Origin of the sequence: Shewanella kaireitica, from assembly GCF_023284045.1 — a bacterium.
Taxonomy (GTDB): domain Bacteria; phylum Pseudomonadota; class Gammaproteobacteria; order Enterobacterales; family Shewanellaceae; genus Shewanella; species Shewanella kaireitica.
This window is the reverse complement of record NZ_JAKIKQ010000027.1, coordinates 1-48098: the sequence shown is the minus strand read 5'-3', so window position 1 is coordinate 48098 and position 48098 is coordinate 1. Positions and strand designations below refer to the sequence as shown.

Annotated in this window: 53 protein-coding genes; 12 read left to right on the top strand and 41 right to left on the bottom strand. The window is 45.0% G+C overall.

Annotation, left to right across the window (positions count from 1 at the left end; genetic code table 11):
• Positions 1 to 245 precede the first annotated feature (245 nt).
• The 12 genes from L2730_RS21230 to L2730_RS21175 form a co-directional block, all read right to left on the bottom strand.
• On the bottom strand, positions 246 to 1328 hold the full coding sequence (locus L2730_RS21230; RefSeq protein ID WP_248976409.1) for a hypothetical protein: 1083 nt from the start codon (positions 1326 to 1328) through the stop codon (positions 246 to 248).
• Positions 1329 to 1611: 283 nt separating this feature from the next.
• Positions 1612 to 1899 (bottom strand): hypothetical protein, encoded by a 288-nt coding sequence (locus L2730_RS21225; RefSeq protein ID WP_248976408.1) that lies wholly within the window; start codon positions 1897 to 1899, stop codon positions 1612 to 1614.
• A 36-nt stretch (positions 1900 to 1935) separates the two neighbouring features.
• Positions 1936 to 2373 (bottom strand): hypothetical protein, encoded by a 438-nt coding sequence (locus tag L2730_RS21220; RefSeq protein ID WP_248976407.1) that lies wholly within the window; start codon positions 2371 to 2373, stop codon positions 1936 to 1938.
• A 2-nt stretch (positions 2374 to 2375) separates the two neighbouring features.
• Entirely contained in the window at positions 2376 to 3368 is a 993-nt protein-coding gene (locus tag L2730_RS21215; protein ID WP_248976406.1) for a flagellar motor protein MotB, read from the bottom strand.
• Positions 3368 to 4225 (bottom strand): flagellar motor stator protein MotA, encoded by an 858-nt coding sequence (motA, locus tag L2730_RS21210; protein WP_248976405.1) that lies wholly within the window; start codon positions 4223 to 4225, stop codon positions 3368 to 3370. Before motA ends, L2730_RS21215 begins: the two co-directional genes overlap by 1 nt.
• Positions 4226 to 4239: 14 nt before the next feature.
• Positions 4240 to 4962 carry an RNA polymerase sigma factor FliA gene (locus tag L2730_RS21205; RefSeq protein WP_248976404.1) on the bottom strand — a complete coding sequence of 241 codons (723 nt, stop codon included), beginning with the start codon at positions 4960 to 4962 and terminating at the stop codon, positions 4240 to 4242.
• Positions 4963 to 4974: 12 nt separating this feature from the next.
• Positions 4975 to 5430, bottom strand: a complete 456-nt coding sequence (locus L2730_RS21200) for a flagellar basal body-associated FliL family protein (protein WP_248976403.1) — start codon at positions 5428 to 5430, stop codon at positions 4975 to 4977.
• Between the two features lie 14 nt (positions 5431 to 5444).
• On the bottom strand, positions 5445 to 6500 hold the full coding sequence (locus tag L2730_RS21195; protein WP_248976402.1) for a flagellar hook-length control protein FliK: 1056 nt from the start codon (positions 6498 to 6500) through the stop codon (positions 5445 to 5447).
• A complete protein-coding gene (locus tag L2730_RS21190) occupies positions 6493 to 6816 on the bottom strand; it encodes a hypothetical protein (RefSeq protein WP_248976401.1) in 324 nt (107 codons plus the stop codon). The genes L2730_RS21195 and L2730_RS21190 overlap by 8 nt, the downstream gene beginning before the upstream one ends.
• Complete coding sequence (fliS, locus tag L2730_RS21185; protein WP_220739889.1) at positions 6785 to 7165, bottom strand: flagellar export chaperone FliS; 381 nt, start codon at positions 7163 to 7165, stop codon at positions 6785 to 6787. The genes L2730_RS21190 and fliS overlap by 32 nt, the downstream gene beginning before the upstream one ends.
• Positions 7166 to 7178: 13 nt before the next feature.
• A complete protein-coding gene (gene fliD / locus L2730_RS21180) occupies positions 7179 to 8552 on the bottom strand; it encodes a flagellar filament capping protein FliD (RefSeq protein ID WP_248976400.1) in 1374 nt (457 codons plus the stop codon).
• 274 nt (positions 8553 to 8826) lie between these two features.
• Entirely contained in the window at positions 8827 to 9633 is an 807-nt protein-coding gene (locus L2730_RS21175) for a flagellin N-terminal helical domain-containing protein (protein WP_220739885.1), read from the bottom strand.
• A gap of 241 nt (positions 9634 to 9874) precedes the next feature.
• Between L2730_RS21175 and fliB the strand changes: the two genes are divergently transcribed.
• A complete protein-coding gene (gene fliB / locus L2730_RS21170; protein WP_248976399.1) occupies positions 9875 to 11050 on the top strand; it encodes a flagellin lysine-N-methylase in 1176 nt (391 codons plus the stop codon).
• A 34-nt stretch (positions 11051 to 11084) separates the two neighbouring features.
• Here the strand turns inward: fliB and L2730_RS21165 are convergent, their stop codons facing one another.
• The 13 genes from L2730_RS21165 to L2730_RS21105 all read right to left on the bottom strand — a co-directional run bounded on the left by L2730_RS21165 (position 11085) and on the right by L2730_RS21105 (position 21553).
• Positions 11085 to 12104, bottom strand: a complete 1020-nt coding sequence (locus tag L2730_RS21165; RefSeq protein ID WP_248976398.1) for a hypothetical protein — start codon at positions 12102 to 12104, stop codon at positions 11085 to 11087.
• Positions 12105 to 12121: 17 nt separating this feature from the next.
• The gene (gene flgL / locus L2730_RS21160) at positions 12122 to 13039 is read right to left on the bottom strand and encodes a flagellar hook-associated protein FlgL (RefSeq protein WP_248976397.1); all 918 of its coding nucleotides are present in this window, start codon (positions 13037 to 13039) and stop codon (positions 12122 to 12124) included.
• A 9-nt stretch (positions 13040 to 13048) separates the two neighbouring features.
• Entirely contained in the window at positions 13049 to 14422 is a 1374-nt protein-coding gene (gene flgK / locus L2730_RS21155; protein ID WP_248976396.1) for a flagellar hook-associated protein FlgK, read from the bottom strand.
• Between the two features lie 49 nt (positions 14423 to 14471).
• A complete protein-coding gene (locus L2730_RS21150) occupies positions 14472 to 14885 on the bottom strand; it encodes a rod-binding protein (protein ID WP_248976395.1) in 414 nt (137 codons plus the stop codon).
• On the bottom strand, positions 14885 to 16015 hold the full coding sequence (locus L2730_RS21145) for a flagellar basal body P-ring protein FlgI (protein WP_248976394.1): 1131 nt from the start codon (positions 16013 to 16015) through the stop codon (positions 14885 to 14887). Before L2730_RS21145 ends, L2730_RS21150 begins: the two co-directional genes overlap by 1 nt.
• A 37-nt stretch (positions 16016 to 16052) precedes the next feature.
• Positions 16053 to 16550 (bottom strand): flagellar basal body L-ring protein FlgH, encoded by a 498-nt coding sequence (locus tag L2730_RS21140; protein WP_248976393.1) that lies wholly within the window; start codon positions 16548 to 16550, stop codon positions 16053 to 16055.
• 36 nt (positions 16551 to 16586) lie between these two features.
• Entirely contained in the window at positions 16587 to 17261 is a 675-nt protein-coding gene (gene flgH, locus L2730_RS21135) for a flagellar basal body L-ring protein FlgH (RefSeq protein WP_248976392.1), read from the bottom strand.
• Between the two features lie 64 nt (positions 17262 to 17325).
• Positions 17326 to 18111, bottom strand: coding sequence for a flagellar basal-body rod protein FlgG (gene flgG, locus L2730_RS21130; RefSeq protein WP_220739870.1), 786 nt, complete (start codon positions 18109 to 18111; stop codon positions 17326 to 17328).
• A gap of 23 nt (positions 18112 to 18134) precedes the next feature.
• Positions 18135 to 18869, bottom strand: a complete 735-nt coding sequence (locus L2730_RS21125; protein WP_220739868.1) for a flagellar basal body rod protein FlgF — start codon at positions 18867 to 18869, stop codon at positions 18135 to 18137.
• A 9-nt stretch (positions 18870 to 18878) separates the two neighbouring features.
• Positions 18879 to 20087, bottom strand: coding sequence for a flagellar hook protein FlgE (flgE, locus tag L2730_RS21120; RefSeq protein WP_248976391.1), 1209 nt, complete (start codon positions 20085 to 20087; stop codon positions 18879 to 18881).
• A 22-nt stretch (positions 20088 to 20109) separates the two neighbouring features.
• Positions 20110 to 20775, bottom strand: a complete 666-nt coding sequence (locus L2730_RS21115; protein ID WP_248976390.1) for a flagellar hook capping FlgD N-terminal domain-containing protein — start codon at positions 20773 to 20775, stop codon at positions 20110 to 20112.
• Complete coding sequence (gene flgC / locus L2730_RS21110) at positions 20775 to 21194, bottom strand: flagellar basal body rod protein FlgC (protein WP_248976389.1); 420 nt, start codon at positions 21192 to 21194, stop codon at positions 20775 to 20777. The genes L2730_RS21115 and flgC overlap by 1 nt, the downstream gene beginning before the upstream one ends.
• An 8-nt stretch (positions 21195 to 21202) precedes the next feature.
• Complete coding sequence (locus L2730_RS21105) at positions 21203 to 21553, bottom strand: flagellar basal body rod protein FlgB (protein WP_220739860.1); 351 nt, start codon at positions 21551 to 21553, stop codon at positions 21203 to 21205.
• An 84-nt stretch (positions 21554 to 21637) separates the two neighbouring features.
• Here L2730_RS21105 and flgA point away from each other — a divergent pair, with 84 nt between their 5' ends.
• From flgA to L2730_RS21090, 3 genes are all read left to right on the top strand, one after another.
• Positions 21638 to 22384, top strand: coding sequence for a flagellar basal body P-ring formation chaperone FlgA (gene flgA, locus L2730_RS21100; RefSeq protein WP_248976388.1), 747 nt, complete (start codon positions 21638 to 21640; stop codon positions 22382 to 22384).
• 136 nt (positions 22385 to 22520) lie between these two features.
• Positions 22521 to 22802 carry a flagellar biosynthesis anti-sigma factor FlgM gene (gene flgM, locus L2730_RS21095; RefSeq protein ID WP_248976387.1) on the top strand — a complete coding sequence of 94 codons (282 nt, stop codon included), beginning with the start codon at positions 22521 to 22523 and terminating at the stop codon, positions 22800 to 22802.
• Complete coding sequence (locus L2730_RS21090) at positions 22795 to 23253, top strand: flagellar protein FlgN (protein ID WP_248976386.1); 459 nt, start codon at positions 22795 to 22797, stop codon at positions 23251 to 23253. The genes flgM and L2730_RS21090 overlap by 8 nt, the downstream gene beginning before the upstream one ends.
• 401 nt (positions 23254 to 23654) lie before the next feature.
• Here L2730_RS21090 and L2730_RS21085 read toward each other — a convergent pair whose 3' ends face one another.
• From L2730_RS21085 to L2730_RS21040, 10 genes are all read right to left on the bottom strand, one after another.
• Positions 23655 to 24749, bottom strand: a complete 1095-nt coding sequence (locus tag L2730_RS21085) for a hypothetical protein (protein ID WP_248976385.1) — start codon at positions 24747 to 24749, stop codon at positions 23655 to 23657.
• Between the two features lie 116 nt (positions 24750 to 24865).
• Complete coding sequence (locus tag L2730_RS21080) at positions 24866 to 25291, bottom strand: hypothetical protein (RefSeq protein ID WP_248976384.1); 426 nt, start codon at positions 25289 to 25291, stop codon at positions 24866 to 24868.
• A gap of 1062 nt (positions 25292 to 26353) precedes the next feature.
• Complete coding sequence (locus tag L2730_RS21075; RefSeq protein WP_248976383.1) at positions 26354 to 26767, bottom strand: hypothetical protein; 414 nt, start codon at positions 26765 to 26767, stop codon at positions 26354 to 26356.
• Positions 26764 to 28131, bottom strand: coding sequence for a FliI/YscN family ATPase (locus L2730_RS21070; RefSeq protein WP_248976382.1), 1368 nt, complete (start codon positions 28129 to 28131; stop codon positions 26764 to 26766). The genes L2730_RS21075 and L2730_RS21070 overlap by 4 nt, the downstream gene beginning before the upstream one ends.
• Positions 28094 to 28849, bottom strand: a complete 756-nt coding sequence (gene fliH / locus L2730_RS21065; RefSeq protein WP_248976381.1) for a flagellar assembly protein FliH — start codon at positions 28847 to 28849, stop codon at positions 28094 to 28096. Before fliH ends, L2730_RS21070 begins: the two co-directional genes overlap by 38 nt.
• On the bottom strand, positions 28849 to 29835 hold the full coding sequence (locus L2730_RS21060; protein ID WP_248976411.1) for a flagellar motor switch protein FliG: 987 nt from the start codon (positions 29833 to 29835) through the stop codon (positions 28849 to 28851). The genes fliH and L2730_RS21060 overlap by 1 nt, the downstream gene beginning before the upstream one ends.
• Positions 29836 to 29924: 89 nt before the next feature.
• The gene (fliF, locus tag L2730_RS21055; RefSeq protein ID WP_248976380.1) at positions 29925 to 31640 is read right to left on the bottom strand and encodes a flagellar basal-body MS-ring/collar protein FliF; all 1716 of its coding nucleotides are present in this window, start codon (positions 31638 to 31640) and stop codon (positions 29925 to 29927) included.
• Between the two features lie 80 nt (positions 31641 to 31720).
• On the bottom strand, positions 31721 to 32059 hold the full coding sequence (gene fliE, locus L2730_RS21050; RefSeq protein ID WP_248976379.1) for a flagellar hook-basal body complex protein FliE: 339 nt from the start codon (positions 32057 to 32059) through the stop codon (positions 31721 to 31723).
• 25 nt (positions 32060 to 32084) lie between these two features.
• Positions 32085 to 33392, bottom strand: coding sequence for a sigma-54 interaction domain-containing protein (locus L2730_RS21045; RefSeq protein ID WP_248976378.1), 1308 nt, complete (start codon positions 33390 to 33392; stop codon positions 32085 to 32087).
• The gene (locus tag L2730_RS21040; protein WP_248976377.1) at positions 33389 to 34216 is read right to left on the bottom strand and encodes a MotY family protein; all 828 of its coding nucleotides are present in this window, start codon (positions 34214 to 34216) and stop codon (positions 33389 to 33391) included. The genes L2730_RS21045 and L2730_RS21040 overlap by 4 nt, the downstream gene beginning before the upstream one ends.
• A 614-nt stretch (positions 34217 to 34830) precedes the next feature.
• On the opposite strand from L2730_RS21040, the gene L2730_RS21035 reads away from it, so the two are divergent.
• From L2730_RS21035 to flhA, 8 genes are read left to right on the top strand one after another with little or no spacing between them, the layout of a single operon-like run.
• On the top strand, positions 34831 to 35700 hold the full coding sequence (locus L2730_RS21035) for a FliM/FliN family flagellar motor switch protein (protein WP_248976376.1): 870 nt from the start codon (positions 34831 to 34833) through the stop codon (positions 35698 to 35700).
• A gap of 4 nt (positions 35701 to 35704) precedes the next feature.
• A complete protein-coding gene (gene fliN / locus L2730_RS21030; protein WP_220737232.1) occupies positions 35705 to 36052 on the top strand; it encodes a flagellar motor switch protein FliN in 348 nt (115 codons plus the stop codon).
• Between the two features lie 2 nt (positions 36053 to 36054).
• The gene (gene fliP, locus L2730_RS21025; protein ID WP_248976375.1) at positions 36055 to 36783 is read left to right on the top strand and encodes a flagellar type III secretion system pore protein FliP; all 729 of its coding nucleotides are present in this window, start codon (positions 36055 to 36057) and stop codon (positions 36781 to 36783) included.
• A 40-nt stretch (positions 36784 to 36823) separates the two neighbouring features.
• Positions 36824 to 36964: a hypothetical protein gene (locus L2730_RS21020; RefSeq protein WP_248976374.1), complete on the top strand. Its 141-nt coding sequence runs from the start codon at positions 36824 to 36826 to the stop codon at positions 36962 to 36964.
• A 4-nt stretch (positions 36965 to 36968) separates the two neighbouring features.
• The gene (locus tag L2730_RS21015) at positions 36969 to 37238 is read left to right on the top strand and encodes a flagellar biosynthetic protein FliQ (protein ID WP_020915027.1); all 270 of its coding nucleotides are present in this window, start codon (positions 36969 to 36971) and stop codon (positions 37236 to 37238) included.
• A 46-nt stretch (positions 37239 to 37284) separates the two neighbouring features.
• Positions 37285 to 38064 carry a flagellar biosynthetic protein FliR gene (gene fliR / locus L2730_RS21010; protein ID WP_248976373.1) on the top strand — a complete coding sequence of 260 codons (780 nt, stop codon included), beginning with the start codon at positions 37285 to 37287 and terminating at the stop codon, positions 38062 to 38064.
• A complete protein-coding gene (gene flhB, locus L2730_RS21005) occupies positions 38061 to 39194 on the top strand; it encodes a flagellar biosynthesis protein FlhB (RefSeq protein WP_248976372.1) in 1134 nt (377 codons plus the stop codon). The genes fliR and flhB overlap by 4 nt, the downstream gene beginning before the upstream one ends.
• A gap of 15 nt (positions 39195 to 39209) precedes the next feature.
• Entirely contained in the window at positions 39210 to 41291 is a 2082-nt protein-coding gene (flhA, locus tag L2730_RS21000; RefSeq protein WP_248976371.1) for a flagellar biosynthesis protein FlhA, read from the top strand.
• A 52-nt stretch (positions 41292 to 41343) separates the two neighbouring features.
• Here the strand turns inward: flhA and L2730_RS20995 are convergent, their stop codons facing one another.
• The 6 genes from L2730_RS20995 to L2730_RS20970 all read right to left on the bottom strand — a co-directional run bounded on the left by L2730_RS20995 (position 41344) and on the right by L2730_RS20970 (position 47870).
• Positions 41344 to 42321, bottom strand: a complete 978-nt coding sequence (locus tag L2730_RS20995) for an alpha/beta fold hydrolase (RefSeq protein ID WP_248976370.1) — start codon at positions 42319 to 42321, stop codon at positions 41344 to 41346.
• 96 nt (positions 42322 to 42417) lie between these two features.
• Positions 42418 to 44214 carry a DUF885 domain-containing protein gene (locus tag L2730_RS20990; protein ID WP_248976369.1) on the bottom strand — a complete coding sequence of 599 codons (1797 nt, stop codon included), beginning with the start codon at positions 44212 to 44214 and terminating at the stop codon, positions 42418 to 42420.
• A 194-nt stretch (positions 44215 to 44408) separates the two neighbouring features.
• A complete protein-coding gene (hemN, locus tag L2730_RS20985; protein WP_283105817.1) occupies positions 44409 to 45785 on the bottom strand; it encodes an oxygen-independent coproporphyrinogen III oxidase in 1377 nt (458 codons plus the stop codon).
• Between the two features lie 264 nt (positions 45786 to 46049).
• Positions 46050 to 46517 (bottom strand): DUF2489 domain-containing protein, encoded by a 468-nt coding sequence (locus tag L2730_RS20980; RefSeq protein ID WP_020915020.1) that lies wholly within the window; start codon positions 46515 to 46517, stop codon positions 46050 to 46052.
• 99 nt (positions 46518 to 46616) lie between these two features.
• Positions 46617 to 47147 (bottom strand): Der GTPase-activating protein YihI, encoded by a 531-nt coding sequence (gene yihI, locus L2730_RS20975; protein ID WP_248976368.1) that lies wholly within the window; start codon positions 47145 to 47147, stop codon positions 46617 to 46619.
• A 45-nt stretch (positions 47148 to 47192) separates the two neighbouring features.
• Complete coding sequence (locus L2730_RS20970; protein WP_248976367.1) at positions 47193 to 47870, bottom strand: class I SAM-dependent methyltransferase; 678 nt, start codon at positions 47868 to 47870, stop codon at positions 47193 to 47195.
• Positions 47871 to 48098: the final 228 nt, after the last annotated feature.

Sequence of the window (48098 nt, the reverse complement as noted above, 5' to 3'; positions counted from 1 at the left end):
ACACAGTATCGCCGATGGTAGTGTGGGGTTTCCCCATGTGAGAGTAGGTCATTTCCAGGCGCCTATTTAGTATCAAAGCCCGCTATTATATAGCGGGCTTTTTTACGTCTGTAAATTGAGTCAATTAATCATTTTGCTATAGCGCTTAGGACTTTAAAGACAGTGTGTGGCCGATATGCCCATGTATGAGTAGGTCATTAGCTGGGCCTACGATTTGTGATTGAGGCGTTATCGCTAATGGCATGTTAGTGGGTTATTTGAGGCTTTGGTGGCTTTGGCATGGCTTGGCACATATCTTCAAAAAGTGAAAAAAGCTCAGTTAGTACCATTTGCAGCTGTGTTTCGTTATAACAATATGGCTGCTGAACAACATTTCGTTCTTCCCAGCTCATAGATCCCCCGCTAGATAATCGCTGTGCGGCCGAAAGCTCATGAAAATTACCGCCACCAACCCAGGAGTGGTCATTATTATCTCGAAATAAATTAAACCAGAATGTAACCTTTTGCTTGATTTCAAATTTAATGTGCATATGTGAATATTCGAAATCCTCGCGATACAGAGTAAAACTCCCTCCAAAGTTGGGGTTGTAGTCAATTGGATACGGAAAGCCTGAGACTAACTCTATTTGTTTTTCTAGTGATACTTTAGCGCTAGATTTACCGGGTAATTTAGGAAATTGCTGAAGTAGCGCTGAATAGCGCTCAGAGAAGTTCACCTGCTTGGCAATGGTGGTTACAGGTTCAGGGATTTGTGTTAATAAAACCTTACAATCCAACTGAGTAAATGATTTTTGCGGGAAACCTGGCGGCTCGGGCATGGCTTGACACAGATCGTCAAACAGTGAAAAAAGTTCGGTTAATACCGTTTGTAACTGCGCTTCGCTGTAACACCATGGTTTTTGCTGCACGCGCCAGTCATCCCAACAAATATCCTCCCCTCTCGATAAACGCTCAGCCACCGCCAGCTGCTGGTAACTGCCGCCACCAATGCGAGTGTCATCGCGCCATAGATTAAACCTAAAGGCAACCCATTGGCACATCTCAATCATCAGCCGCATATGCGGATAGGCGAATTTTTTTTCATTGAGCATAAAATAGCCGCCCTCCCCCTTGTAATAACGAATAGGGTAAGCAAAAGCGGTCACTAAATCGATTTTGTTCTCTAGCGCAACATTAGGATTAAAATCCCCGGGCAGCTTTGGAAACTGCTCAAGCAGAGCATAATAGCGTTCAGCAAAATTCACCTGTTTAGCAATGGCAATCACAGGCTCAGACACCTTGCTTAACATAAACTCGCGCTGCTGCTGAGTTAACGGCTCATGTGACATAATAATGACCTCTTTAAATCATACGAATTAGGGTTGCCAGCCTGCTGGCGGCTCAGCTTGAAATCTTAACTCAACCCCTTTACTGGCAGCAATGCTTTGAAACTGCTAATTATTCATCATCTTTTGCGGAGATATTTGCGGGATATGACGAGAGCCACAAGCTTTTTTGATTGAGCGGTGTTATTGAGGTTCACAGGGGAAGTCAACCTCAGTAGCTGCAGTTACTTCAATGCTTTACTAGACGTGCAAGGGCCGAGGAGCTGCAGCTATTTACTGAGTGCTATCAATTGAAAAAAAAGAAGTAGGCTAGCAGTAAGAAAGACAGCAGAGCGCCTCCAATGACAGGGTAAATGAGGTAGCTGTCGCTCGATCTGCGTGCACGCTTAAAGCACAGATTGACTAAAAGGAAATTAAACAATGTCACCATGATAGAGGCGGCAACGCCTTGCTTAAAGGGCATATCTTTAAGTTCAGTGGTTAAATACAATAGGATAAACCAATCGAGTAGTATCAGGTACAGAAAGAGCTTTTGTAGACCATCCGGGCCTTTTCGCTCATATGATGAAGCCATTACTATCTCCCTACTGTCGACGATACTCATTCTGTATTACACTGATTTTTCACTTAAAAGTTTTACTTTACGAATAATGCTCAAGCTCTTTTGTTGATCTTCTATGGCCCATCTGGCGCCAATAAAATTGAGCTTTTCGTTAATGCTATGCACTCGCATTATTATGATGGGTATCAATTCATCATCGACGGCTATTGATACTTGCTGCTTAGGCTTTAGCTTGCAGCGACTTATAAATCCTATGCCACCTAAGCCAATATCCTTAATATTGGCAATACCAATAGTTTTATTGCTGCGCCAAGTAGACTTGTATAAGGAAACGGTTACCCCGTCACAGGCAAACACTATGCTCTTGTCTGTGTCTTCTCGTAACGAGTGCCTAGTATGTTGCCGGCTATCAATGTTTGGTGTTGATTGCTGTTCCTGTTGAGTGGCTGGTATGAACTCACCATGCTGTATTATGGGATCGTTCATGACTAGCGATATCTCATTCTAGGTTTATTGGCTTCAGCGATATTCTTTGCACTATTTAGCTCTTCATTGGATTGCGGCTGCTCGCTTGATATGCCCATCATCTGTCTTATTTGAGTTTCTGCAGCTGAGGTCATCACGAGCATCTCTATTCTTCTATTGGCTGCTGCTGCAGGATCGTCAGCAATATAGGGTGCTTGATCTGCCATTCCTGTGACTTGAATGACTTGGTTACGTTGTACGCCTGAATACTCCAATACACGTCGAGCTAGCAACGCTCGCTTGCTTGATAGCTCCCAGTTAGTAAATGTCTTCCCTGCGTATGGGCTAGAGTCTGTATGACCGGAAATGCTCATTTTGTTTTCGACTTTGCCAAGTATCGGTCCTAATGCCATGAGCAGATCTTCAAAGTAAGGCTTCATATCTGAACTGCCACGGGTAAACATAAATTGGTTGATGTTGTCGTGCATGAGTATGCGCACGCCTTGGGGGACAACTTGCAGTTCAACATTAGCATTCATGCTGACGTCGGTAATGACTTGCTCTATTTCTCTAGCTAGGAATTCAAGTTGAGCCTGAGTCTCGAATTTACCTGGCACCAATGAGTTTAGTTCGGGGCCAATACCGGCTTTAACATTATCTTTGCCTAAAGGAATATGGTTATGCATTGCTGGCCCGCTACGATCGACACCCGTTGATGTCGCGGGCAGAACGGCTTGCTGGATGGCTATATTTCCTTGAAAGTCGATCAGTGACGGCGAGCGGCTCAAGTCAAATGGGTTTATTGAGCCAGTAGAATAGAGATCCCCTTTTAGATATTGCACGATCATGGTTCGCTCTTGCTGATCTGCAATTTGCATAATCCATAACACCATGAAAAGCGCCATCATTGCGAGGGTAAAATCGGCAAAAGCGACTTTCCAAGCGCCACCATGACCTGGCTTTGCTTTGGTTCTCTTTTTACGCCGAATTACGATAGGTTCAGGACGAGTAGCCATTAGCTTTGCTGCTCCACCATCCAGCGTTCTAGTTCGATAAACGTAGGTCGGTTTTCGCTTTGTATCTGTTTACGGCCAGCGTCAATTGCCAGCATTGGTGGTTTACCTTTAGCGAAAGAGGTTAGCATCGCTGCAACACATCTTAACTGTGCAGATTTTCTTTCTACGAGATGCTCTAGCGCTTTTGAAAGGGGATCAAAAATACAGTAACAGGCAAAAATACCGATAAAGGTGCCAACGAGTGCTGCGGCAACTTTGACGCCTATCATAGTGATCGGCCCATCAATATTGGACATGGTGATGATGATCCCCATTACGGCAGCCAAAATACCAAAGCCTGGCATGGCCTCTGCCACTTTATTTAGCGCAAGTGATGGACGCATCCAATCCTCTTCCATGCGATGTATCTCTTCATCCAATATATGTTCAAGATCATGGGCCGAGAGTTTACCGATAGACTGTAGACGTAAATTATCGATAAGAAATTGCAGTACTGTTGGGTGTTCTAACACTGTTGGATACATTAGAAATAGAGAACTTTCTCTCGGCTTTTCCACATGATCATCAAGCACTTTAAGTCCTTGAGATTGGATTTGAGCCATTAACATACCCATCAAGCCAAACAGTTGAGGATAAAGCTCAGGATCCTCTGTTTCGACTCTGACTAACTCTTTTACTTGGTCAAGCATCTCTACCAGAACGGGTTTAGGGTTAGCGATAATGAGTGCACCAACACCTGCACCGAAAATGATCAGTATCTCAGCTGGTTGCCATAGGGAGGCTAAGGTTCCTCCCGCCCAAACATAACCACCAAAAACTGAAAAGAGAATGATCACTAATCCTAAAAGTTTACTCATACTACCTCACCTGCTTACCGATCCCATTGTTGGTATATTTTCTGAAGTTGCTTTACTGCTTGCTTATGCAACTGACAGATCCGAGTTTCTGTTAATCCCAACGTGGCGGCTATTTCTTTTAAATTGAGTTCATGTTGATAGTAAAGCGACAGAATTACCTGTTCTCTTTTGTTTAATTTTGAAATTGCTTGGAATAAAGTTTCTTTGGCGGATATTTGTTCAAATATATCTCGTTTATCTTCAAAATGGCCGCCATCGCTAATCAATTCATCTAGGCTTCGCATCGACTCTGATTGAGAGGCATGCAGACGCTTGCGGTAGTCTTCTTGATTGAGTCCCATAGCTTGGGCGACTTCATTGTCGCTCGGCGCTCTTTCAAGCATTTTGGTGAGTTTGCGAACGGTATCATTAAGTTCGTGGGCCTGTTGCCTCACGGGTCGAGGACGCCAATCTTGGCGACGTAACTCGTCGAGTATGGCGCCTCTAATTCGCTGACCAGCATATGAGATGAAACCGTTGTCATATTCACCTGGATAGCGCCTTGCGGACTCTAACAACGCCATCATGCCTATTTGCTCCATATCTTCGATGGCCAAAACCGATCCACAATGGCTACGAAGTTGAGAAACAGAGCGTTTTACTAGCGGAAGGTACTGCATCATCACTTGGCTTTCGGACAGGCGATTAACCGTGGGTTCTTCTGCTGTTGTTTGGTAAGCGACTTGTGCAGCGTTCATAGCATAGCCCTCCTATTGAATGACCATCCGAGTGAACAACACGTCATCAAGCTCAATACTGAATTCATTTTCTGCGAGCACATTGGTTAGCAACAGATGCGCCTCTTTTTGCAATGATTCAAACTGTTGAGCGTCGTTGAGTTCGTTGAAATGTTTTTTGGAGAACATTTTCATCAGCGAATTACGGATCACCGGATCTGCTTGCTTGATCGTGGTTTCGACATTTTTAGAGCGACTTTTGAAGGCCATTTCGAGTAACAAATAATGGGGATAATCATCGCCAGGTACTGAGATAACAAACTTGTCTAATGGATAAAACTTAGCTGAGATAACTTCATCTTCGACGGCTGAAAATGGCCCGCCTATGATATTTGGCGATTGCCAACCAGCCCAAAACACAGCGCCACTCCAGATGGTGATGAATAGTAGAATTGTTATTTTTTTCGTATTTGAATTACTAAATGCCATGAGTGTTTCCTAAGTTATGCCAATAGATCGACTTCATCTTGCTGTGAAAGGCTATCAACTGAGCTATCGGTGTTTGAGAGGGATGCCGCTGCAATCGTTGTGGTATGCGGTTGTTGGTTGTGTTTCTTTTGCTCACCTTCTTGATTGATATCGACATCAATTTGGCCGCCATGATCCATCGCTAATTCGTTGCGTAACCTGTCTAATCCCATTAACAGAGCATCACGAACAGCGGGGTTAGCGGCATGCATTTGAATATGCAGTCTGTCACCGTCTAAGCGTATATTGAGCTCTACCTTGCCAAGCTCAGGTGGGTCTAATCTAAGTTCAGCCTGTTTAATCTGCTGATCAATTTGAAAGCGTAATTGTTCACGCAGTGGAGAGAGCATCTCTTGGGCTTGCTGCATCATAGGAGCGGCTTGAGAGACTGAAACCGGGCCCCATTGGGCAACGGTTGCTTGATTTCTAGAGGCGCCGCCAACGACATGCTGGCTAGATTCTAGCGCTTCACTAGCCAGTGCATCGCGAGTTAAGGCTGCGATGGCAGGCTGGGTGGTCGCGGTGGCTTGAAATGCATTCTGTATCATTGATGGGGTCGACTTTAAGCCGCCATTTTGCACTGACTGTGACGAATAACTCTGTTGCGATAGTTGCGGTAACGAAGATGCGGTTTGACCGGCATTAACGCTGGTCGTGCTAGTTGCTGCTGTCTGAGTATCATTCGACTTTGAAATAGGCCTCATCACCACAGGGTTGAGAGCGGCTTTGATATCAGGGCTTTGCTGTTGCAGTGCCGAGTTGGTTGCAACGGTACTGCCCGCGCTAAAAGATCGAACTATCGTTGTTTCGCTGTTATTGGTTGAGGTGCCGGTGCTTGCCATCGCTGTTGTTTGGTGAGCTGTATTGAGACTTTGCGCCGCAACCATAGCAAAAGACAGAACATCATTATGCTCGCTCCCCTCTGGGTTATCGTTTGCCGCACTATCTATCTTGTTTATTGTGGCTAAAGGCGAAGCTGCGGCACTGCCCTGTGTTAACGGGCTATTTAATGCTGTATAGGGGCTAATCATAATCTTCTCCGCTCAATTGAGTCAGTTGATAAGCGGCTAGCCCATCTTGTTGTTGCTGAAATTGACTCATTTCAATCGCCAGTTTCGCTTTAGCTTGTTCTAACTGCTTAACCACTGCTTGATGGACTGCAGCCAGTGATCTACGGGCAAGGAGCTGCTGCCTATTACTCGGCTTTCCCGCAGCTGTTAACGCTGAAATCATCTTGGAATTCACCTTTTCAAGTGCTTGCCAGTCCTCGGCTTTAGCGTGAAATTGGAGTGCCTTCTCAAAGTAAAGCCATTGCTTAATTGAGGTTGGTCCAACCTTCTCTGACATTGGTTATTACCTTTGTTATTGGCGCTAGCGCCTCGATACTATTCTCTACGCTGGCTGTCACGAGTTGACGGCTGCAGTAGTCATACAGGCGGTTGAGCCCAGCGGCGACTTCACCGCCGCTTTCAAGATCTAACATTGAGTCGAGTCCGTGAACGATGTTGAGGCACTTATTGATACTTTGCCCCTTGTCCTCATAGCTGCGGCGTTGCATAAAACCGCTGGCTCTTTCGATCTCTTCTAAGAGTCCATCTAGTAGCATTCGCACCATTTCATGTGGGTTTGCCGCAGCGGCTCTAGCATCGAGTGAGGTCTGTTTGTAAGCATTAAACGGATCGTGCTCATTCAACATTTGTTAGGCTTCCTTAATAAAACAGCGCGCTGGCTGAATTAAGTTGGTTAATGGTGTTTTCCATAGCGGTAAATTGGGATAGATAGATTTGATAGCGCTGTTGCATTTGATAGTCATGTCTAGACATGCTGTCTTCGACTCTATCGATCTGTTTGTCTAGGTTGCTCTGTTTTAGATCTAAGTAGCCACTAGACTTAGTGAATGGGTCGATAATGGTGTCAATTCGATCGACATAACTGCCGCTGGCGGTGAACATCTCTTTAATAGCATCGGGATCATCCTTTAGTGCTTGGCTAAGTTTGTCTTCATCAATACTTAGCTTGCCGTCGCGGGTCATCTCGATACCGACGTCAGATAAACGCATGCCATTAGGCGCGGCTTCAAATACGCTATTACGCATACTGTTTTGCAGCATTCTTAAGCTGGAGTCGCCCTTTAATACCCCAAGCTGATCTTCTGTGATTGAAGAGGGAGCATCCTCATCATCGTCCTCTTTATCTTTGTCATCGTCCTCTTTATCTTTGTTGCTTTCATCAACAACTGAGCTTCCCATGGAGCGTGTGAGTTGGTTGATTTGATCCATTAGCTCATTGAAAGAGTCAACAAAGTCTTCTACCGCTTGTTCACTAGAGCTGGAGTCGGATTCAATTTTAATGGTGCTGCTGTCACCGATAGCGTGCGCCTGGTTTAACTCAATAGACACACCATCAATAACATTACCCAAATAATTACTACTGCTGGTTATATCAATGCCGTTTAGAGTGACTTCGGCATCTTGAGCTGCTTTTCTTTCGGTCATGCCCCAGTCGACACCATCCATTTTGACATCGACACTATTGACGGCTCCTGACTCTTTGGATGTCATCATCAGCTCTACTTGGCCGCCGGTTCTGACTAATGAAGCTTGTACTCCTGGATTGTCAGCATGGTTGTTGATTGCATCTCTAAGGTCGGCGACGGTGCGAGTACCATCAGCATTGAGTGCTGCCATATCAATATCGATGGTGTCTGCGGCATTGGGCCCAACTTGAATACTCAACACGCCTGTTGTGGGTAGTACCTCGGTTTCACTCGCAAAACTTTTGGACAGTTGGTGAGATTGCGCTAGCTGCTTTACATAAAGATCGTAAGTGCCTGCAGGTGCATCGCTATCGACTGTAATTGAGGCACTTTCATCGCTGATCGATGAGGTTTTACTTTCAAAAGCATCCCCATTAATCGCTTCAAGTTTACTGGTCATTCTTTTAAGGCTACTTTCTAAGATGTCATATGCGTCAAGTTGATTTTGATGCTTGGTCATACTGGTTTTAAAAAGTTGATCTTTGCCCATGCGCTCAGCCGATATAAGCTGCTCTGCAAATGTTGCTGCACTCATTCCTGAAATCATTACGCTCCTCCAATCTAACTGGTATGGCAATGTTTGTGCCAAAGGTTAATCGTATGTTTTTAAAAGGTTTTAAAATATGTTCAATGTGCTGAAAGCGAATGTATTTCCGTTGTTCGTGACACTAGGGAAGCTATACTTCCGCTTTTAAAATCGCTTTAAAGAGCCAATCGTATAGTGTTAATAAGGCGACATTAGTGGGGCGGTTCTGAAGAGAGAGCGGCAAATAAAAAAAGGGCCAAAAGGCCCTTTGAAGAAAATTGGGAGGGAGGAAGATTTAGCCCAATAGACCCATAACCAAACCAGTGTTTTGGTTGGCAGAAGACAGGATGTTTGTACCTGCTTGCACTAATAGTTGGTTTTTGGTCATGTTGGCAGATTCAACAGCGAAATCAGCATCCATGATGCGGCCAGCAGCGGCTTTAGTGTTTTCAGTCACGTTAGCAAGGTTAGAACCTGTGTGACCTAGACGGTTGATGTTTGCACCTAGTGTAGAGCGCTGTGTGCCCACTTTGTCGATAAAGGTATCAATCTTATCGATAGCACCTTTAGCTGCACCAGCAGCTGAAATATCATCAGTTACACCTGCAAGGTCTGCTTTGGCTACAGTAACTGAAAGTTGTTCAGTTGCGCCTGCACCAATTTGGAATTCAACACCAGCACTCAATGTATCAAACAGTTTGTTGCCTGAGTATTCAGTGTTATCAACAATACGAGTGATCTCTTTCGTAAGCTCTTGGAATTCAGCGTTAATTGCTTTCAAATCTTCAGCAGAGTTCACGCCGTTAGCTGCTTGAGTTGCAAGCTCTTTTTGACGGTTAGCGATTGTTGATAACTCATCGAGTGCGCCATCAGCAGTTTGTAGCATTGACGTTGCATCGTTGACGTTACGGCTAGCCGTTTCCATGCCTGTTACGTTGGCATTTAGGCGAGTTGCGATTTGAAGACCAGCAGCATCATCAGCTGCACTATTGATACGTAGACCAGTCGATAGACGCTCCATAGCGTTGCTTAGTAAGTCATTGTTTTTAGTTACAGAGTTTTGAGAAACCAGTGAAGCATAGTTAGTATGAACTGATAACATAGTGTATTCCTTTAGGCATTCGAAGAATTATTGTGTGTCACAATTGATAAAACGACCGCCAAAATCAAAACTGAAAATTCAGATAAAATTTATTCAACTGTATTCATTTAAGCTGTTGAAAATATGAGTTAATTATTTTTGCTTTTTTATGCTTTTAGCTGAAATTTGCGCTTAAATTACTTTAGAAAAACCCATACAGAGTCGCCTTTTTATAGCATCTTGAAATGAAAAGAGGCTGATCATGGAAAAGTCACTTGTTAGACCCAGTTTTGTTACTCAATTTAATTGTATCGGTAGTGAGTGTGAAGACAGCTGCTGTTATGGTTGGAATATCTATATTGATAAGCAAAGTTACAAGAAGACCCTCGCTAATTCTGAGTTAAAAGTACTAGCGCAAAAGGCGTTAAAAAAAGTTAAGAAAAGTGAAGACGCATGGGCAAAAGCGGTGCTAAACCAAGAGGGAGCTTGTGGCTTTTTAGACGAAAAACAATTGTGTCAGATCCATGCCAAAGCAGGTGAGTCACTGCTTAGTCACACTTGTAAGACCTATCCAAGAATGTCTCATATGAAGGATGGTGATCGATATGAAAGCCTGTCGTTATCTTGCCCTGAAGCAGCTCGATTGATTCTATTGAAGCCGAATGCATTTCATTTTGAACGTATGACGGTATCCCATAAAAACCAGTTTGAGGTTACTCCTTTATGGGCTCAAAAAGCACATGATTACTCTATTCAACTGCTGCTCAATGAAAAGTTAGAGATTAGCCATAGTTTGACTGCAATTGGGATTCTAATGAAAACAGTTGAGTCAGCTAAGCAGCTTATACAAAATTCAAGCAGCATAGATACGATGTTTCAGCAGTTGCTTACTTTGGCCGATAGCGGCGAATTAAAGCACCATGTTGCCAGTTTTAATCAAGATACAGAATTGCAGAAAATGCATGCTTTTACCTCAATCCATTTGTGGCTAAATACCAATAAGCCTGTTCGGGGGCGAGCAAGGTTTGAGGTGATCAATCAAGCGGTATGCCGTGTGGTAGATGAAGAGGGTAACTTTAGTGTAAAGCAGCTTAATAATGCTTGGGAGCAACATGCTTTGCCTGCGCTTGAGAAGCATCAAGATCTCTTCAACCGATACTTATTTTATTATTTTTACCATATGAACTTTCCGCAGGTAGATAAGTTAAGCCCGACTGAAGCATTTAGGTTGATGATGGTTGATTACTTTATGTTGCGCAGCTATCTCGCGGCTATTGCTGCTGATAAACAAGGCCTGACTGAGCATGACATTATTATGTGTTTTCAGGTTTACCACACGAGTAGACAACACAAAGCTAATTTCAGTAAGTATGTGGTTGATCTGCTCAATAAATGCGGCTTTGATGAGCTACCAGCAATCTTAACTTTGATGAATTAACCACAACTGCCAGCGATGACTTGCTGGCGTTTTCTTATGTTAGCAATGCAGATACTTGGGTGCGGGTCATATTGGCTTGCGCCATTAAAGAGGTGACTTGTAAATTAAAAGGCGAGGGTTGCATTAAGTTCGTCAACTGAGTCATGGTCGTCTCTAGATCGGCAGACGTTGGTTTTTGGCTATTGATGCGTTGCAGTTGTTGCTGGATCTTTTGCTTACTTTCAGCCAGTTCCTGTAACTGCAATTCTACTTTGTGCATTGATTTAGCGATTTTTGCCATCGCTTGTTTGAGCTCTTCGTTGCTGCCAAAACGCCACTCTCTGGGATCTTGCCAATTGAGTTCTTCACTAACTTTAATGCTTCTCGCCTCACCAGCGGGTAAGCGTTGTCCTTGCCCGGTCATCAATAATCCAGCTTGTACCTGCTGCCATTGCGACTTGCTGCCTTGGAAGATGAACTTGCCATTTCTATCTACAGCGGCTTGTATGTCCAAAGGTTTTAGCGCACTGTTAAGGTGTTGCACTAAATTGTTGGCATTTTCATTGGCGGGTAACAACACCCTAGAACTGTCGCTGCCCAGTTGAATGGTAATGTATTCATCACGCAATTTGGCAACACTTAAGTCGACAGATTTTAAACTGAAGTTATGTTTAGCTGCCGGTCTTGCTGCGGAAATAAGGTTGAGTTGATGATCAACCAAGGGTTTATTTTGGTAGCTGATATCAAGCTGAGCAAGCTGGCTCTGCAACTGCTTTGTTCTTGCTTGCTGCTGAACACTCTGTTGCTTGCTAAGGGATTGCTTTACCTGGTTATGCAGTTGCTTAAGCAGCGCTTTTACCTGTTGTAATCCTTGTTCTGCAACCTGAGAGGCGCTGATTTTATGCTGCCCTTGAGTAACTTTTGCCCACTTGCTATAACTTTCAAGTCGATGAGTTGGAATTGCTGCAGTATTTGCGACCTGTTGCTCATTAGGTACTTGTTGGGCACCCATGGCTGGCGCAACCGATTGGCTGCGCTGCTGGATATTTAATGTGTCAGTAATCCCATGGAGCATTAGTTAGCGGTACCTTGTTACATATGGTTAAACAGTGATAGTTGCGTCACCTGCACGAATGTTTGCTGGGTGACCTTAAGTGCAGTTAGCTTTAGATTAAACTCTGCAGTGGCCTGGGCGTAATCTAGCCCTTCCGTTTCGCCGATAACCTCTTCATTAAACAGTACCCGCTCTTCATGGGAGGTTTGAATCAGACTAATGGTATTTTGTTTACCACCAATGTCAGTTATCGCAGAGCTAATACTGGTGAGTGTATCATCTAAACTGGTTAGCATGTCGGTTGCACCTTGGCTAAAGGCCGGGTCACCTGGTGCTAAACTTGGATCGTTTAATACAGCGATAAAGTCTTTGGTTTGGTTAAGGATATCGGTACTACCATTGGAAAACATAAACTCCGATGCCGTGACATTAGCTGTCATCCAAGAGGAGCCAGAAGTTTGCACTTCGCGATGGTTATTATCACCTTGATAAACGTAATTGCCACTGGCGTCTTGGCTAATAGGGGCTGTGTCGGTGAGATTGCCTGAGAAAAGGTAGTTACCGCCTTCATCTTTAGCATTCACAGTGTCAGTAAATGCTTCTAACAACTCGGTCATCTCAGCGGCATAGGCTGCTCTATCTTCTGGCGACAGGCTGCCATTATTTGCTGCCACGGTAATTTCTCGCATACGAGATTGCAGTTCAACCATACTCGACATGTAAGTCTCGGCGCGGCTGAAACTGGTGCTCAGTGACTCAGTATTTTTAATGTACTGATTAGTTGCCGCTAAATCACGCTGACCGCCAATAACCTTAACTGATCCAATTGGATCATCGGAGGGACGCAGTATCGACTTACCCGTCGCCATCATCTGGTTTAGCTTAGAGATGTCAGCCGTTGAGTTTTGTAAGCTTTGCAAGTTATTGCTGTAAAGGTTGAGCATACTTACGCGCATAAGAGATCCTTAGATACTGTTTAAAATGGTCTGGAAAAGCTGATCTGCAGTCGAAATGACCTTAGCGTTTGCCTGATAGGATTGTTGATAGATAATGAGGTTCGTTCCCTCTTCATCCATGTTTACCCCACTAGTACTTGCCCATTGTGATTGTGCTTCCATTTGCAGTTTGACGGCTGTGTCTTCTGCCATTTGCGCTTGGCGAGAAGCAGAACCTAATTCGCCCACTTTACTGGCGAAGGCATCTCCCATGGTGGTATCAACGCCAAGAGAGTTAAAGGTAAAGTTAGCACTTGCTAATTCCACCAGTTCTTTAAGGTTACTGTTGTCTCCAGGAGTGCCATCTTGACCAAATGCCAACATATCAGCATTAAAGCCGTTGGTGATCTTTATGCTACCCGCAGGGTTATTGGGGTCATAACTAAATAGCTCTTGAGTGGGTGGATTGCCATTCAGATCCGTTCCGCCAGCAAGTACCGCATTGAATTCATCTGCGATGGTTTTGGCAAGCTCGTCGATAAAAGCCATTGAATCAACTAGGCTGTTATCGCGGTAATCAACTAACGCTCCTAAGCTGCCACCGGCTTTTTCATCGAGAGGAAAGTTAGATTGACCGAACTGGATACTAATCTGGCTAAATTGCGGATTAGCGGGATCGGGTGATACTTGAATTTTTGATGCTGTTGTTCCTGCAAGTAAAGGTTGACCCTGTGCCAACGAGATGTTCACCAGTCCATTAGACCCTTCAACGACTTTTACATCGACAATCTCAGAGAGGTCATCAATCGCAGCATCACGGGCATCTAGCAGTGCTAACGGCACATTACCATTGGCGTTTGCCGCTTGGATTTCGGCATTGAATTTAGCGATGCTTTCTAGTTGGGCATTAATCTCTTTGGCTGAAGCGCCAATCTGGCCTTCGACCTGAGTGATCTGAGAGTTGACGCCTTCACTGATAGAGTTAAACCTTTGGCTGATGGCTCTTGCTTCATTGAGCACACCTTGACGGTAAGCAATTTCGTTTGGTTGCTCCATGGCAGAGTTAAGCGAAGCAAATAACAAGTCTAACCCGGCAGAGATACTATTGCCTTCAGAGCCGAATACTTGTTCCACTTGACCAAAGTAACTGGATTGCACTTTAGCAAATCCTAGGTTGCTGGTGGTGTTCCACAACTGGGCAACTTCATATTGATCGGATATACGACGCACGCCGTCTACCATCACCCCAGAGCCACTGCCGTAAACTCCGTTACCTACAGAGCTCATCATGACTTGCTGGCGCGAATAACCAGGCACCATGGCATTAGCAACGTTGTTCGAGGTGGCATTAAGGGCCGCCATACTGGCGTTGAGTCCCGACATACCAATATTGAGCATGCTCATATTGTGTCCTTATATCTTGTCATTAGCGGCATCGCTGCCGCTGGCGTTACTACTCTTTTACCTTGGGAATGAACGGCACAATAAGTGCTGGTTGCATTGCGGTGGTATTGGCATTTGCAGTTGTATGATTATTAGAAGCGACCATCTCTGGCTGAGACTTAAGTGCGCCCTCCAATTGTTTACTCATTACGCTCGCAAGACCGGTGCTTTGCATCTGGCTGAGTCGCCCTGCAAGCTCGGCATCATGCCAATCACGGTACATGCCATTGTTCTGTGAAGAGAGCGGACTATCTTTATCTGCCATCACATCTGACGCTGAGCGCATCTGCTTCAGTACCGTTTGCAGGAACTGGGCTTCAAACTGTTGGCTTACTAATTTAAGTGCGCCGTGTTCGCCATTGGCTTGAATTAGCTCGGAGGCGCTAAGTTGATTGAGGTAACTATGGTTATTGTCTAGTTTCATTAGATCACCACCAATTCAGCTTCAAGGGCGCCGGCTTCATTAAGTGCCTGGAGAATGGCCATCAAATCCATAGGAGAGGCACCAAGACTATTTACTGCGCGGACGATATCGTTGAGTGCAATGCCTTCAGGCCAAACAAACATATGCCCACTACCAGTATCGATATCAACTTGGCTATCTGACACCACCACGGTTTCGCCTTGGGCTTGGCCCAAAAATGCGCCATTAGGCTGGCTAACAAACTCTTGCTCTACGATGGTGACGGTTAAATTACCGTGGCTAACAGCGGCTTTTCGTACCACCACATCACCACCCATGACTACCGTACCTGTGCGACTATTGAACACAACACGAGGAGCTTTTCGTCCTTGTTCAATCTGCAGTTCCTCAAGCATCGACATGAACGTTACTCGCTCTCTATTTGAGTTTGGCGCACGTACTAAGACTTTGGCGCTGCTATCAGCTTCAGCAACACTAGGACCAAAAAGGTCGTTGATGGCACGCTCAATATTACGTGCCGTTTTAAAGCTTGGCGCTCTAAGATTGAGGACGATCTGCGCAGTCTCGTTAAAATTACTGTGCATTGATGCTTCCAATAGTGCGCCATTAGGAATATTACCGACGGTGGGGACATTGATCGTCACCGACGTACCGTTACGACCTTGGGCTGAAACGCCCCCGACCACTAAGTTACCTTGAGCCACCGCATAGATCTCACCGTCAACAGCGCGCAGCGGGGTCATAAGTAGTGTGCCGCCGCGCAGACTCTTTGCATCACCTAATGAGGAGACGGTGATATCGAGCGTTTGCCCTGGGCTGGCGAGAGCTGGCACCGTGGCGTGTACCGCTACGGCTGCCACGTTTTTCAGTTTAGGGTCGATTTTGTCATCGATTTGCACCCCAAACTGTTTCAACATATTGACGATTGACTGACTCGTAAATCTCACTTGGGTTCTATCACCTGTGCCATTTAGACCCACGACCAAACCGTAACCTACTAGTTGGTTTTCACGGATCCCTTGCACATCGACAATATCCATCAGGTAACGGTTTTGGACCGCTGCTTGAACATTAAAAAGCGGCGTGATAGCTAATAAGCAACCAAAGAGGAATAAGGGGATTTTGTTCATTTCACGTACCTTGAATTTTGGTTGTTCATATCCTGACTCATAGTGGATGCCAATGGCTGCTAAAATAGCGTGATGTCCAATACTGACGGCAGTCTTCTGCAGTTGCACTTGAGTGGCTATAAATAATTCTTGCATCAGTAATGCATTGCGATGAGATGGTATTGCCGTAACTGATATTATCCTGGGTGACGGTTCCTAGCAGGCGTATATATTCGTCCCCTTTAGCTGGCTGCAGCCACTTCTCGCCGCGTATGAGCAGAATGCCTCTAGGCAGGATTTGTTCGACTCTAACAGTTATTGATCCTGTGAGTAGGTTTTGCTGACGAATCAAGTCGGAATCTTCTGCACTATTTTCTTTAGTCATCGCAGCCGCTTTCTTATTTGACTTAACACTCTCATCTAACGCGACAATCAAACTATCACCGACGTGAATAGCACGTTTTTTTCGAAACAATGAGTTGGTAAAACTCTGCAGTGAAAAATGTGGCATCACTGTGAGTAATTTGTCGTTTAAAAAGTGGTTACTTCTACTCATGTTATATCCCCTGATTTTGGCGATTCAGATCATGCTTCATAATGGGAACCAAGGGCTATTGAAATAGCGTGACGCCCAACCCATGCGATTGCTGTCAGAGATCGCCCCTTGGCCACCATAGATAATGCGAGCGTCGGCAATACGTTGGGATGAAATTGTATTATCGTTGCCAATATCATCGGTACGGATCAAACCGAGTAGGCGTAAGTACTCGTCACCTTGGTTGAGTCGTAGCCATTTTTCGCCGCGAATGAGCAGGGCACCATTAGGTAGCACCTTAGCAACGGTAACAGTGATAGAACCAGATAATTGGTTTTGCTGAGTACTTGAACCTGTACCATTAAAGGTGCGTCCCATGTTGGCTTCGCCGCTACCAGCAACGCTATTGCTGCCCGTGGTACCTTGACCATCAATCGACAGTCCGCTGGCTTTATTGGTTTTGGTATCGGCACGCTTACTTGAATAGGTTTTCTCATCCAGGGCAACGGTTAAAATATCGCCTTCGCGGAAAGCACGTTTATCTTTAAACAGGGTTAACATAAAACCTGGACGATAAACGCTACCATCTTTAGCATCGGGTAGGCTGTAGTCAATTTCAGGTGGCGCCCACTCAGGTTTACCTGGCGCGGTATCTGGCTCAGGAAAGTGCGCCACACAGCCTGAAAGTAGCACAAGCATTGCGATTCCAAACCCTATCCGTAGTTGTTGCATGGTGATCCTTTTCGAGTCAATTAATAAAGCTAAGCGCTATCTGAGCCATCTGCCTAAGCGAGTATTACAAGGCTTGGTTTAGGAATTTGAGCATGTCATCAGATGCCGAAACCACTTTGGCGTTCATCTCGTAGGCTCGTTGCGTTGAAATCATCTCCACCATCTCTTCCACCACGTTGACGTTGGCTCCCTCTAAGGCACCTTGACGAATTTGACCGAGTGCTTGGTCGCCTGCAACGCCTTCAATGGCTGCACCTGAAGCACCTGTTTCGCGGTATAAGTTGTTACCGCGAGCTTCTAATCCTGCTGGGTTCGTAAAGTTGACTAAGGTGATTTGCCCTAACTCTTGTGAATCCGCTTGGCCAGCCATCTGTGCTGAAACGATGCCGTCGGTAGCGATGGTGATGGTGAGTGCTTCTTCTGGGATCTCAATATTTGGTACTAGCGGTAAGCCTTGAGAGGTCACCATTAGCCCGTCGCTATTACGGTAAAATTGCCCATCGCGTGAGAAACTGATATCGCCATTTGACTCTTCAATTTGGAAAAAGCCTTGGCCCTCAATCGCAAGATCTAACTGTTGATTAGTGGTCAGCATGTCGCCAGAGGTAAATACCTTTTGCGTACCGACAACTCGTGTACCTGTACCTAGTTGCAGGCCTGAAGGCAGTTCATTTTGCTCATCAACTTGCCCACCTGGTTGGCGCTGTACCTGATAAAACAGATCGTTAAATGCGACACGGTCGCGTTTAAAACCTGTAGTGTTAACGTTAGCCAAGTTGTTGGCTATGGTGGTCATTTTGGTATCTTGGGCGGTCAAACCTGTCTTGCTGACCCATAGTGCTGATTGCATCTGTTTAATCCTTTATATTTGCGCTAGGCATCTCTAAGTAGCCTGTTGCCTGCTTCTGCAAGTTTTTCGGCGCTTTTCATTAGTTTGACTTGGATTTCGAATTGTCGACTTAGATCCATCGCAGCGATGAGTTCACCTACAGCTTGCACGTTGCTTGCTTCAAGAAATCCGCTACTCACTGTCACTTCATCGTTGGCGGGTAATGGTTGGCGATCTTGGGTGTATAGCAGGCCGTCGAGACCTTTAGTCATGATGTCCATGTCAGGGTTGACTAGCTTTAACTGACCCACCTCTTCGATGATGCCGTTTTCATCGGCAACGATACTTAGTCTGCCATCGTCACCGACAAACAGTTCGCGGTACTCCGGTAGTACGATAGGACCATCGACACCCGCAACAGGGCGGCCATCTAAGGTCAGTTGACCATTAGCATCGGGCACTATCGCACCAGAGCGGGTGTAGCCTTCGCCATCATCGGTCATGACTGAAAATAAGCCCGCGTCATTAATCGCCAGATCTAAGGTTCTGCCAGTAGGATTGAGTGCACCGCTTTGCTGGCTAAAACCGCTGCTTTGGGTTTGAGCCAGTACGCGAGTTTGCAGGCTGTTGCCTGTGGCTGCCACGGTCATGGCATTGACGCGTTCAAGATCCGCTTTAAAGCCAGTGGTGTCAGCATTGGCTAAATTGTTAGCGCGAATGGCTTGTGCTTCCATCACTCGGGCGGCGCCAGTTGCTGCGGTATATAGCATTCTGTCCATGAATGATCCCTAGATTGCGTTGAGCAAGGCTTGTTGCATGGTTGAGTTTGCATCGAGTACTTTGGCGTTTGACTGATAGTTGCGTTGGGCAGTCATCAAGCTCACCATCTCAGCTGTAGTATCGACATTTGACCCTTCAAGGTAACCAGATGCGACTGAACCCAATGTGCCGGTTGTTGGTGTGCCGACGATTGGCTGGCCTGCAGCATTGGTCGCAGTCCATGCGTTGTTGCTCACAGGAATAAGCCCGTTGGGGTTGTTAAAGTCAGCTAATACTACTTGGCCTTGCAGCTGCTCTTGACCATTGGTGTAAGTGCCAAAAAGCATACCGCTTTCATCTAAACGAATACCGTTGAGTTCACCTGAGGTGTAACCATTCTGGCTCAAGCTTGAGTTATTGTAGTCAGAGGCATATTGAGTGCTCTTGTCGTAACCCAGCGCTAAATTCAATGCGGATGCACCACCAATAATGGCTGGGTCGGCGATGTTGAGTGTTAGTGAATCGCCACCAGTTAACATACCGTCAGAGTCAAAAGTCAGCTGATGTCCGCCTGCAGGAGTCACATCAACGTCGTCCATCATGTAGTGAACAGACCAAGTATTATCGGCAGTTTTGACATAGTACTGAGTCAGCGCATGCTCATTGCCGAGTGAGTCATAGGCAGCAACGGTGCTTGATGAGTGGTAAGTGGCGGCATTGTCTGGATCGAATGGATTAGCCACAGTATCGATGCTATCAACCCGCGCGTCTAAATTTGAGATAAGCCCGATAGTAGAGGTTGCCTTAGCGGGAAGGGCGCCAGCTTCAACTTGTAAGTCGGTAACATTACCTGTTTGCAAGTTGCCTGTTGCGCCTACTGAATAGCCTTGTAGACGATTGCCCGCCGGGTCGGTCACAAAACCATCGGCATCTTGGTTGAACATCCCCGCACGAGCATACATGGTATTACCATCTTGGCTGCTAAGTACAAAGAAGCCGTCCCCTTGGATCCCCATATCGAGCTGACGACCGGTATAAGTTAAGCTGCCACCCATAGAGAAGTTTTGGCTGGTGGACATCACATTAACGCCGCCAGCTTGTCCGCCGTTATAGATAGCTGAAAACTCACTGCGCCCGCTGCGAAAGCCGACAGTTGAAGAGTTAGCAATGTTATTACTGATAGTATTTAGATCTTGTGTGGTCGCTTGTAGGCCACTTAACGCAATATTGAAAGACATCGATTAATCCTTTGCTAACAAGTTATGAGACTTCAGAGATTTCAAGCACTGACAGCGTGCCTAGACCATTGCCAAGCTCTGCCATCATCATTCCAGAGGCGCTGACAAAATGTATTTTTTCAATTTCGGCTTTAATGAAGGTGTCTGCGGTGGCGGTATCTTCACCGTTAGTTGTATTGGCGACAACGCTGTAATCACCGGGTGCAAGGCCGTGGGCTGCAGGGTCAATAGTGAATGCAGTATCACCAGCTTCTTGCGAGCCAAGCTCAATGGTATGCACCACATCGCCAAATTCATCGACCAGATCAATGCTGAGGTTTTCAACCGCACTGCCGAGGTACACCTTGCCGTCTAGCGGGGTATCGTCGATGCTGAACTCAGAGGCTGGCACCATGGCATTTTTGCCTACAAGATTGGCTGACTGCACTATGCCAAGGTTTTCCATCATCACCATTTGTGAAGACTGGTTAGCGCGCATCTGCTCTAAGCTCTCTACTTGGGAGAATTGAGCGAGTTGTGTCACGTACTCAGTGCCATCAATTGGATTGGTTGGGTCTTGGTTTTTTATTTGCGCAATCATCAAAGTCATGAACTCATTTTTAATCGCCGCCGCATCATTGCCGGGAGAGTTCATAACATCTGCTGAGTTGGCGATATCACTGCCATTACTGGCTGAAGTAACATTCATTATTTGGCTCCTAGCTGCAGTAAACCTTGCTGCATAGAGCGAGCGCGGTTCATTACTTCAACACTGGTTTCAAATGAACGGCTGGCAGCCATCATGTCTGCCATCTCTTCAACGGTATTAACGTTTGAATAGGCGACGTAACCTTGCTCATCAGCATAGGGATGATCGGGTTCATAACGTAGATCCAATGGTGCATCGGTTTCGACCACCGCGGATACTTCAACGTGAGCCCCAGCCACTTGCCCCTCTTGTTTTTGCTTATAGATAGTTGAGAACACAGGTTTAAGTGCGCGAAACGCTTGGTCTGGGCTTTCTGCAGCCGCACCTGCATTTGCCAAGTTACTGGCAACGGTGTTGAGCCTAATGGTTTGTGCATTCATGCCGGCTCCGGCAATCTGATAAATCTCTGAAAATGACATAATGTTGCCTATTGACCTTCGATAGCGGAGCGTAGACCTGAAATTTTCATATTGAGAAATGTCAGGCTAGTTTGATAATCCATGGCATTTTGTGAATACCGTGCTTGTTCTTTACCTAGCTCTACCGTGTTTTGATCCGCTGAGGTTTGGTATGGGATACGATAGCTTTCTTGATATTCTCGACTGGCAGGCATTCCAGCGTTGAGCTGGCTCATCATCGCTTTAAAGTCGAGGTCTCGTGCTTTATAACCGGGAGTTTCGGCATTGGCTAAGTTGCCCGCTAGCATTTTGCTACGCTCGACCCTGAAATCTAATGTTTGCGGATGAATGCCTAATGCGGCTTCGAGGTTGATAGCCATTGCGACTCCTAGTATGGTTAATACAATTCAGTTATCCCCTATCTATCCAAATAGTGTGCCAACAGTATTAGCTTAGGATTATCAATGTCTTACTTGTTTTCATTGTTAGTGAACGGAACCTACATTTCCTGTTTCCTGCTCATCTTTTCCTGTTTACTTCCGCAGCATGTTACAGCGCAAGAGGCGATAACTGCGCCGATACAGATTGAGCAGCAACTCAGCCAACGCCTTACTAATGAGCTAGAGGATTGGCAACTACAGGCGGGCCTGTTGCAGGTTAATAGCAAGGTTAACGTTAAGCTGGCATCGGGCGCCAATAAGCTTAAATCCTGTAAGACAACATTAGTGATCGAAGGCGGGAGTGCGGTGCCGCTTGGCAATGTGCAGCGCAAGGTGAGCTGTCAACAACCTAGATGGAGTCTTTATGTTCGGGCTGGGGTTAACGTAAGCGCCCGCTTACCTGTTGCCAAGCGAGCGATTAAGCGTGGCGAACATATTTTGGCCTCCGATATTGAGTGGCAGCTGGTCAAACTGTCTGTTTCAGATCGAGATTTGGTTACCGATATCGACCAGATAGTGGGGCAGCAAGTGGTGCGTAAATTGCGCCGTCATCGTGTTATAAAAGCCCAGCAACTTGGCAAGCCTCAATGGGTCAATATTGGTGATAAGGTTATTATCGAGGCGCGCAGTAATGGTTTCTACGCCAATATGCCTGGTGAGGCACTAGAAGCGGGCGGTGAGGGGGAAGCCATTCGAGTGCGTAACTTGAGTTCTGGCAAAGTCATCTCCGCTTATCCTATCGCTAAAGGGCGGGTCGCTACCCTGTTTTGATGGCCATTTATGCTCGCATTTTACCTTAGCGCAAGCTATCTGCGCTTTGGTTAAAAAAAACTCCAGTTTTCCCTTCAGAATTGCATTTGCTCAGTCGCTTTACTTCCTATAGTGGGCGTATTTGAAGGCGAGCCAAATGGAAATTAACAAAATTAATAGTGCAATGAGCACTGAAATGGGCACAAGCAAGAGCAATAGAGGCACTGTCCAGCCTTTAAAGCCAAGTTCTGATGTTGCAAAGGCAGCAGCGGCAGTCAGTGATGACTGTAAGCTTATTGCTCATGCTAAATCACGGCTTGAGCAACTACCTGATGTCGATATGAATAAGGTCGCTGAAGTAAGACAAAGTTTGATTGACGGCAACTTTGATCTCAACCTTGATAAAGTTGTAGACGCAATGGTGCTGCAACATGGTTGAGCCGATCAGCAAGAGTACTAAGCGAGAAACTATTCAAGGTATCGTACGCGGGATCCGCCAAGATATTGATGGATATAAACAACTTAAAAGTTTGTTAAAACGTCAGCGAGAGCTGATGCAAAGTCGAGATAATCAGGGCTTAAGTCACCACAATGAGCACCAGTCTCGTTTGTGCCATAACCTAATGATAAAAGCTGGCGAGCGCCGCAGTATGCTCAAGTCTTTAGGCTTTGAAGCGACAGCTGGTGGAATGCGTTCTTTGATTGAGCGATTACCAGAACCTTTGTCAGAGCAAGTGTCGATGTTGTGGAATAATTTGGTTTCATTGGTCAAAGAGAGCAAGCAGATGAATGAAGCCAATGGCAAGTTATTGGTTGCGCAGCAGGAGGTGATTAATCAACTACTGCAACGCGATGAGCAGCCTTCGGTAGACTACGGTGAACAGCGTTAGTTTATCGTGAGCCAGCATACCTGTTGACTTTTTTTGGACAAAATCGAGTCATCACCAAGAGTTTAAAAATGTATCGCAATCATATGCATTTCACCTGCCTTGAGCTTTTGCAAGCCGCCGTAAATATATCCCTATAGGCTCTACTAAATCATCCATGATTTAGAAGCTTGCACAGCTCAAAGGAAGTGAGTAGCTAGTATTAGATCCCAACTCGTTATTGGACAAAACCTTGTTAGAGTTAAAGCGCTTGGGGTGTTGAGTTTCTTTAGGGAAAGTATGGCAAACGGATATGCGGTAACGCCTCGTTAAGAGGCAAATAATGGTTGGCTAAAATAGGTGAACGGGGTGAACAAAAAGCCAACTGTTTTTTGTCCTTGTTTAATTTCTTGTTAGCTTTCTATTCAAATACACTCTGAATCAGCTGATATTATTGCGCCGTGGATATTGTGATCACCTTCTAATACAACTTTTCCTTGTTCAACGAAAGTGACTAACATTTTGCCATTTTCTAAGCGATGAATAGAAGGCTTAGCTATATTACCAAAGTCATGTTGAACAACTAACTCTTCATTACCTAACCCACCATTAGTATTTATACATTTACGCCATAAGGACAAACCTTTTCCTTCCTGAATAGGGTAAACATAATAAATATCAATATTACCATCAAGCCTTAAAATAGCTTTGGCATCATGAACAGTATCATCCGTTAGGGTAATAGGAGTATATTCACTCCATGTTTGACCATAGTTATTCGAGACTCTAAAGTGTGATTTGGTGATATAAATAGGCTTTCCGTTGGGTTTTTCTTTACTTGAACGGAACGATTTTTGAAAGAGATAAAGTAGCTTTCCATCAGAGAAAGATGAAAGGTGAGGCATAAAGCCAGCATTTCCGATATATCTCGGTGTTTCAAATTTAACACCATCTTTACTGATTGAAAAATACAATTTACAACATTTTTTATCGGTATAAACAAGAGCAACACTGTTATTCTTCATTACAGACCATCGAGCATTACTTGATAATGATAAAGGTACTTCTAATGATATTTTTTCTTGTTCTACGAGAGCAGAATCTTTAAATTTTGCTCTATAAGCAATAGCTTCAGATTTAAATCCATTTGATTCAATAAAATATAGCCAATCAACTCCATCTATTATTACGTGACTTATAGAAGATCGAATCAATGTGTTTTTATTGGGTAAAACAACTTTAGCGGTATCAAATTGAATCTTTTCGTTTAATACGTTTAACTCTGAATAGTGCAAATCTCCTTCATTCATTTCAAATCCTTTCCAAGATTCATAGACTAGAGTACTTGTATCTTTACTTTGAATTAGAGCACTAATATATTGAATTTCTGGTGGGTATTCGATTCGAGAAATACTTTCTTTCTGTAAAGGCAGTTCGTTTGCAGATAACGAAAACATGCCAATCATAAAAGCAATTAAAATGAATAACTGTTTTCTAACAGATTTATGACTGCACTGCATGATGGTTCATCCTTGAAAGCTAACGCCTCATTAAGAAGCAAAAAACAGTTGGTTAAAATAGCGAGGCACGCGCAAAAACCAACTGTTTTTTGTCCTGCTTTAATGATTTGTTATATTTATTTTTTAGGGTGAAGAAATACACCTATAAAATAAGTAATTGCTGTAACAAACAAATACAACCAATTGTTAGTAAATATAGTAACTGCCGCGACTAAAGAACCGAAATTAAATAAAACTCCAGAACATTCAGCTAATGCAATATCCATAAACTTTTTACCACGCTCGACTTCATCAGTTTTATCACTTTTGTGAGTCGCAAAGGAAAAGATAGTAAACAATATAAATGAGGAAATAACTAAAACCCAAAAAGTAGTCCAGTTTATTAAACCATAAACTTCATTAGCGGGGATATTTTCAGATGGTGATAAGTTATGCTTGAAAATATACAAACCAAGAAAAACAACCATAAAAATAACCCACAGCATGATGTTTGCAACTAATTTATAAAACACTGGTGTGTATTTTTCGCGAAATCCTGACATTAATACTCCATAAATATAACAGCTTATTCATTAGTCGCTCGATAACGTTCTTAGCAACTCGTTAATTTTTTAACAAGCTATCACTGCTAAGGCATTGCTGTAAATAGATAATTTCTAAGTTCAAGCTACATAAACTGCCTTGTTGAGTGAGGAGAAAGAGAGCCTAGGGTGTTCAATGGGTCCGTGTATCACTTTTTTATAATTTCCATCAGTTTGATTTTTTATAGGTTTTGTGAAATGTTAAAAAATTATCGATGCCTAGCAGGACAGTTTTTGGCATCTTTATTTGCGCGATAATGGGTCTTTTTAGTCACTTTTAGTTATACCTGTATAAATATTCAGCTTCATTTCAACCTACATGAGAATACGTAATCCACGTTTAACCTAAAGTTAGCTAACTTTGGGGCAAAATTGAGTTACAAAACTAACAGAAAACACCTATCCCCCATCGGAGTTGCCGAAGTACGTTGAAGAAATAGGCGTAATGCCCACAGGGATGTGGGCATAGCTTTCGCGGGACAGGATGTCCCATCGGAAGTGTTAGGCTATTTCGAATAAGTGCGAGGGAGACAACTTCGTCTGGGGCGCTGAGGGATTGCTAAGGGGCGCAAGCGCTTTGCCCCTTGGCTCGGGTGTGGGCGAAGCGCCACGACTTTTCTTTTCTAGAAATGAAAGCGAAGCTTGATATACCTAATAACTAACTCGTTTTGGACATTTCCGCGTTAAGCATCAAACCGAAAGGGTCTAAACTGAATCACTAGTTAACCTGTGTAGCCACGGCCGTGACCGTCTATGACAGGGATGTCATGGCCGCGCTTACAGGGATGTATTTATAGCGTGTCACGGCAGTGTCTGCACATGCGGTCATTGCTACACATTTGACCCATAGGGATATGGGAAATGTCATAATGATGTCGGGAATATCATCGACCATGTATTCACGACATTCGGATACCCTGTTCAGCAGCCACTGCTGGTGATTAAATACACCTTTATCCAAAGGTAAACACGTTTTAAAGCAACCCGAAATTAGAATAAACGGTTAGACCTCATAAAGATCAATCACGATAGGGCATAACGACTGGCGAGATCGTCTTGCTGCTTTTGTTCTAACCTTTCCTGCTGGGCTTGCTGTTGTTGTATTCGTTCTTGATATAGCCACTTTATTCCTTGCTGGCGACCAAGTTGCTGACGCCACAAGCTATCCATTCTTTGATGTTCCTGCTGCAATAATAACTGCTTACGAGTCAGCTGCTTTTGCATTGGTGCAATCGTTTCTATCATCTGGGCGCTATTTTGCAGCGTTATTGGTGACAGTGCGTTGCAACTTAGCTCGGTATACTCTTTTACCATCTGGCTTAATAGCTGTTTTTGTTGCGACACGGAGTCGATTCGGCATTGGGTTTCACTGCGCTGTTGACCTAACTGACCCAGCTTTTTCTCCTCTTGTTGGCAAAGCCTTAATAACTGTTTCATGACGGATCCATATTGGCTGGGGTATATCCCATGCTATTCACTAGCTGAGCGAGTGCATCGATACTGTGTGCATGGTCGGCTGCAACTGAAATTGATTGCTTTAAGAAGGTGGCCATGTGTGGATAAGCACTGACCGACAGATCCATTTCTGGATCATGGCCGGCTTGATAGCCACCTAGCGGCAGAAGATCTCGGATCTCGTTATAGCGGCTATTAATGTGCCTAAACCACTGTCCTTGATGTAGTGTTTCTTCACTTGCAACTTGGGTTGCTAGTCGACTTACCGAGGCGGCAATATCTATCGCTGGAAAGTGACCTTGTTCGGCCAGTTTTCGGCTTAAAACGATATGACCATCTAAGATCGCTCTCGCTGAATCGGCAATAGGGTCTTGTTGATCATCACCCTCGGTGAGTACGGTATAGAACGCGGTTAGGGTTCCTGTAGGGTGTTGGCTGTTGCCTGCCATCTCGACCAAGCTTGGCAGTTGGGCGAACGCCGAAGGCGGATAGCCTTTGGTGGCGGGCGGCTCACCTAAACTTAAGGCTATTTCTCGTTGAGCTTGGGCGTAGCGAGTCAATGAATCGACCAGTAACAGTACCTGTTTGCCTTGATCGCGATAGGCTGCAGCAATTTGATGACATAAGCGCATCGCGCGCATACGCATCAGTGGTGTGGTATCGGCAGGGGCGGCAACCACAACCGCACGTTTACGTCCCTCTTCTCCGAGAGAATCGTCGATAAACTCGCGAACTTCTCTGCCACGTTCACCAATCAAACCTACAACCACGACATCTGCTTCGGTGAAGCGGGTCATCATGCCTAGTAGGACACTTTTACCGACTCCTGAACCTGCAAAAAGTCCAAGGCGTTGTCCGCGGCCAACCGGGAGCAGTGCATTGATGGCTCTAATGCCCACATCGAGTGGTTCTTTGATTGGTTTACGTAATAAGGGATTGGTGGTTTTAAATTGCAGCGGCACATGGGGCATATGCTTGATACAGCCGAGATCATCTAGTGGTTGGCCAAGGCCATTTAGCACTCTACCGAGTAAACCTTGGCCTGAAGGGATTTGGTAGCGCCCTTCAATTGGCATCACACGTGCCCCTGGCATCAGGCTATGTGTCGGTTCGATTGGCATTAAGCACAGAGTATCTTTGTAAAAGCCGACGACTTCAGCTTCAACTCTGTGGTTGTCTCGACATTCGATATAACAGCGATCGCCGGTACCTAGTTGGCAACCTACTGCTTCGAGCAGCAGGCCATTTACTCGCGTTAAGCGACCATAAACCTGTGCGACTGGAACGCTAGGCCAGTCAAGAATATTACTATGCAGTTTCAACCTGAGCCTCAGTGGGGGTGACATTGTCAGCGACAGTTTGTTGCAGATGTTCTTCTACTTGTGCCATGCAGGTGTTGAGTCGGGTTTCAACAGAGGCATCTGCATCTGAAGTGTCACTCACAATGCGGCAACCACCGGCACTAATGCTGGCATCAGCCACTAAGCTCCAATCTTGGATCTTATCGGCAGCTAACTCTCGGAGTTTGTTGACGGCACTCGGTTCTAAATGGATTTTCACTTCGGTGGGATCATCTGGCAAAGCGGCTAATGTCTCTTCGACTAACCCGAGGATCTGCTGCGGTTGCAAGGTTAATTCACAGCGGATGACTTGCAGTGACACGCGTTTTACCAGTTCTAAAATCAACGACTGTTGCTGGCTGACTTGCTGGGCATGGCCCTCTTCAAGCAGTGACTTAAGCGCGCCTAGTGGGGCGATCATATTATTGAGGTCGGCATCTATGCTGTCTTTGCCTTTTTGCTGACCCTCAATTCGACCTTGATTAAAGCCTGCGGCGTAACCAGATTGGTGCCCCTCTTCGGTGCCAGACTCAAAGCCAGCTTGGTGACCCTTTTGCACCCCTTCGTCATAACCCTTATCAAAGGCTTGCTGAAAGTCCTGCCAGCTACCTTCACTTTGCTCTTGGCTATTTTCAGGGGTGACTAGCGGCGAGAAACGATGCTTGCGAGCATGATCGCCAGTCAGTCTCCAGTGTGGTAGCTGTTTTCCGATAGCACTAGTCATTAATCAACCACCTGTTCTTCAAATAATTGTAGCTCGATATCGCCTTCATCCATCATCTGTTTGGCAATTTCCATTATCTCTTTGCGAGCAGCAATTGCTTGGCTTAATGGAATTGTACCAATCGCTTCTATCTGGGTTTCGATTGCCGAAGACATACGTTTAGGCAGGGCTTCCAGTAGTGCTGATTTAAGTTCAGCATCAATTCCTTTAAGCGCTAGAGCAAGCACGTCAGCAGGTACGGCAGCCATGATCTCTTGTAGTGTCTCTGCTTTTTGTCGACCAAGAATAATGAAGTCGAACATATTATCGGCGACGTTATTAGCGAGCTGTTTATCATGCAGTTTTATCATCTCCATCAGCTGCTCTCTATCACCATCGAAACGGTTGAGAATGTCAGCCACTTGGCGAATACCGCTGACTTGCGTGTGGCTCTTCTCCATTGCCATCAACATGCAGCGCTCGACGAGTTGGCGCAGTTCATCAACGACCTCTCGATCGAGATCCCCTAGCTGAGCAATACGCACGAGTACTTCATCTTGACCGGCTTCCGGTAAACCTTGTAGCACCTGCGCAGCGCTTTCTGCTGGTAGTAGCCCTAATAGTACTGCTTGCAATTGGCTGTGCTCATTAGAGATTTCATGGGCGAGTAGTTGAGGATCTACCCACTCTAACCGTTTAACTAAAGTTTTAATCTCGTCGCCATAAATGCTGTCGATAAGACTCTTTGCTACCCGGTCGCCTAATGCTAAGTCGAGGGTTTTCTGTAAGTAAGAGCGTGATGCGCGAGCGATGCCTGACTGCTCCTGATAGCGTTTGAAAAAACGCCCTAATACAGCTTCTGCCTCATGCTGAGTGATGCTAGAGAGGCGAGCCATCTTGTGGCTCAGGTGTTGTACGTCATTGCGATCTAAGTGCGCCATAACATGGGCGGCACCTTTTTCTCCCATGCTAAGCAGTAACATGGCAGCTTGATCTAGGTTATCCATCTTGATTACGGGGTCGCTATTATTCACAGTTCGGGCTACCTATATTCAAAGCTAAAATACGATTAGATAAAATGGCATCGGGCTTAGGGTTAATGCTCATCTTTATCACTGATCCAATGGCCAATCACTTCAGCCACTCTTGCGGGCTCTTGATTTGCAAGTAAGCTTAGGTGTTCCATCTTGACTGCCAGTGGTGAGCCTGCTGCTGGTAGGCCGATATCTGAGTTCCAATCTCCGTGACTTGGGTCTTTGTCTAGCCCCATTAATTTATCGGCTAAAGCTTGTGGATCGTCTTGAGTGCTCGCTTTACGATCAAGCTCTGTAGTGGCAAGCTCTGCGGGTGGAATGCGCTTGGGCTCTATAGTCGTGCCATCATCTTTGAGGTTATATTCAACGGTGCGCGTAAGGTGTGAAACCAGCGGTCGTAGAACAAAGATGATCATTCCCAGCCCTAAGATAGCGCCGATGAAGTAACGTAAATAAGCTTGGTAGCTTTCACCTTGCCACCAAGGCATAGGCTCAAATTGCGCGACGGTAATAGGTGCAAATTCAAAGCTATTGATACTGAACTGGTCGCCTCTCGCTTGAGAGAAGCCAATGGCATCTTGCACCATGCTACTGAGTTGTTCGAGTTGTGGTTGTGTCCAGCCCGTTGTACCTGCTGCTTGGCTATTGAGTAGTACAGAAACCGATAGGTTTTCGAGTTGCATCTGTTGAAAACGGGTATGCCTTACAGAGCGACCTACATCAAACTGTCTACTCTCTTTTTGATTGATGTTACGACGGTTATTACTCTCTTCCGGAGTCGCAGTGGGTGGCTGATTGCTTAGTGCGCCTGGAATACCCAGTGCCATGTCGGCATTGGTTTCATTGCTGCTTTGATTTTCTTGGGTTACCACTGATACCGGATCAAGTGATTCTTTGGTCTCTTCAACTTGGTTAAAGTTAACCTTGGCAGAGACCTGTACTTGGAAGTTATCTTGACCCAGTATCGGTTGCAACATGCTTGAGGCACGGCCGATCAAACTTTGTTCTAGCTCTTGGGTGTATTTAAGTTGTCTATCTCTAGCTTGGGTAATGTCTTGATTGGCGCTTATTCCAGCACTCAAATGGTTACCGTTTTGGTCAACAACTTGTACCCGTTCTGGTGTCATTCCGGTCACACTGCCTGCAACCAAGTTGACGATGGACTCGATGTTTTCTGGTTGAATGTTGCTGCCTGAGTATAGATCTAGCATCACTGACGCTGAGGGCAGTTCGGGTTGCTGACGAATAAATAGGGTTTTCTTTGGTATGGCTAAATGGACTCGCGCACTTCTTACCGCTTTAAGTGCCATGATGGTGCGTGATAGCTCACCTTCTAAACTGTAACGATATTTGGCTTGCTCCATAAATTGGCTGGTACCAATACCTGAGTTTTCTAATGAGTCCATGCCTGATGGGACTTTAGCTTTAACACCACGGGCTGCAAGTAGCATGCGTGCTTGGCCGAGTTTGTCTTCAACAACCAGCACTAAACCGCTACTGGCATCAAGGCGATAACTGATCCCTTCAGCCTCTAATACTTCAATGATTTGCGCGGTATCAACATTTTCTTGGTTACCGTATAAAGGACGATAACCTTGGCTGGCACTCCATAACATCAATACAATGACGCAAGCTGCTACGATGGCAAAAACCGCAAGTACGGCAGCTTGTCGGTCACCACGATTAAAATCTCGCCATTTATCTTTGAGCGTATTGAGAGCTGCATTGTTATTTGCCGGTTCAGGTGTGGATGCCTCGGCTGTTATAGTTGTCGACATAGTCTAGTTATCCTTCCCCGAAAATATCACTTGAGCATTTAGGTGGTAATGTCTGCTTTGATTTTGTTTTATTTGCATCATTAGATTGGCATCTTCATGACATCATCGAATGCTTGCACTAAGCGGTTTCTAATTTGAATCATGGTTGAAAACGAGAGACTGGCTTTTTGAGAAGCAACCATTACGCCCACTAAGTCATCACTTGCACCACTGTCTACCGCGCGCATTAATGCTGAGGAGGCATTCTGATCGGCATTTATCGCCGACACTTTATTTTGCATTAGATCGGTAAAAGAGGGCGCTTCGAAGCCTGAATCTGCTGGGTTTGGGCTGATTTTGATTGCTCCCTTAGCCATCTCGCTATGGATACTAAGTTGTTGCATCATTGAATCGGCGCTTATTGAAATTGCATTGGACATGAGTTTTCTCTTCTTTGAAAAGTGGTTAAGCCGCCTGGCCTATTTCTGCAAGGATCTGATCGATATCAATACCTTCTTCGCGCATCTGTACCAGCTTGTAGCGGAGGGCTCTTGTGGTCATTCCCAATGCGGCAGCAGTTTGGTTACGATGACCGTTGTGCTGTCTCAGGGTGTCGATGATGTATTGAAATTCAGCGCGGCGCTTCGATGCTTTAAGGCCTTGCTCACTTTGCTCTGCATAAGGCTGGGAATCTTGATCAACCAGACCAAGTTCGGCGGCCTGCAATGCTTGGCCCCTACGCATCACCAAGGCTCTTTGAATGGTGTTCTCTAGTTCACGCACATTGCCAGGCCAGTTGTGACTGAGCAATAGGCTGCGAGCTTGTTCGCTGAAGTAGCAAGTCTGCTCGCCAGCGAGCATTTTGTATTTCTGTAAAAAGTGCTCAGCGAGCGGCAAGATATCTTCCCGGCGCTCACGTAAAGGCAAGATTTTCAGTGGTAGTACATCTAAACGATAGAAGAGATCTTCTCTAAATTGACCATTTTGAACTGCGCTGCGCAGATCTTTGTTGGTGGCGGCAATGACTCGAATATCCAATGTAATGGATTTATGGCCACCTAGACGTTCTACCTCTCTTTCTTGCAGTACTCGGAGTAACTTGGCTTGCAGTAGTAGTGGCATTTCACCAATTTCATCAAGCAGCAGCGTGCCGCCATTAGCCATCTCGAACTTACCGGGCTGATCGCTCATTGCGCCGGTGAAGGCACCTTTTACATGACCAAATAGTAGTGACTCCAAGATGCTCTCTGGTATTGCTGCGCAGTTGATGGCAATAAAAGGTTGTTTGGCTCGATTGGAATGGCGGTGGATGTAACGCGCTATCGGTTCTTTTCCGGTGCCACTTTCGCCCGTTAATAGCACGGTTGCTTCAGTAACTGCAGCACGATGAGCTAGCATCAACAGCTGACGACTTTCAGAGGCGACGCTAACAAGATCATTCTCTGGTAGCTCCATACGACGCAATCTGTGCAGCAGAGAACTGAGTTGTTCATCATCGATGGGTAACAATAAGTAATCTTGTATACCCGATTGCATGGCGATACTGGCAAGTTCAGTTTGCTCTGGGTTGAGCAGAGCAACCTGATGCTTACCTGGATACTGGCATAAGCGTTGAGCAACTTCACTGTTGTCACTGTTAGACAAGTTAACCAAACTTAGCCAAGGCTGATTCTGACTATCTTGCTGCCAAAGGTTAAACCCTTGCAGTGCCAATTTTGTTTGGCTTGATTCCGATAACTTTGAATCGACAAACCTTAAACTCGAACGGTTCATAGGGATGCTCCCGTAGTAGAGGCCGTTTGAGATTTCACTAAACGAATCGATACTCGGCGATTTAACTCTCGCCCTTGACGGCTATTGTTACTAGATATTGGTGCGCGGGTACCATGGTGTCTAACTTGGATCATCTTTGCCGGGACACCAAGCTCGATGAGCATTGAAGCCACTTCATCGGCACGCTCTTTACTCAGTACTAAGTTGGCGATGCGATCACCAGAAGCATCAGCATGACCATCGATGAGCACCTCAGCAATTGAGTGATCAGCTTGTATGTAGCGATATACCGCGAATAGGTCTGTGCTTTGGGCTGAATTGAGACGGCTTGAGCTGGTATCAAACATGAGATCTAATCGGCGTACGTAACTGAAAGGTTTCGGCAGCAGTTTTTGTCTACATAAACGAAATTGATTGGCGACGGCTTTGGTTGCAACCGGTGCGGAGTCGACGCTGTACTGGCTACCATCCTTGACTGATACCGTCACTTTCCAAGCTAAACCCTGCTCTAGAGCTTCCAAAAATGGTGCGATAGATTGCTGACTGCGAGCCTGACTTCCCTGCCACTTTAGCGATGTTGCTGCTACTGGAGCCGAGTGTTGACTTTTCCAGGCTGGATAGGTGACTGATGCTTGGCTTGAAACGTCGTGCATGCTAAGCCAATCGGCGGCTAATGTGAGTGCCAAAGGCTCTCCTGGCATGGCCGTCAGCGATAATGAACCAAAGCTTTGGACATTATGGGTGATAGAACAACCAAAGACATCTCCTGCAAATAACCATTGTGATTGCTCTAAAGGAGTTTGGTAGTTTGTTGTCACTGCCATTGCACTATTTATGAGAGAAATATAAATAACTAATAAGCAGTTTAATATATAAGCTAGTAGTTTCAATTGTTAATAACCCTCAGTTAATTCTCTTCGGCAACTCTTGTTATTTATTTTGTTCTAATTCGTAAGGTTGCCAATTAAACACGCAATGAACAAGCATGTAAAACATTTTGTTCCATTTATTATGAAATTTATATCTATACTTGAGAGTAATTCGATGTTTTATTTTTTAATAATTGAAATGTGCAGTGTAATTATATACAAAGTGTAACAAAGCTAGTTTTTACTTTAGTGTTTTATTAGCGAGATATGGCGCTTTTCATTGTTTTTATGATGTTTTATTGCGTGCGGTTGGTTTTTTGAAAGGAATTTGAAAAAAATGAAAATAAAATTAAAGTTTTTATGAATACGGTCGCTTTAATTGCGGATTAAAAATTTAAGTGTGAAGTATTTTTTAATTTGAAACTTTTGAGTTTTAATTGTCGCTATTAAATATTACTATGCATCTCTATATTTAATTGTCGCGCCATTAAGTTGTCATTAGTCAATTAAATAACTATTAACTGGTTGCTGTCGGATATTTGGCAGTGTTCTTTGTTACAAGGTTTATAATGAAAACAACCGCAAAAGCAAAGCTGGTGAAATTATCTCATAACGTTGAGGTGAGACCTGTTGCCTTATTAAAGGAAAAGTTAGCTAGAAGCCGATTATTGATACAGCTTACTGATAGTCAGCGACCTATGATGGATGCCGTCAATGAGTTACTGAACCCAATCATTCGTCAAGGGCACCATGCTTTGTCTCAGGTATCGCTATCGGCTAAATCTGAAGCTGTAGTGCCAGAGCTACACCATGCTTGGTTCCTGCTGAGTTATCAGCGTGTGGAGCTAGGCTGGTGGAAAATAGACAAGTGCACGTTAGATCAGTTGGCAAGTGGTTATTACGGTAGCTTTTCTAGTGCACCTAAATCGCCGCTGAGGTCGCCGAGCCAGTCAGAGTTCCGTCTGGTAAAAAGGCTGATGTTGGCAGCGATAAATACCTTACCTGTTGCCCGGATTGATGCTGAAGAGTTAGAACTTGAACTCGTCACTAACACTACCCCGATAAAAGCCCCTGTGTGTTGCGAGTTAAATTTCCCCAAAGTGCATAGTGGACCAGGGATCAGCTTCTATTTGGCTGAGCACCTTTTAGGTTTGATGGCTGAACAACCGAGTCAGTATCAAGCCGATCCAGCTTTAAATGAGAAGCTATCGAAAAGCCTTACACAACTTCCGTTTAGAGTCATGCTTGAGCTTGGACAGCAGAGTTTACCGGTAACTGGATTACAGCAGCTTAAAGTGGGGGATATATTGCCGATGAACCTGCACTCTCGCTGCCCAGTTACTGTGGGCAAGCGTCCTATATTTTATGCCACCGTCCACGCTCATGAAGGGCAAATGGTTGCCAAATTGACACAAGAAGCCTTTCAATTAGAGGAATAATCCAATGGCTGAACAAAATATTTTGCAAGATGAAGACTTTCTACTTGATGACGAATTTTTCAATGAGAAAGAGGTGAGTAGCCAGCCAAAGCCTAAAAAAGATATGTCTTTCTTCCATCAATTGCCGGTCCAGGTGACGTTAGAGTTGGCGAGTGCGGAGATGTCATTGGGTGAACTGACTCAAATGGGCGAGGGAGATGTGGTTGCTCTCGACAGAATGGTTGGTGAGCCGTTAGATATTCGAGTTAACGGCGCTTTGCTCGGTCGCGGTGAAGTTGTTGAAGTGAATGGTCGCTATGGTGTTCGTTTACTCGAAGTTGAAGCAATTAGCCTCACTGGGGCTAACGACTAATTATGTGGCGAGTTTTGCTTCTGTTACTCGTTGGTTTTTCCACGGGTGCACATGCTAATGATGGTTTCACGCTTTTTACCTTAGGTGATGGTGCAGAGGCTCAATCGGTTAACGTAAAGCTAGAGATACTGGCTTTGATGACGGTATTGAGTTTTTTACCTGCACTGTTGATGATGCTGACTAGTTTTACGCGAGTTATCGTAGTGTTAGCTATTTTGCGCCAAGCACTGGGGTTACAGCAAAGCCCGCCTAATAAGGTATTGATTGGTATCGCGTTGGTGATGACTATTTTCATTATGCGGCCAGTTGGGCAAGCAATTTATGATGATGCATTTCTGCCTTACGATCAGGGGCAAATTGAGTTAACTGAGGCGGTGGTGAGAGGGGAGGTACCATTGCGCAAATTTATGTTAGCGCAAACCCGTGAGACTGACCTTGAGCAGATGCTTAAGATTGCTGATGAGCCAACTACATTAACGGCCGATGAGATCCCTTTCTTTGTGTTAATGCCTGCCTTTGTTTTAAGTGAACTAAAAACAGCGTTTCAGATAGGTTTTCTTCTGTTCTTGCCCTTTTTGGTGATCGATCTGGTTGTTGCCAGCGTGTTGATGTCGATGGGGATGATGATGCTTTCGCCATTGATTATCTCGTTGCCGTTCAAGTTAATGGTTTTCGTGTTGGTGGATGGCTGGTCGATGACTGTGAGCACCTTAGTGGCGAGTTATGGATAGCAGTTTTGAATAAGCGGCTTGATAGGGATGGAAATTAGTTATGAGTGCTAGGCAAGATCAGCGAGATTCAATCTCTTTAGGTGACCGTTGTTTTCTACTTTCTGGGCTGGTGATGACAGGGTTAGTGATGGTGAATGATTGGCCGCTTGTGATCAACTTTTTGCTTCACGGAGCTGGGTAGCCATATGGATGTAAATGAACTGACATCAATGTTTGCTGAGGCGATTTTTTTGGTTGTGGCCATGGTTGGTGTGTTAGTGGTTCCTGGGTTGCTGGTGGGCCTATTGATCGCGGTGTTTCAAGCCGCCACTCAAGTGAATGAGCAAACGCTTAGCTTTTTGCCACGACTGGTACTCACCTTGTTGATGGTGTTGTTTGCTGGCGAGTGGTTGTTGCAGCAGATCAGCGATCTGTTTCAGCGCTTATTCCTCAACATTCCCCATATTATAGGTTGATGAAAATGGCGAATTCTGCACTCATGTTGGCGGAGGCACGTGCTTAATGCTGTCGCTCACCGCTGTGCAAATTAGTACCTTTATCGCAACTTTCTGGTGGCCTTTCTGTCGGATTATGGGGGCTTTTATGGTGATGCCCTTCCTCAGTAGTACCTATATCCCTGTCATGGTTCGGATTCTGCTGGCTATCAGCATTTCGGTACTGGTTGCCCCTATCTTGCCACCCTTTCCTGAAGTCGATGCGATCTCGATAAAAGCGCTATTTCTTGGTATTGAGCAGCTGCTCATTGGCTTTATGTTGGCACTGTTTTTGACCATTATGATCCATGTGATGACCTTGGTTGGCGCCATTATGTCGATGCAGATGGGGCTGGCGATGGCAATCATGAATGATCCTGCAAATGGCGGCTCTAACCCCATTTTAGGGCAATGGTTTTTACTCTATGGCACGCTACTTTTTCTGGCGCTAGACGGTCATCTTGTCGCGTTGGGTATCTTGGTTGATAGCTTTCGGTTGTGGCCAATTGGAATGGGGGTATTTGATCTTCCCTTAATGGGTCTAATTGGTCGAATCAGCTGGATTTTTGCGGCGTCGTTCATGTTGGCGCTGCCTGCTGTACTGGCCATGTTAATGGTGAATGTCACTTTTGGCGTATTAAGCCGCGCGGCACCCTCTTTAAATGTATTCGCCTTGGGCTTTCCTATGTCGATGTTAATGGGCTTATTGTGTGTGTTCTTCTCCTTTAGTGGTTTACCTAGCCGCTATAGCGACCTATGTCTCGATGCGTTATCAGCTATGTATCAGTTTATTGGTGGCGTGCCATGAGCAATAAAGACACCGGGCAAAGCAAAACAGAACAAGCCACGCCGCAGAAGCTTAAAAAGGCTAAAGATGAAGGCCAGGTTCCGCGTTCAAAAGACTTAGCTTCTACGGCGCTAATTATTGGTTGCTCAATAATGCTGACCACCAGTGCTGATTGGATTGCAGCTAAAGTGGCAAAAATGACCCGCACCAATATGTTACTGACTAAGGCGCAGCTGGATGAGCCTGGAATGATGACGCGCCACTTAGCGCAATCCTTATTAGAAATACTAAACATTCTCGGGCCACTTTTTTTGATGGTTGCTCTGATTGCCATGGTGGCAGGCGCGATGCCCGGCGGGCCAGTATTTAATTTTAAAAATGCCAGCTTCAAATACAGCCGTATCGATCCTATTGCAGGCTTGGGGCGGATGGCTTCAGTTAAGTCATTAGTTGAGCTGGTTAAATCGATTTTGAAAATTGTGTTGTTGGTGGGGATTATGTGGTTTTTTCTTGAAAAAAACCTACAAACACTGCTGACCTTTAATCAGTTACCAGTTGATGAGGCGGTATCAAAAGTCATCGATATGCTGTCACTGGGGATGTTGTTTCTGGGCCTTGGATTACTGCTTATCACCTTTATCGATGTGCCATATCAATACTGGCATCACCACAATGAACTAAAAATGTCGCTGCAAGAGGTTAAAGATGAACATAAGCAGCAAGACGGTAAACCTGAAATCAAAGCGAAAATACGCCAGATGCAGCAACGTATTAGCCGCTCTAGAGCCGATATCTCAGTGCCTAAAGCTGATGTGTTGCTGGTTAACCCGACTCACTATGCAGTAGCGCTTAAATATGACATTGATAAAGCAGATGCGCCCTATGTGCTGACTAAAGGCACTGATGAACTGGCACTGCATATGCGCGAAGTGGCTCAGCGTCACGATGTGGAGGTGATTGAGTTACCGCCGCTTACCCGTGCCATTTATTACTCTACTAAGGTAGATCAACAGATCCCGGCGGCGCTATTTATCGCCATTGCCCATGTGCTTACGTATGTACTGCAAATCAAAGCCTCTAGGCAGGGCAAACAGGCTAAGCCTGATCCATTACCCCACTTTTTTATTCCGAAAAATTTACGACACGACTAAAGGATATTTGATTTCATGAACTGGTTCTCGCGCACTTTTTCCGGCAGTCCAAGTTATATTGGCATTCCGATAATGCTTCTGACCATTCTAGCGATGGTGATATTACCGTTGCCGCCATTCCTGCTGGATATATTGTTTACTTTTAACATTGTATTGGCTGTGATGGTGTTACTCGTCGGTGTATCGATTCGTCGCCCTTTGGAGTTCTCGGTCTTTCCGACAGTACTGTTATTGGCGACACTGCTACGCTTAACTTTGAACGTTGCCTCAACCCGTGTGGTATTGATTGAAGGTCATCAAGGTGGCGATGCTGCGGGTAAAGTGATCCAAGCCTTTGGTGAGGTGGTGATTGGCGGTAACTATGTTGTTGGTGCGGTAATCTTTTTGATCTTAATGATCATCAATTTCGTGGTGATCACTAAGGGTGGCGAGCGCATATCTGAAGTCTCTGCTCGATTTACACTGGATGCACTACCTGGTAAGCAGATGGCCATCGATGCCGATCTTAATGCCGGGATTTTAACCCAAGAACAAGCCAGAGATCGTCGACAAGAGGTTGCTCGTGAAGCCGACTTTTATGGCTCAATGGATGGCGCGTCTAAGTTTGTTCGTGGTGATGCGATTGCGGGGATCTTGATCTTAGCGATTAATATGCTCGGTGGTCTTGCTATTGGTGTCTTCATGCATGACTTGAGTGCAGCTGAAGCCTTTAAAACCTTTGCCTTACTAACTATTGGTGATGGCTTAGTCGCACAGATCCCATCACTGTTATTAGCGACAGCCGCGGCGATCATTGTTACTCGTGTCTCGGACGCTGAAGAGATGCCTGAGCAGTTGCGACAACAACTTCTGGCGAACCCCAAAACATTAGCTACGGCCGCCATCGTGATGCTGATTTTAGGCTTAGTACCTGGAATGCCCACTTTTGTTTTTCTAGCCTTTGCTGCTTTACTTGGTTTTTCTGCCTGGAAACAGAGTCAGCGCAGTCCTGTGATTGCAGAATCCAAGGTTGAAGCGCAAATTGAGAGTAACCTGAGTGAGCCGTCAGCGCCAAGTTGGGATGCACTTCCTTTTACCGATCTTATCGAGGTGCGATTAGGTTACCGTTTGGTACATTTAGTTGAGCGCAGCAAAGGAGCTGAGCTGCAAAAACGCTTAACCGGGATCCGCAGAACGCTGTCTGAACAGGCAGGTTTTCTCCTGGCAGAAGTCAGAGTTAGGGATAATTTATCGTTAGCACCGAATGCCTATCAAATCAGTTTAATGGGTAATCCCGTAGTGTCTGCTGAACTCGACCCTGAACGTTTGATGGCGATTAAAAGTGGCCCTGTTTTTGGGGATATCGATGGCGTCATTACCAAAGAGCCTGCCTATCAAATGGACGCAATCTGGATTGAGCAGGAAGCTAAAGCGAACGCGCTTAACCTCGGATATTCGGTGGTGGATAACGCCACTGTTATTGCAACCCATGTGAGTAAACTGATCCGAGAGTCGTTACCTGATATGTTGCAGCATGATGACGTTCTGGCATTGAGCGATCGCCTAGCGAAACAGTCACCTAAGCTTGCAGAGTCGCTTAATACTGCACTACCTCCTATTTTACAGCTCAAAGTATTTAGGTTGCTGTTGAAAGAGCAGGTCTCTTTGAAAGATATTCGCACCATTGCCACTACCTTGCTTGATTGCAGCGAGAATAGTAAAGATCCAGTATTGCTGGCGGCAGATGTGCGCTGTGCATTGAGAAATACCATTTTGCACTCAATTGTTGGGGCGGATCCAAAATTGAATGTGATGACATTAGCGCCGGAGCTGGAGCAGACTCTGATCTCGGCACTCAATCAAGCACAGCAACAAGGTAAAGTTGCACTGGATAGTTTTCCTGTAGATCCGCAATTACTGGCGCAATTACAACAAAGAATGCCACAACTACTGGCGCAAGCCAAAGAGCATGGCCATAGTCCATTGTTGCTCGTCTCTCCGCAGTTAAGACCCATTCTTGCCCGTTATGCATTGGCATTTGCCCGTGGCCTACATGTGTTGTCTTACAATGAGATCCCCGAAACTCGGGAGCTAATGGTGGCGGGGCAGTTAGGATAATGCACTGCTATTTGACCCATTAGGTCAAATAGCTGCTGAGTATGAGTGTAGGCTAAGCTTGCTGTAGAAATGCCAGCAGCGCGCTAAGGGCGAGGTTTCTGGCATTATCGCGCTCCATAAAGATTTCATGGCGAGCATAGGGAATTTTGAGCAGCTTACATTGGCCGATAGCCGCTTGTTTCTGAGCTGCATTACTGACAATGGTGTCTTCTTCAGCTTGCAAGATTAGCAAGGGGATATCGATCTTCTGTGCGGCTTTAATGGCATCATCGCCGGCGTTGATTGACTCAACCAACCAATGGTTAGTCGGCGAACCAAGTTGTAACTTGGGCTCTTGCTCATAGAGTTTGCGATAATCTTGGTAACGTAATTTACTGTTGGTAAGATCGTTCTTGTCGAACTCATCGGCATGGTAACCTTTACCACCCAGCACATAATTTGGTTGCTGTTTGTTGTGGTTATCGAGTCGTGCTGCTAACCAACGAATAAAGCGTTTAGGTAAAGGTAGTTTAATGCCATACATAGGTGCCGAAAAAGCCGCGGCTTTAAACACTCCTGAATGCTGTGCTATGTATAAAGTGCCAATTGCGCCTCCCATAGAATGTCCCACTAGAAAGTAATCTTCTTCAGGCTGTGGTTTAACAACTTTGTCGATAAAATCACCAAAGTCGTCGACATAACGCTGGAACTTGTCGATATGTCCTTTATGTGGATCTGTGGTTGTTCTGCTGGAAAGCCCCTGCCCACGATGGTCGATGGCAAATAAACTGTACCCCTGCTGGTACAGATCAAACATCAACTCTTTATATTTCAAATAGGACTCAACGCGACCGCTACTTAGGACAATTGTACCTATGCTATTTGGGTTGATAATGCAGGCGTAAGCGAGGCTGACATCATCGTTCGCTTTGAAACTTGATTGAGTCACTTGCTGCCAAAATGCAGTTTGTTCTGGGCTATTAAGGTGATGCTCTGATGAAAAGGAAATGGCAGTGCTTAATGATGGAGCGGGCTCAGCGGCATTCGGCATAATGATTATCTAAAGAATAAGGTTAGCAGCAGTGTAGCAAACTCCTTGTGGGGATAAAATGGCCGCTTGTTGCGGCCATCTATATACTGATTGTTATTATAGTGCGGCTTGCTGTTGTTTGATGAAGTCGTTAATTTGTTGCTCAAGAATCGACATCGGCACTGAACCATTGGCTAATACTGCATCGTGAAAAGCTCGAATATCGAAATTTTCGCCTAGCGCTTGTTCGGCTTGAGCGCGCAAACGTTTAATGGTCAACTCACCAATTTTGTAAGACAGAGCCTGTCCAGGCCAAGAGATATATCTATCAATTTCGGTGGTAACATTGTGCAGCGATAGGGCGGTATTGCTCGCCATAAAGTCCATTGCTTGTTGACGGCTCCAACCTTTGGCATGCATGCCTGTATCAACAACTAAACGCGCTGCGCGCCACATCTCATAGGTTAGGCGGCCAAAGTTACTGTATGGATCTTGGTAAAAACCCGCTTCTAACCCAAGGTACTCAGAGTAAAGCCCCCAACCTTCGCCAAATGCTGATATATAGCTATAGCGTCTAAAATCAGGTAGATCGGTTAGCTCACGATTTAATGCTATCTGTAGATGATGACCGGGCACCGCTTCGTGCAATGTTAGGGCTTCCATCTCATACTGTGGACGTTTATCGAGTGCATAGGTATTGACCCAGTAGTAACCAGCTTCATCATCTCGATTAGAGCCGGAATACCTGCCGGTTGTATACTTAGGTGCTATTTCCGCAGGCACAGGAGCTATACCGTAAGGTTGGCGTGGCAGTTTACCAAAGTACTTAGGTAGCATGGCATCGGCTTTCTTAGCGATGTAGGCAGCTTCTTTGAGTAGCTCCTCAGCTGTTTTAGGGTAAAACTGTGGATCGGTTCTGAGAAAGTGGAGGAACTCAGCAAAGTTACCTTCAAATTCTAACTCATCGATAATCTGCTGCATCTCGGCACGAATACGTTTAACTTCGCTTAAGCCTAGTTGGTGCACTTCATCAGAAGTCATATCTAAGGTGGTGTAGTAACGCACTCTATTTTCGTAGAATGCTTCACCGTCGGGCAGCTTTGAAGCGGCGATGTCAGTACGGGCATTGGGAATATACTCATTGACCATGAAGTCGTAAAACGCTTGATATTCTGGTAGCACGGTATTTGCAACCAAGGCTAAGCCTTGCTCGGTGAGCGCTGCTTTTTCTGCGGCAGTGAAATACTCTGGATACTCAGTAAAAGGGGCGAAATAACCACTCTCTTCAGCTGGCACGATGAAAGCGCTAATGCTAGTTTCAAATCCATTAAGGGTGACTTTTGCTGGTGTGATACCTGCTGCTAACCCCTGCTTTAACCAATAAGTTTGCTGAGCAAAGTAAGTCGGTAGCGCTTTAAGTTGGTTGATGTAGTTTTGATAGTCTTCAACTTTTGCAAATCGCCCTTTAGAGATTGACGCTACATAGGCATGAAAGCCGCTTTCTGCAGACAGAGGGATGTAGTGATCTTTATAGCGATATTGGTCAACACTATTCTGTACTTGGTCCTGCAGGATTTTAGCATTAATAACGTCGTCAGCACTTAACTCTGCTCGGTTTAGTGCTTTTATCTGGCCGAGTAATTCAATGCGACGTTGATTGAGTGATGCTAGCGCCTCTGGTGATAAGTTTTGTAATTTTCCCGCCGCAGATTGATCACCCAAAGAGTACGCAAGGCTTGGGCTTTCATCTAAAGAGATCTGCCAAGAGGTATCGATAGCTTGTTGCAGTTGTGCATTTATCTGTGATTCTGTTGGCGCCGTCGCAACGTTAGATTCGGTAACAGACGAGGTTGCGGCGGTTTGACAGGCGCTTAAGCCGATGATTAACACCGAGGGCAGCAGGTATTTATACATGATATATCCGTGATTTTTGTTATTGTTGTAAGTTCGATTATGCCTATTGTGTTGTTAAAGGTCACGCAGGAAAGTTATACCAAATGTTAAGTCAGTTGAGTGGAGCTGACTTGGTAAGCGGTTGTGCAACAGATACAAAAAAACCGGCCATAGCCGGTTTTTATGAGGTTATCTAATGCCTAATCAGTATTAGACTAGATAACGCGTGAGAACTGCTGTTGTCTTGCTTTCTCACGGTAGTAAACATCAAAACAGATACAGATGTTACGGATCAACAAGCGGCCAGTTGGGCTGATGGTGATCTTTCTATCTGTGATGTCGACTAGCTTATCGTCGATGAATGTTTGCAGTAGCTTTAAGTCTTCTACAAAGTACTCTTCGAAATTGATATTCAGCTTCTCTTCAATTTGTGCCATATCTAGGTCGAAGTGACAGATAAGCTGCTTAATCACGACGCGACGAATTTCATCGTCACGGTTTAAGCCACAACCTTTCCAAAGTGCATGACCGTTAGCATCGATAGACTCGAAGTAAGGGCGAACATCTTTCTGGTTTTGTGCGTAACAATCGCCAATCTGGCTAATTGAAGAAACACCTAAACCAAGTAGATCACACTCTTCTTGAGTGGTGTAGCCTTGGAAGTTACGGTGCAAGCGACCTTCGTTTTGAAGAATTGATAGTTCATCATCAGGTTTAGCAAAATGATCCATACCAATATATTGGTAACCGGCCCCCGTTAAGGTTTCGATTGTTTGATGCAACATATCTAGCTTTTGCTGTGGAGATGCTAAATCTTCATCTTTAATCTTACGCTGCGCTGCAAAACGCGATGGCAGGTGAGCGTAGTTAAAGACAGACAAACGGTCTGGATCGAGATCGAGTACGCGTTGCATCGTTTCAGCAAAGGTCTCCGGAGTCTGGTGTGGCAAGCCGTAGATAAGGTCGATGTTAGTAGAAACAAAGCCTAGCTCTTTAGCGCGTGCCATCAGGTCAAAAATGAACTGTTCATCTTGTTCACGGTTAACCGCAATTTGTACTTTCTTATTGAAATCTTGTACACCGATAGAGATACGGTTGAAGCCCGCTTCTTTTAGGGTGTCTAGCATAGACAGTTCAATTTCACGTGGGTCGACTTCAATTGAGTATTCGCCGACTTCTGCTACGTTAAAGTTAGCTTTTACCAATGCAGACAGTTTTAATATCTGATCTGGAGTCAAGAATGTTGGTGTACCGCCGCCCCAGTGAATTTGAGTGACTAAGTAGTCTTTGAATAACGGCGCACGCTTAACAATTTCAGCAGCTAGGTATTCAATGTACTGATCAGCTTTATGTTGGTGGCGTGTGATGACCTTATTACAGCCACAGTAGTAACAAAGCTTTGCGCAAAATGGGATATGAATATAAAGAGAAAGCTTATCACTTTTGCTATTTTTGATAGAGGTCAGCAATTGATCTTCGGTAAACGAATCTTCGAACTCTAGCGCCGTCGGGTAAGAGGTATAACGCGGTCCGCTATAATTGTACTTTTCGATCATTGACTGATCCCAGCTAATTTGTGTGGGCTGCTTCAAGGCATGTCCTCCGACGTTTAGTAATTTAGCAACATGTGAAGTATGCATCGTAATTAGTGCAATAACCTTGATCCATGTTGTAAATTTGGAATGTGGGTAACAAAGAGCAACAGAATATCGCTGAATTTAAGCTCTATGTCTGCGCTGTTAAGTAGATTTTGTGCACAGACTCACCCTATATTATCAAAATCTTCTATAAGTGCGATCTGGGTAGAATCTAGATAGAGAGATAGTACAAGCTTTAACCATAGTTGTTGATGCTGATTAGTGCAGTGACGCTGCGTCGAATTCGCTAAGTTGTTTAGCCTCTTCGAGTATTTGAACTTCGAGTTCCGCTTCAGATTTCATGCGAGTATAGTCGAGCTTCATGCGTTGTTGTTTTGACAGCGTTTTACGCTGCTCTTTAATTGGATGCTCTTTTATTACTTCAAAATGCTTAAAAGTAGCAGGGTACTTCTCGCTAACAAGTTCTGACATACCTACCAAGTTGAATAGTTTGGCGATGCGCATTACCCCTTCAGAAAGCTCGCAGCGCTCTTCTAGCATGGCTGCTGCTATGTAGCGAATACTGTCTAATAACTCTTCAGACTTTGCTTTAGCGGCTTCAGCTTGCTGTTGTTGCTGCTTCGCCCTAGCTTGGTTTTGCTTGCGTAAGCGCAGCAGTAGCGAGGTAGCATAAGCTGTGAGGGCAACGAGAATAAAAAAGCCAATAACAATAAGCGCTGTGGTCATGCTAGGTCCTGTTACAGTTAAAAAGTTTTCTAATTAATTGGATAGCAGATAAAAATATGGCATCAATAAAGATGCCATTAAGTGTCAGTATGTTGAGAGCTAGTCGTTCTGGTAATCTTTTAGCAGATCGGCACCAGATTCAAACTTGTCGAATAGGTCGTCATCAGTGACTGCTTTCTTCGCTTTAGGTTGCTCCTCTTCATCAGATAAGCCGAGCTTATCTAACAGAGTTTCAATTTGAGTTAATTGCTTATCTAACCACTTCTGGTCATCTTGGTTAAGGCTCTTACCCTCTTCAAGCATATCTAGCAGGCTATTGAGTCTTGGATCTTCCTCGAGCTTTAATAACTTCTGTTCATCAGTTAGTTTTGGCCCTTTAGGCTTACTCTCAACCTTTTTCTCTTTAACAATATTGAGCTGAACGGGTTTCTTGCTGCCATGACGAGGGTCGCTGTTTTTGGCGCTGCCACCATTGGCTTGGTTTTCAATCATCGAAGCGTTGTGACGGCTTCCCGCTTTATTGCCAGCAACCTGTTTTTTACCCGCAAGAACTCGTTCGTGTTTCTTGGTTCTTGGAGCTAATTTTGGAGCATTTTCGTTGCTCTTACGCGTTTTCTTACTACGGGACATGATTCGCTTATCTCGATAACTTAAATGACTCTGCTGCTGACAGAACTAGTTGTCTCTATCAACAATTGAAGTTTGGTCGCGTGTTATACCAGATCCTGATGGTTTTTGCACCAGAATGAGATCGTTTGCTGCAAATAATAGCTTAAAACCGACGTTTTCAGCCAGATATTTGAAACTTTGCTGCTGGTAAAAGCTTACGTGGGTGAGGTTGTTTTTAGAATGCCATTTATCAAACCCGGCTAAATCGGTGAGTAATGGTGTGTTAATCGCAATCCAACCACCAGGCTTAACTAGCTCACATAGTAAGGCCCACTCTTTGCGCGGGAACTTAAAATGCTCAAATACGCGATAACAACAGATGAAATCGTATTGCAGCTTTAACTGCTTAGTCCATGGGGCAAGGCTGGGATCGTATTGGTTTATTTGGTGGCCGCGTTCAGTCACTCTTCGTAAACTTTTGGGGTTAAGGGTTCGACCAAAATTGAGGCCAAGCAGAGGGTGGTCTGTGGTTTCACATTGCAATACTAAATCGAATAGAAATTGAGACAGCGATTTTTGCTTATTGTTGGCAGAGCGATACTTTTGCAGTTCTGCTGTGTGTGGCAGATGTGAATTTGCGTCTGCAAACACTAGTTCACAGTGGTGACAGTGATATAAGCAGCGTTTTTTATTCTCAAAAAATATCTGATTGTTGTCACTAAAACATAATGGACATCGACGCATTAAAACGACTCCAGCTACATTAATGGTGAGAATAGCCGCCAAGGCTGTTGAAGATAAGCGAGAGTGGCCACTCAGCAACTTGATTTGATATTAACATATAAACCAACTATTTGAGTGATACCAATTGCATTAAGTATTTGACCAGTTCAGAGCCCCTCAGCCTTTTCAATTCAAAGCGCATTGGTAAAGAAATGGTTATTCCCTTTTAAGCCAATGCAAAGCAGAAGT

Coding starts and splice junctions, on each gene's coding strand:
- L2730_RS21230 (WP_248976409.1), bottom strand. CDS start 1,328: ATGTCACATGAGCCGTTAACTCAGCAGCAGCGCGAGTTTATGTTAAGC.
- L2730_RS21225 (WP_248976408.1), bottom strand. CDS start 1,899: ATGGCTTCATCATATGAGCGAAAAGGCCCGGATGGTCTACAAAAGCTC.
- L2730_RS21220 (WP_248976407.1), bottom strand. CDS start 2,373: ATGAACGATCCCATAATACAGCATGGTGAGTTCATACCAGCCACTCAA.
- L2730_RS21215 (WP_248976406.1), bottom strand. CDS start 3,368: ATGGCTACTCGTCCTGAACCTATCGTAATTCGGCGTAAAAAGAGAACC.
- motA (WP_248976405.1), bottom strand. CDS start 4,225: ATGAGTAAACTTTTAGGATTAGTGATCATTCTCTTTTCAGTTTTTGGT.
- L2730_RS21205 (WP_248976404.1), bottom strand. CDS start 4,962: ATGAACGCTGCACAAGTCGCTTACCAAACAACAGCAGAAGAACCCACG.
- L2730_RS21200 (WP_248976403.1), bottom strand. CDS start 5,430: ATGGCATTTAGTAATTCAAATACGAAAAAAATAACAATTCTACTATTC.
- L2730_RS21195 (WP_248976402.1), bottom strand. CDS start 6,500: ATGATTAGCCCCTATACAGCATTAAATAGCCCGTTAACACAGGGCAGT.
- L2730_RS21190 (WP_248976401.1), bottom strand. CDS start 6,816: ATGTCAGAGAAGGTTGGACCAACCTCAATTAAGCAATGGCTTTACTTT.
- fliS (WP_220739889.1), bottom strand. CDS start 7,165: ATGTTGAATGAGCACGATCCGTTTAATGCTTACAAACAGACCTCACTC.
- fliD (WP_248976400.1), bottom strand. CDS start 8,552: ATGATTTCAGGAATGAGTGCAGCAACATTTGCAGAGCAGCTTATATCG.
- L2730_RS21175 (WP_220739885.1), bottom strand. CDS start 9,633: ATGTTATCAGTTCATACTAACTATGCTTCACTGGTTTCTCAAAACTCT.
- fliB (WP_248976399.1), top strand. CDS start 9,875: ATGGAAAAGTCACTTGTTAGACCCAGTTTTGTTACTCAATTTAATTGT.
- L2730_RS21165 (WP_248976398.1), bottom strand. CDS start 12,104: ATGCTCCATGGGATTACTGACACATTAAATATCCAGCAGCGCAGCCAA.
- flgL (WP_248976397.1), bottom strand. CDS start 13,039: ATGCGCGTAAGTATGCTCAACCTTTACAGCAATAACTTGCAAAGCTTA.
- flgK (WP_248976396.1), bottom strand. CDS start 14,422: ATGAGCATGCTCAATATTGGTATGTCGGGACTCAACGCCAGTATGGCG.
- L2730_RS21150 (WP_248976395.1), bottom strand. CDS start 14,885: ATGAAACTAGACAATAACCATAGTTACCTCAATCAACTTAGCGCCTCC.
- L2730_RS21145 (WP_248976394.1), bottom strand. CDS start 16,015: ATGAACAAAATCCCCTTATTCCTCTTTGGTTGCTTATTAGCTATCACG.
- L2730_RS21140 (WP_248976393.1), bottom strand. CDS start 16,550: ATGAGTAGAAGTAACCACTTTTTAAACGACAAATTACTCACAGTGATG.
- flgH (WP_248976392.1), bottom strand. CDS start 17,261: ATGCAACAACTACGGATAGGGTTTGGAATCGCAATGCTTGTGCTACTT.
- flgG (WP_220739870.1), bottom strand. CDS start 18,111: ATGCAATCAGCACTATGGGTCAGCAAGACAGGTTTGACCGCCCAAGAT.
- L2730_RS21125 (WP_220739868.1), bottom strand. CDS start 18,869: ATGGACAGAATGCTATATACCGCAGCAACTGGCGCCGCCCGAGTGATG.
- flgE (WP_248976391.1), bottom strand. CDS start 20,087: ATGTCTTTCAATATTGCGTTAAGTGGCCTACAAGCGACCACACAAGAT.
- L2730_RS21115 (WP_248976390.1), bottom strand. CDS start 20,775: ATGAATGTTACTTCAGCCAGTAATGGCAGTGATATCGCCAACTCAGCA.
- flgC (WP_248976389.1), bottom strand. CDS start 21,194: ATGTCATTTTCAGAGATTTATCAGATTGCCGGAGCCGGCATGAATGCA.
- L2730_RS21105 (WP_220739860.1), bottom strand. CDS start 21,553: ATGGCTATCAACCTCGAAGCCGCATTAGGCATTCATCCGCAAACATTA.
- flgA (WP_248976388.1), top strand. CDS start 21,638: ATGTCTTACTTGTTTTCATTGTTAGTGAACGGAACCTACATTTCCTGT.
- flgM (WP_248976387.1), top strand. CDS start 22,521: ATGGAAATTAACAAAATTAATAGTGCAATGAGCACTGAAATGGGCACA.
- L2730_RS21090 (WP_248976386.1), top strand. CDS start 22,795: ATGGTTGAGCCGATCAGCAAGAGTACTAAGCGAGAAACTATTCAAGGT.
- L2730_RS21085 (WP_248976385.1), bottom strand. CDS start 24,749: ATGCAGTGCAGTCATAAATCTGTTAGAAAACAGTTATTCATTTTAATT.
- L2730_RS21080 (WP_248976384.1), bottom strand. CDS start 25,291: ATGTCAGGATTTCGCGAAAAATACACACCAGTGTTTTATAAATTAGTT.
- L2730_RS21075 (WP_248976383.1), bottom strand. CDS start 26,767: ATGAAACAGTTATTAAGGCTTTGCCAACAAGAGGAGAAAAAGCTGGGT.
- L2730_RS21070 (WP_248976382.1), bottom strand. CDS start 28,131: ATGTCACCCCCACTGAGGCTCAGGTTGAAACTGCATAGTAATATTCTT.
- fliH (WP_248976381.1), bottom strand. CDS start 28,849: ATGACTAGTGCTATCGGAAAACAGCTACCACACTGGAGACTGACTGGC.
- L2730_RS21060 (WP_248976411.1), bottom strand. CDS start 29,835: ATGGATAACCTAGATCAAGCTGCCATGTTACTGCTTAGCATGGGAGAA.
- fliF (WP_248976380.1), bottom strand. CDS start 31,640: ATGTCGACAACTATAACAGCCGAGGCATCCACACCTGAACCGGCAAAT.
- fliE (WP_248976379.1), bottom strand. CDS start 32,059: ATGTCCAATGCAATTTCAATAAGCGCCGATTCAATGATGCAACAACTT.
- L2730_RS21045 (WP_248976378.1), bottom strand. CDS start 33,392: ATGAACCGTTCGAGTTTAAGGTTTGTCGATTCAAAGTTATCGGAATCA.
- L2730_RS21040 (WP_248976377.1), bottom strand. CDS start 34,216: ATGGCAGTGACAACAAACTACCAAACTCCTTTAGAGCAATCACAATGG.
- L2730_RS21035 (WP_248976376.1), top strand. CDS start 34,831: ATGAAAACAACCGCAAAAGCAAAGCTGGTGAAATTATCTCATAACGTT.
- fliN (WP_220737232.1), top strand. CDS start 35,705: ATGGCTGAACAAAATATTTTGCAAGATGAAGACTTTCTACTTGATGAC.
- fliP (WP_248976375.1), top strand. CDS start 36,055: ATGTGGCGAGTTTTGCTTCTGTTACTCGTTGGTTTTTCCACGGGTGCA.
- L2730_RS21020 (WP_248976374.1), top strand. CDS start 36,824: ATGAGTGCTAGGCAAGATCAGCGAGATTCAATCTCTTTAGGTGACCGT.
- L2730_RS21015 (WP_020915027.1), top strand. CDS start 36,969: ATGGATGTAAATGAACTGACATCAATGTTTGCTGAGGCGATTTTTTTG.
- fliR (WP_248976373.1), top strand. CDS start 37,285: ATGCTGTCGCTCACCGCTGTGCAAATTAGTACCTTTATCGCAACTTTC.
- flhB (WP_248976372.1), top strand. CDS start 38,061: ATGAGCAATAAAGACACCGGGCAAAGCAAAACAGAACAAGCCACGCCG.
- flhA (WP_248976371.1), top strand. CDS start 39,210: ATGAACTGGTTCTCGCGCACTTTTTCCGGCAGTCCAAGTTATATTGGC.
- L2730_RS20995 (WP_248976370.1), bottom strand. CDS start 42,321: ATGCCGAATGCCGCTGAGCCCGCTCCATCATTAAGCACTGCCATTTCC.
- L2730_RS20990 (WP_248976369.1), bottom strand. CDS start 44,214: ATGTATAAATACCTGCTGCCCTCGGTGTTAATCATCGGCTTAAGCGCC.
- L2730_RS20980 (WP_020915020.1), bottom strand. CDS start 46,517: ATGACCACAGCGCTTATTGTTATTGGCTTTTTTATTCTCGTTGCCCTC.
- yihI (WP_248976368.1), bottom strand. CDS start 47,147: ATGTCCCGTAGTAAGAAAACGCGTAAGAGCAACGAAAATGCTCCAAAA.
- L2730_RS20970 (WP_248976367.1), bottom strand. CDS start 47,870: ATGCGTCGATGTCCATTATGTTTTAGTGACAACAATCAGATATTTTTT.